This window comes from Tumidithrix helvetica PCC 7403 (assembly GCF_965232925.1).
Taxonomy (GTDB): domain Bacteria; phylum Cyanobacteriota; class Cyanobacteriia; order Pseudanabaenales; family Pseudanabaenaceae; genus Tumidithrix; species Tumidithrix helvetica.
In genome coordinates this window covers 1-42,301 of the sequence record NZ_CBDDRA010000040.1, presented here as the reverse complement: position 1 = coordinate 42,301, position 42,301 = coordinate 1, and the positions used below count along the sequence as shown (strand labels likewise).

At 45.2% G+C, this 42,301-nt stretch carries 45 protein-coding genes and 3 pseudogenes; 26 read left to right on the top strand and 22 right to left on the bottom strand.

The window, feature by feature from the left end; translation table 11 throughout:
• Positions 1-245 precede the first annotated feature (245 nt).
• The 4 genes from ACP2WE_RS24085 to ACP2WE_RS24070 all read left to right on the top strand — a co-directional run bounded on the left by ACP2WE_RS24085 (position 246) and on the right by ACP2WE_RS24070 (position 4,536).
• A complete protein-coding gene (locus tag ACP2WE_RS24085; RefSeq protein ID WP_425218061.1) occupies positions 246-524 on the top strand; it encodes a hypothetical protein in 279 nt (92 codons plus the stop codon).
• A 2-nt stretch (positions 525-526) separates the two neighbouring features.
• On the top strand, positions 527-1,684 hold the full coding sequence (locus ACP2WE_RS24080; RefSeq protein WP_425218060.1) for a catalase family protein: 1,158 nt from the start codon (positions 527-529) through the stop codon (positions 1,682-1,684).
• Between the two features lie 61 nt (positions 1,685-1,745).
• Complete coding sequence (locus tag ACP2WE_RS24075) at positions 1,746-3,455, top strand: lipoxygenase family protein (protein WP_425218059.1); 1,710 nt, start codon at positions 1,746-1,748, stop codon at positions 3,453-3,455.
• A gap of 106 nt (positions 3,456-3,561) precedes the next feature.
• Positions 3,562-4,536, top strand: a complete 975-nt coding sequence (locus ACP2WE_RS24070) for an alpha/beta fold hydrolase (protein WP_425218058.1) — start codon at positions 3,562-3,564, stop codon at positions 4,534-4,536.
• A gap of 6 nt (positions 4,537-4,542) precedes the next feature.
• Here ACP2WE_RS24070 and ACP2WE_RS24065 read toward each other — a convergent pair whose 3' ends face one another.
• Positions 4,543-6,153 (bottom strand): alpha/beta hydrolase, encoded by a 1,611-nt coding sequence (locus ACP2WE_RS24065; RefSeq protein ID WP_425218057.1) that lies wholly within the window; start codon positions 6,151-6,153, stop codon positions 4,543-4,545.
• Between the two features lie 371 nt (positions 6,154-6,524).
• On the opposite strand from ACP2WE_RS24065, the pseudogene ACP2WE_RS24060 reads away from it, so the two are divergent.
• The 6 genes and pseudogenes from ACP2WE_RS24060 to ACP2WE_RS24035 all read left to right on the top strand — a co-directional run.
• Positions 6,525-8,444, top strand: a pseudogene (locus tag ACP2WE_RS24060) (AAA-like domain-containing protein); the annotation flags it as partial.
• A 24-nt stretch (positions 8,445-8,468) separates the two neighbouring features.
• A pseudogene (locus ACP2WE_RS24055) lies at positions 8,469-8,618 on the top strand (WD40 repeat domain-containing protein); the annotation flags it as partial.
• Positions 8,619-8,654: 36 nt separating this feature from the next.
• A pseudogene (locus ACP2WE_RS24050) lies at positions 8,655-9,077 on the top strand (WD40 repeat domain-containing protein); the annotation flags it as partial.
• Between the two features lie 163 nt (positions 9,078-9,240).
• Positions 9,241-9,552, top strand: a complete 312-nt coding sequence (locus ACP2WE_RS24045) for a DUF433 domain-containing protein (protein WP_425218055.1) — start codon at positions 9,241-9,243, stop codon at positions 9,550-9,552.
• Between the two features lie 3 nt (positions 9,553-9,555).
• Positions 9,556-9,903 (top strand): DUF5615 family PIN-like protein, encoded by a 348-nt coding sequence (locus tag ACP2WE_RS24040; protein ID WP_330486240.1) that lies wholly within the window; start codon positions 9,556-9,558, stop codon positions 9,901-9,903.
• A gap of 56 nt (positions 9,904-9,959) precedes the next feature.
• Entirely contained in the window at positions 9,960-10,313 is a 354-nt protein-coding gene (locus ACP2WE_RS24035) for a hypothetical protein (RefSeq protein ID WP_425218054.1), read from the top strand.
• Between the two features lie 7 nt (positions 10,314-10,320).
• Here ACP2WE_RS24035 and ACP2WE_RS24030 read toward each other — a convergent pair whose 3' ends face one another.
• Complete coding sequence (locus tag ACP2WE_RS24030; RefSeq protein WP_425218053.1) at positions 10,321-10,728, bottom strand: hypothetical protein; 408 nt, start codon at positions 10,726-10,728, stop codon at positions 10,321-10,323.
• A 33-nt stretch (positions 10,729-10,761) separates the two neighbouring features.
• Here ACP2WE_RS24030 and ACP2WE_RS24025 point away from each other — a divergent pair, with 33 nt between their 5' ends.
• The 5 genes from ACP2WE_RS24025 (at position 10,762) to ACP2WE_RS24005 (ending at position 13,945) form a co-directional block, all read left to right on the top strand.
• Positions 10,762-11,199 carry a putative toxin-antitoxin system toxin component, PIN family gene (locus tag ACP2WE_RS24025; RefSeq protein WP_425218052.1) on the top strand — a complete coding sequence of 146 codons (438 nt, stop codon included), beginning with the start codon at positions 10,762-10,764 and terminating at the stop codon, positions 11,197-11,199.
• Positions 11,187-11,405 (top strand): toxin-antitoxin system HicB family antitoxin, encoded by a 219-nt coding sequence (locus tag ACP2WE_RS24020; RefSeq protein ID WP_425218051.1) that lies wholly within the window; start codon positions 11,187-11,189, stop codon positions 11,403-11,405. The genes ACP2WE_RS24025 and ACP2WE_RS24020 overlap by 13 nt, the downstream gene beginning before the upstream one ends.
• A gap of 136 nt (positions 11,406-11,541) precedes the next feature.
• Positions 11,542-11,901, top strand: a complete 360-nt coding sequence (locus ACP2WE_RS24015; protein WP_425218050.1) for a CU044_2847 family protein — start codon at positions 11,542-11,544, stop codon at positions 11,899-11,901.
• A gap of 19 nt (positions 11,902-11,920) precedes the next feature.
• Positions 11,921-13,540 carry an AAA-like domain-containing protein gene (locus tag ACP2WE_RS24010; RefSeq protein WP_425218049.1) on the top strand — a complete coding sequence of 540 codons (1,620 nt, stop codon included), beginning with the start codon at positions 11,921-11,923 and terminating at the stop codon, positions 13,538-13,540.
• A gap of 141 nt (positions 13,541-13,681) precedes the next feature.
• Complete coding sequence (locus ACP2WE_RS24005) at positions 13,682-13,945, top strand: type II toxin-antitoxin system ParD family antitoxin (RefSeq protein WP_425218048.1); 264 nt, start codon at positions 13,682-13,684, stop codon at positions 13,943-13,945.
• A 143-nt stretch (positions 13,946-14,088) separates the two neighbouring features.
• Here ACP2WE_RS24005 and ACP2WE_RS24000 read toward each other — a convergent pair whose 3' ends face one another.
• From ACP2WE_RS24000 to ACP2WE_RS23985, 4 genes are all read right to left on the bottom strand, one after another.
• A complete protein-coding gene (locus tag ACP2WE_RS24000; protein WP_425218063.1) occupies positions 14,089-14,781 on the bottom strand; it encodes a transposase family protein in 693 nt (230 codons plus the stop codon).
• On the bottom strand, positions 14,742-14,984 hold the full coding sequence (locus ACP2WE_RS23995; RefSeq protein WP_425218047.1) for a hypothetical protein: 243 nt from the start codon (positions 14,982-14,984) through the stop codon (positions 14,742-14,744). Before ACP2WE_RS23995 ends, ACP2WE_RS24000 begins: the two co-directional genes overlap by 40 nt.
• Positions 14,985-15,036: 52 nt before the next feature.
• Complete coding sequence (locus ACP2WE_RS23990; protein ID WP_425218046.1) at positions 15,037-16,098, bottom strand: hypothetical protein; 1,062 nt, start codon at positions 16,096-16,098, stop codon at positions 15,037-15,039.
• A 168-nt stretch (positions 16,099-16,266) separates the two neighbouring features.
• The gene (locus tag ACP2WE_RS23985; RefSeq protein ID WP_425218045.1) at positions 16,267-16,857 is read right to left on the bottom strand and encodes a Uma2 family endonuclease; all 591 of its coding nucleotides are present in this window, start codon (positions 16,855-16,857) and stop codon (positions 16,267-16,269) included.
• A gap of 58 nt (positions 16,858-16,915) precedes the next feature.
• On the opposite strand from ACP2WE_RS23985, the gene truB reads away from it, so the two are divergent.
• The 6 genes from truB to ACP2WE_RS23955 all read left to right on the top strand — a co-directional run bounded on the left by truB (position 16,916) and on the right by ACP2WE_RS23955 (position 21,996).
• Positions 16,916-17,902, top strand: coding sequence for a tRNA pseudouridine(55) synthase TruB (truB, locus tag ACP2WE_RS23980; protein WP_425218044.1), 987 nt, complete (start codon positions 16,916-16,918; stop codon positions 17,900-17,902).
• A 243-nt stretch (positions 17,903-18,145) separates the two neighbouring features.
• Entirely contained in the window at positions 18,146-18,463 is a 318-nt protein-coding gene (locus tag ACP2WE_RS23975; RefSeq protein ID WP_425218043.1) for a DUF2605 domain-containing protein, read from the top strand.
• Positions 18,464-18,602: 139 nt separating this feature from the next.
• Entirely contained in the window at positions 18,603-18,878 is a 276-nt protein-coding gene (locus tag ACP2WE_RS23970) for a DUF2973 domain-containing protein (RefSeq protein ID WP_425218042.1), read from the top strand.
• A gap of 207 nt (positions 18,879-19,085) precedes the next feature.
• The gene (gene menB, locus ACP2WE_RS23965) at positions 19,086-19,916 is read left to right on the top strand and encodes a 1,4-dihydroxy-2-naphthoyl-CoA synthase (RefSeq protein ID WP_425218041.1); all 831 of its coding nucleotides are present in this window, start codon (positions 19,086-19,088) and stop codon (positions 19,914-19,916) included.
• Positions 19,917-20,006: 90 nt separating this feature from the next.
• Entirely contained in the window at positions 20,007-21,380 is a 1,374-nt protein-coding gene (locus tag ACP2WE_RS23960) for an AAA family ATPase (protein ID WP_425218040.1), read from the top strand.
• The gene (locus ACP2WE_RS23955) at positions 21,367-21,996 is read left to right on the top strand and encodes an HNH endonuclease family protein (RefSeq protein WP_425218039.1); all 630 of its coding nucleotides are present in this window, start codon (positions 21,367-21,369) and stop codon (positions 21,994-21,996) included. Before ACP2WE_RS23960 ends, ACP2WE_RS23955 begins: the two co-directional genes overlap by 14 nt.
• A 10-nt stretch (positions 21,997-22,006) precedes the next feature.
• Here ACP2WE_RS23955 and uppS read toward each other — a convergent pair whose 3' ends face one another.
• The 4 genes from uppS to ACP2WE_RS23935 all read right to left on the bottom strand — a co-directional run bounded on the left by uppS (position 22,007) and on the right by ACP2WE_RS23935 (position 25,796).
• On the bottom strand, positions 22,007-22,750 hold the full coding sequence (gene uppS, locus ACP2WE_RS23950) for an undecaprenyl pyrophosphate synthase (protein ID WP_425218038.1): 744 nt from the start codon (positions 22,748-22,750) through the stop codon (positions 22,007-22,009).
• The gene (gene cdaA, locus ACP2WE_RS23945) at positions 22,747-23,601 is read right to left on the bottom strand and encodes a diadenylate cyclase CdaA (RefSeq protein WP_425218037.1); all 855 of its coding nucleotides are present in this window, start codon (positions 23,599-23,601) and stop codon (positions 22,747-22,749) included. The genes uppS and cdaA overlap by 4 nt, the downstream gene beginning before the upstream one ends.
• A gap of 97 nt (positions 23,602-23,698) precedes the next feature.
• A complete protein-coding gene (lysA, locus tag ACP2WE_RS23940; protein WP_425218036.1) occupies positions 23,699-25,105 on the bottom strand; it encodes a diaminopimelate decarboxylase in 1,407 nt (468 codons plus the stop codon).
• Positions 25,106-25,277: 172 nt separating this feature from the next.
• Entirely contained in the window at positions 25,278-25,796 is a 519-nt protein-coding gene (locus tag ACP2WE_RS23935) for a cofactor assembly of complex C subunit B (RefSeq protein ID WP_425218035.1), read from the bottom strand.
• 479 nt (positions 25,797-26,275) lie between these two features.
• Here ACP2WE_RS23935 and ACP2WE_RS23930 point away from each other — a divergent pair, with 479 nt between their 5' ends.
• Together ACP2WE_RS23930 and ACP2WE_RS23925 are read left to right on the top strand one after the other, a co-directional pair.
• On the top strand, positions 26,276-28,561 hold the full coding sequence (locus ACP2WE_RS23930) for a GumC family protein (RefSeq protein WP_425218034.1): 2,286 nt from the start codon (positions 26,276-26,278) through the stop codon (positions 28,559-28,561).
• Positions 28,562-28,644: 83 nt separating this feature from the next.
• Positions 28,645-29,457 carry a MerR family transcriptional regulator gene (locus ACP2WE_RS23925; protein WP_425218033.1) on the top strand — a complete coding sequence of 271 codons (813 nt, stop codon included), beginning with the start codon at positions 28,645-28,647 and terminating at the stop codon, positions 29,455-29,457.
• An 83-nt stretch (positions 29,458-29,540) separates the two neighbouring features.
• Here ACP2WE_RS23925 and ACP2WE_RS23920 read toward each other — a convergent pair whose 3' ends face one another.
• From ACP2WE_RS23920 to ACP2WE_RS23885, 8 genes are all read right to left on the bottom strand, one after another.
• Positions 29,541-30,023, bottom strand: a complete 483-nt coding sequence (locus ACP2WE_RS23920) for a CGLD27 family protein (protein WP_425218032.1) — start codon at positions 30,021-30,023, stop codon at positions 29,541-29,543.
• A 62-nt stretch (positions 30,024-30,085) separates the two neighbouring features.
• On the bottom strand, positions 30,086-31,024 hold the full coding sequence (locus ACP2WE_RS23915; RefSeq protein ID WP_425218031.1) for a class II fructose-bisphosphate aldolase: 939 nt from the start codon (positions 31,022-31,024) through the stop codon (positions 30,086-30,088).
• A 95-nt stretch (positions 31,025-31,119) separates the two neighbouring features.
• Positions 31,120-31,992, bottom strand: a complete 873-nt coding sequence (locus tag ACP2WE_RS23910; RefSeq protein ID WP_425218030.1) for an Rpn family recombination-promoting nuclease/putative transposase — start codon at positions 31,990-31,992, stop codon at positions 31,120-31,122.
• A 43-nt stretch (positions 31,993-32,035) separates the two neighbouring features.
• Positions 32,036-33,223, bottom strand: a complete 1,188-nt coding sequence (locus ACP2WE_RS23905; RefSeq protein WP_330482815.1) for a TRC40/GET3/ArsA family transport-energizing ATPase — start codon at positions 33,221-33,223, stop codon at positions 32,036-32,038.
• A 229-nt stretch (positions 33,224-33,452) separates the two neighbouring features.
• Positions 33,453-34,499, bottom strand: coding sequence for a magnesium chelatase ATPase subunit I (bchI, locus tag ACP2WE_RS23900; RefSeq protein WP_425218062.1), 1,047 nt, complete (start codon positions 34,497-34,499; stop codon positions 33,453-33,455).
• 116 nt (positions 34,500-34,615) lie between these two features.
• On the bottom strand, positions 34,616-35,572 hold the full coding sequence (locus ACP2WE_RS23895; RefSeq protein ID WP_425218029.1) for a glutaminase: 957 nt from the start codon (positions 35,570-35,572) through the stop codon (positions 34,616-34,618).
• A 76-nt stretch (positions 35,573-35,648) separates the two neighbouring features.
• Positions 35,649-35,825 (bottom strand): hypothetical protein, encoded by a 177-nt coding sequence (locus ACP2WE_RS23890; RefSeq protein ID WP_425218028.1) that lies wholly within the window; start codon positions 35,823-35,825, stop codon positions 35,649-35,651.
• Entirely contained in the window at positions 35,822-36,166 is a 345-nt protein-coding gene (locus ACP2WE_RS23885; protein WP_425218027.1) for a hypothetical protein, read from the bottom strand. The genes ACP2WE_RS23890 and ACP2WE_RS23885 overlap by 4 nt, the downstream gene beginning before the upstream one ends.
• 331 nt (positions 36,167-36,497) lie before the next feature.
• On the opposite strand from ACP2WE_RS23885, the gene ACP2WE_RS23880 reads away from it, so the two are divergent.
• A complete protein-coding gene (locus ACP2WE_RS23880) occupies positions 36,498-36,755 on the top strand; it encodes a hypothetical protein (RefSeq protein WP_425218026.1) in 258 nt (85 codons plus the stop codon).
• Between the two features lie 173 nt (positions 36,756-36,928).
• Here ACP2WE_RS23880 and ACP2WE_RS23875 read toward each other — a convergent pair whose 3' ends face one another.
• Both ACP2WE_RS23875 and ACP2WE_RS23870 read right to left on the bottom strand, forming a co-directional pair.
• Positions 36,929-37,381, bottom strand: coding sequence for a hypothetical protein (locus ACP2WE_RS23875; protein WP_425218025.1), 453 nt, complete (start codon positions 37,379-37,381; stop codon positions 36,929-36,931).
• Positions 37,382-37,460: 79 nt separating this feature from the next.
• A complete protein-coding gene (locus ACP2WE_RS23870) occupies positions 37,461-37,982 on the bottom strand; it encodes an Npun_F5560 family protein (RefSeq protein WP_425218024.1) in 522 nt (173 codons plus the stop codon).
• Positions 37,983-38,157: 175 nt separating this feature from the next.
• Here ACP2WE_RS23870 and ACP2WE_RS23865 point away from each other — a divergent pair, with 175 nt between their 5' ends.
• On the top strand, positions 38,158-38,496 hold the full coding sequence (locus ACP2WE_RS23865) for a ribbon-helix-helix domain-containing protein (RefSeq protein ID WP_425218023.1): 339 nt from the start codon (positions 38,158-38,160) through the stop codon (positions 38,494-38,496).
• 144 nt (positions 38,497-38,640) lie between these two features.
• Here the strand turns inward: ACP2WE_RS23865 and ACP2WE_RS23860 are convergent, their stop codons facing one another.
• Positions 38,641-39,027, bottom strand: coding sequence for a universal stress protein (locus ACP2WE_RS23860; RefSeq protein WP_425218022.1), 387 nt, complete (start codon positions 39,025-39,027; stop codon positions 38,641-38,643).
• Positions 39,028-39,708: 681 nt separating this feature from the next.
• Between ACP2WE_RS23860 and ACP2WE_RS23855 the strand changes: the two genes are divergently transcribed.
• Positions 39,709-40,461: an alpha/beta fold hydrolase gene (locus tag ACP2WE_RS23855; protein ID WP_425218021.1), complete on the top strand. Its 753-nt coding sequence runs from the start codon at positions 39,709-39,711 to the stop codon at positions 40,459-40,461.
• Positions 40,462-40,725: 264 nt separating this feature from the next.
• On the opposite strand, the gene ACP2WE_RS23850 is transcribed toward ACP2WE_RS23855, so the two are convergent.
• Positions 40,726-42,072 carry an Era-like GTP-binding protein gene (locus ACP2WE_RS23850; protein ID WP_425218020.1) on the bottom strand — a complete coding sequence of 449 codons (1,347 nt, stop codon included), beginning with the start codon at positions 42,070-42,072 and terminating at the stop codon, positions 40,726-40,728.
• Positions 42,073-42,301 lie beyond the last annotated feature (229 nt).

Sequence of the window (42,301 nt, the reverse complement as noted above, 5' to 3'; positions counted from 1 at the left end):
CCCTTTCTTAATCATTATTCATCAAATGTCTCCAGATTTGCTACTTTTTGCCACTATTTGATACTGCCAATGTCTAGTGTTTTTTATAGAGTAGTTGTTGTAAATCATAACCTAAAAGCTTAGAAGACTTCTTCTGTGTTTCAAATTGACAAAGATAGATTCTTCTGTATGATTTATTCTTCAAATTTTCAGAAGAAGTTAACAATAAAATGGCAAGAAAATTATCCATTGTTATTAGTGAGGCGATGTCACTGAGCGGTTACGAAGCTGGAGTCATGTATGACGTTCTTAAAGCAATTTCTACATACAACGCCCAAGTGACAAGTGACGAACAACGCATTGAAGTTGACGTTGCTACAGATACGATGTCAGGCTCCCTCCCAGTCAAAAATCATCTTTGTAGCATTAAATCACAAAACGATCCATACAATAACTCCCCCAATACTGCTAGGGGAAAAGAGGTAAGTATGTATCGACTACCTCACTTTAAGTTAAGTCTAAAAACGATAAATTCCCATTACTAGATATGGGAATTGTGCAGGGTAAGGGAGTGTATAGTCTATCGCTTAGTTTTCGCTTAGATGTGTTTGGTAATCCCAATTATTTCACCTTAATTATGAACCCTTTACAGTCGCTAATTGGAAATATGGTCGATCTTTTCAAAAAGAGTCCTCTAGAAGGTGCGAAGCAAATTGTCTTAACTGAGGCAATTTCACTCGCCATCCAAAAAGAGCAGCATGAAAAAGGTCCAGATCTGAGGCATCAGCACCCTAAAAGTCATGGGCTTCTCCACGGATCGTTTACAGTCTTGAACAATATCCCCGATCGCTGCAAATTTGGGGTGTTTGCCACACCTAAGACATACCCGATTTGGGTTCGCTATTCTAACGGTTCGACCGCAAAAGAGCGAGGCGTGTTTAAGCCCGATCCCGAAGGTGATGTTAGGGGCATGGCGGTTAAACTCATGGATGTTGGCGGTCGCAAACTTTCAGATGACGAGCAACATACACAAGATTTTATTCTTGCCAATTACCCTGTCTTTTTTCTCAAGGATGTTCAAGATTATGTGGACTTCGCTACATTTAACGCTAAGCCTACCCCAGAGCTACAAGCAAAGCTAAAGCCTGCTTTTGAGCTTCTCCAGGCGATCGATGCCCAAAAGGTGGGGAATCCCCTCCTCATTCGTTACTGGAGTACGACTCCTTATAAACTTGGGTCTACTCCGATTAAGTTTTTGGTAAAACCTCAAAAGTCAGAAGTTCCCCCTGATCCCCTTCCTGATTCCCCTAACTATCTGCGCGAAGCGATGGTTGAGTTTTTTGCCACTACAGAAGAATCCGTCAAATTTGACTTTCAAGTTCAATTTTATGTTGACGAAGACAAGACTCCTGTTGAAGATCCGACCAAAGAGTGGCACGAGGCTGATGCTCCGCCAATTACCGTTGCCACAATTGAAATTCCCAAGCAAGCCTTTGACTTTGCAGAGCGCAAGCGGTTAGACGAGGGTCTGTCATTTAATCCTTGGCATGCCCTGCCCGATCATGAGCCCCTAGGCAGCATCAATCAGTCGCGCAGGAAAATTTATAAAGACAGTGCAAAACATCGCCGCGAGTACATGCAAGGACGCTCTCAAGAACCTCAACCCTACTCTCTCATTCACGACGATCCTAAATCACTGAGTTGAGTGACTAGAGGCGATCGCTTTCCTCAATCTGAACGACCCTCATGGCAGAGCCAATAAAAATATGAAACCTTATCTTCCCCAAAACGATCCAGAGCCCCAACAGCGCCGCGATTACCTGAACCGCCAACAACAGGCCTATCGGTTTGACTATGATTTTCTGTCGCCATTGGTCTTTCTCCAAGAAGTCCCTGCTGTTGAGAATTTTTCGGCTAAATATATTGCGGAGCGGGTACTTGCCACCGCTGAGATCCTGCCAAATATGCTGGCAGCGAAAGCGAGGGATTTTCTAGATCCGTTTGACGAGCTACAGGATTATGAGGATTTATTTACGGTCTTACCTTTGCCCAAAGTCGCGAAAGTCTATCAAACCAATAGCTCCTTTGCCGAGCAACGACTTTCGGGGGCAAATCCCATGGTGATTCGTTTATTGCAAGCAAACGATCCTCGCGCCGAAGTTTTAAAGAAGATTCCTAGTTATAAAGAAGAATTTGAGCCATTGTTCAACGTTCCCAAAGAATTAGCAAATGGGAATATTTATATTGCCGATTACACGGGAACCGATGCAAACTATCGCGGACCTGCTTTGGTGCAGGGGGGAACCCATGAAAAGGGTAGAAAATATTTGCCTAAACCACGGGCGTTCTTTTGGTGGCGACAAACGGGCATCCGCGATCGCGGCAAGCTCGTCCCGATCGCTATTCAATTAGAGATCGCTCCTGACAGCCATGTTTATACGCCCTTCGATCGCCCCCTCGATTGGCTGTTTGCAAAATTTTGCGTTCAGATCGCCGATGGCAATCACCATGAGATGAATTCTCACTTAGGGCGAACGCATTTGGTGATGGAGCCGATCGCGATCGGTACTGCCCATCATCTGGCAGAAAATCACCCCCTTAGCTTGCTGCTCAGACCCCATTTTCGGTTTATGTTAACCAACAACCATCTTGCCCAAGAGCATCTAATCAATCCTGGGGGAGATGTCGATGAGCTGTTAGCAGGTACTTTGGCAGAGTCTCTGGAGTTAGCCAAAGATGCCTATGAAGGCTGGAATTTACGTGACTTTGCATTCTCCACAGAAATCAAAAACAGAGGATTAGACGATCCCGATCGCCTACCCCACTACCCCTATCGGGATGATGGCTTGCTGCTCTGGAATGCGATCTATACTTTTGTGTTTGGCTATCTCAACTATTTCTACCCAACTACAGAGGCGATCGCGGATGATTCCGAACTCCAATCTTGGGCAAGGGAATTGTCAAGCCCTAAAGAAGCCAATGGAGGGAAAGTCAAGGGTATGCCTGCTCGGATCGATACGGTGACCCAACTGGTTGAAATTGTGACTGCGATCGTTTTTACCTGTGGTCCCCAGCATTCAGCCGTGAACTTCCCTCAGTATGACTATATGGCTTTTGCCCCAAACATGCCTTTAGCCGCTTATAGAAATATGCCCGAGCCTCATGAACTAATTACGGAGAAGGAAATCCTACAATTGCTTCCCCCTTACAAACGAACTGCTGACCAGCTAAAAACGCTTTACAGTTTGGCAGCTTATCGGTATGACCGATTGGGCAACTACGATAAATCCTTTCAAGATCTTTACCATGAGGACTATAGAGGCATCTTCGCAGATACTCCCATTCTCGATTTGCTCCGACAATTTCAACAGGATCTGAATGCAGCGGAACAGGAGATCGATGCCGACAATCAAAAACGCATCGTGCCCTATCCCTTCCTTAAACCTTCGCTAGTACTCAATAGCATCAGTATTTAGATTTCATGGGGAATGGAAGCATGAGTACGCTTCCCAAATTGTCTAATCCTCTCTATGAAGATTAGAGCGCGAAAGCAAACAGATATTGAATATTTTTTAATCAATTATGACCACTACTCTTCTTAAAAATCAAGGTAAGATTCAACGCCAACGTAAGGCGCAAAATGAGGATTCGTTTCAGACTCAAAGTCAGGTTCAGACTGAAACGAAAGTTCGATACCAAAGTCAAGTTCAGACTGAAACGAAGCCTCAAAGCCAAAGTAAGGCTTGGATCAATGGGCGCAATCTACACTATGAAACCTTTGGCGATCCATCCAATCCAGCCGTTCTATTGATTTCCGATCTTGCTTCGCAATGCCTCAGTTGGTTCCCATATTTTTATGAACCCATCGTCGAACAGGGCTACTTTGTAATTCGCTTCGATCATCGAGATATTGGTTTGTCTGATTGGATAGCCTCAGAGGAGTGGAATTCAAGTGTTTACAGAATTGAAGATATGGCTCAAGATGCCATTGGTCTTCTCGATGCTTTAAATATAGAGAAAGCCCATATTATCGGTGCGTCGATGGGAGGCATGATTGCTCAGCGCATGGCGATTAGTCATCCTACCTACGTGCGTACGCTCACCTCTATGCTCTCTGCTGCTGAAGCTAGCAAGCTCAAGTTTAATCTCAGCCTTCTTTCGGCGTTTGATGCCTCTAAACCTCCTTTAGAGGTGCAACTTAGGTTCTGGTCTATGTTGGCTGGAACTCGCTATCCATTTGACACCCAACATTATCAAGATTTGTATCATGAAGGTTTTGTAGTACGTCAAGGCTACAATCCTCAGTGTTTTATGCACCATCTCACGGCAATTCAGCTTTCTGGTACGAGACTTCACGAACTGGGGCGGATTCAAGCTCCTACACTGGTAGTGCATGGAACCGAAGACCCCTTGATTTCTGAAGCCCATGCCTCAGTCTACGCACAGGAGATTCCTAAAGCCACCTATTTAGCCCTAGATGGCGTGGGGCATGAAATCCCACAACCAATTGCTCCCACCGTTCTATCTGCAATTTTCAATCTTTTCTCAAAGGTATAAAATCATCTAAATCTCAGCGCGTAGACACCATCGTTCTAATCGCTGAAACCATGGAGAACGAATCCCCAAAATAATCGCTGCTGCAGGAAGTAAGGCTAATTGTCCGACAACACCGAGGGAAGAGCCAAGGGTTGCCATGGATAAGATACCTGACTGCGCCCGTTCAAACAGGACGATCGCTAGCACAACCAGTAACCCAGCGATCGTTACAACCGTTCGCCTTGGAATATTGCCAATTCTAATTTGTAAGGGTTGTCTCAGCCAAGACATGACCCATCCTCCCGAACGACCCACAGTGGTCAGTAATAGGGAAGGTTTAATGAGTTCTGGCAAAAAAAGAAGTGCGAACCAAAAGCTCGGTTGTAGTCCTAAACTGTAGACGGGGAAAAGACTAGCGCGTAATTCCAGATAGCGGCTGTAGAGCATTGCCACTAACCATTGCAATAAAAACTGAGGGATGCTCAGTAGATATTGTGGGTTCCTTACCAGTTCATCCACACTCCCCAAAATATTGGTAAGTCCATAGGCAAGCAAAATTAAGGTGCTATACAAAAGCACTAGCCCCAATGCGGAAGTTAATTTCTTAGGAACGTTCAAGGCATAGTTCGCGATCGGTAGCAATGCCGCACAGAATAAGGCAAAATTGCTTGCCCAGATGCCTGCGATCGCACCCGTAATCCCCAAAATCAACCACAAGCCCGCGATCGCTGCGATCGACCAGCTAACCAGATATTTCCATTGAGACTGCGCCCCCATCGCTAAACCTCGAATAGTATAGGCACTGGTTGCTAAACCTCCCAGAAAGGTTGTCACCAAACCCAGTACGCAAACAGGAGCGATCGGAGGTAACGGCTGTTTGGGTAAGTTAAAAGCCTGAGTCGCCCAGTTCGCGACTTCCTCCATTAAGAGTGTATCGTAAGGTTCGATCAAATGATCTGCGGTTGGCGATACGGCAAAACGACGGGCTCTGCCCTTAGCAAAATCACCCACCGTCTGAAATTCTGCGATCGCGCTTCCTGTAGCATCGCGTAACATCTCGCGCATCAAACGGGGTGGATGGAACTGTTCGTACAAACCTCCTCCAATCAGTAAATTGGGTGGTGCGATCGGATTCGCATCGCCCCGCATTCCTAAGACAATAGTGGTCATCAAACGACTGTCAACTCCAGCCAAATTTAGGGCTGTCGCACCGCCCATGGAATGTCCGCCAATGCCAATCTGTTGCGGATCTAGATTTTTTTTGTAGGCTCTGACAAAAGCGACAACGGCTCTGGCATCATCCAAATTTTTATCCTCAGAATAGGGACGGGCATAGGATTCGCCAAAGCCCCCCGAATCGTAAGCAAGAGCCGCGACCCCATGCCGCGCCAATTCGATCGCGAGGGGAGCCATCATTTCTTTGGTAGAGCTAACCCCATGACAGAGCAAAACCACTGGATATTTTGATTTTTGGCGAGATATTGGGGTGTATAACTTACCCACGAGGCTGCGCTTGGCATCGATCGGAATTTTTAAAGTCTCTAATTGCACCATGCTGGAGGAGTTACCCATCCAGCAAAAAAATAGTCCGACACATAGAACCAGACAGCTAACAATAAATCCCTTGCGATCGCTCACGCTCACACCTCCTTCTAATTTCTTCTAGACAGCCAAACTCCAAAAACTTTAGAGGTAAAGTCCTAGTAGCAAAAATGTAACAAACACCTTTCTGCTGCGGTATTCTCGCAGTCCTGAACCGCTCTTCAACCGCTTTAACAACTATTTCTCATATAGCAGTCCTAAATGATTTGAGCGTAGGGGCAATTCATGAATTGCCCCTACGCTCAGTGCAGAGGAAAGAATCTCTCATGTATCCCATAGAATCGCTATAGTGAGAATTACTGCCTAGATATCAATTTATATTCCCACAGTGCCGATCGCAAATTGATGTTCGATCTGAGGCAAAAGTAGCTCTAGATGCTAGACTTGCGGGTACAGGAGGGCACAGGATGACTTTTGTATATCAAGTTGGCGGTAGTTTACCTGCGGATGCAGCCAGTTACATCGAGCGGCAGTGCGATCGCGACTATTACGAACTGCTCAAGGCTGCGAAATATTGCTATGTGTTTAACTGTCGGCAGATGGGCAAGTCGAGCTTGCGGGTGCGGGTGACGCATCGGTTACAAGCAGAGGGAGTGACCTGTGCCACGATCGATCCGCAAAAAATTGGCGTGGAAGTTACCTGCGATCAGTGGTATGCCAGTGCCATCCGTAGTTTGGTGGGGGACTTGAACCTCAAGGGGCGCTTTGACCTGCGGGCTTGGCTCAAGGAAAGGGAAATGCTATCGCCCGTGCAACGCTTTGCCGAATTTATCGAAACCGTAGTGCTACGGGAAATCGATACCCCGATCGCGATCTTTGTGGAAGAGATCGATCGCTTGCTCAGTCTCAAGTTTGGCATGGATGATTTTTTTGGCTTGGTGCGATCGTTTTTTGAAGATCGCACCACAAAACCCGACTACAATCGCCTCACCTTTTCGTTTTTGGGCGTGGCAACGCCGACAGATTTGATTAAGAGCGGCAATACCTCTGGGTTTAACATCGGGACTGCGGTAGAAATGACGGGGTTTACGCTGGCAGAGGCAATGCCTTTGGCGCAGGGTTTAGCCAGTAAGGTCGCCAACCCGCAAGCCTATCTAGAGGAAGCGGTAAAGTGGACGGGCGGACAACCTTTTCTGATCCAACGGGTGTTGTGGCTGATCGAGAAGGAATTGGCATCCATGGCACAACCACCTGAAAATATTGCCCCATGGATCGAAGATTTGATCCAGAGGCGAATTATCTACAATTGGGAATCGCAGGACGCTCCACCACATTTGACCACGATCAGAGATCGCGTCACGAGTGTGGAAGAGAAGTTGCGCGGGCGAATGCTGGGCTGCTATCAGCAGGTTTTGGATGATGGAGAATTGGAAGACGATCGCAGCGAGGAGCGATCGAAGTTAAGGCTGACGGGTTTGGTGGTGAGAAGGGAAGGAAAGTTGCGATCGTACAACCCGATCTATGGGTTGGTATTTAGCCATGCTTGGGTAGAGCGACAGTTGGCGGATCTGCGTCCAGAGTTTTATGGGTCGGCATTTCGGGCATGGCAGGAGGCTGAGGAGGGACAAGATCGAGGGTTCCTATTGCGGGGAGAGGCGTTAGAGCAGGCGGAGGTATGGGCGCGGGGGAAGCGGCTCAGCGATATGGATGAGGAGTTTTTGCGGGAATGTCGGGAAGTGGAGAATCGGGAAAAAGATCGCAAATTGGAATTTGAAAGCGAAGCAAGGAAGACAGCTGAAAAAGCGAATCAGATTCTTAAGAAGGCGGAGCAGATCGCAAGGCGGAGAGTGAGTATTAGTTCGATAATTTTAGTTGGAACTTTGGTGGCAGCAGGCTCAGCAGCTATATGGGCAGCAAAGTCTGTCAATCAAGCAGACATGAAGGTTGCTATAGCAGAGGTCAAGTTAGAGAGTGTTAGGGCAAAAGTTGCTTTTTTAGACAATTATGGGATCGAAGCTCTTTTACTGGCTTTGGATGCGAGTTACAAACTCAAGCGAATTGAAAAAGATTCAACTCATCTAGAAGGAATAGAGCGGTTAGATATTGTACCGATCTTACAGAAAGCAATCTATCGAGTGTTAGAGCAAAATCGGTTGCAAGGGCATACAGGTGTTGTCAGGAGTGCGAATTTCAGCCAAGACGGCAGCAAAATCGTCACCGCTTCCGATGACAACACGGCGCGGCTGTGGGATCTCAAAGGCAATCTAATCGCCGAACTCAAAGGGCATACACGTGTTGTCAGAAGTGCGATTTCCCCAGCCTATAGTGCGAATTTCAGTCGAGACGGCAGCAAAATTGTCACAACTGCTTCAGATGACACGGCGCGGNTGTGGGATCTCAAAGGCAANCNAATCGCCGAACTCAAAGGGCATACAGGTATTGTCTGGAGTGCGAATTTCAGCCAAGACGGCAGCAAAATTGTCACCGCTTCCAATGACAACACGGCGCGGATGTGGGATCTCAAAGGCAATCTAATCGCCGAACTCAAAGGGCATACAGGTNTTGTCNGNAGTGCGAATTTCAGCCNAGACGGCAGNAAAATCGTCACCGCTTCATGGGACAACACGGCGCGGCTGTGGGATCTCAAAGGCAATCTAATCGCCGAACTCAAAGGACATACAGGTGTTGTCAGAAGTGCGAATTTCAGCCCAGACGGCAGTAAAATCGTCACCGCTTCCAATGACAACACGGCGCGGATGTGGGATCTCAAAGGCAACCAAATCGCCGAACTCAAAGGGCATACAAGTGTTGTCAGAAGTGCGAATTTCAGCCCAGACGGCAGCAAAATTGTCACCGCTTCCAATGACAAAACGGCACGGGTATGGGATAACAAGTTTGAAACTGATTTTGATCGCTTATTAATCCTTGGTTGCGCGAAACTGCACGACTATCTCTCCACCAATCCCTATGCCACCGATGACGATCGCCAGATGTGCGGCATTCCTCCAAGGCAAAAGTAAAACCCACCAGATCCCCGACTTTTTTTGCGAGTTTTCAGATCCCTTACGATCCTATAAAAAAGTCGGGGATCTCAAACTCATGCAGCATCGCGCCAAGGCAAAAGTAAAAAGGTAGAATTAAGCTAGAAAGAGATGAAGCCTTTTCGTTATGGAGATCTGCGCGATGCTCGACACACCCACCCAATATAAGCATATTCAACTCCAAGGCGACGGAGTACCTATCATTGCGGGTACAACTATGAAAGTTGTCGAGTTAGTGACATCTCATATTACCTATGGTTGGAGTCCCGAAGAATTGCATTTTCAATATCCCCATATTGCTCTCAGCAAAATTTATTCAGCTCTCGCCTACTACTGGGATCACAAACAAGAAATTGATGACGATATGCAACGTCGTCTTGAATTTGCCGAACAAATGCGCAGAAATGCCCCTCCCTCACCGCTCCAATCTAAACTTCAAGCCCAAAATTCCTAAGCTATGGCGATCGCGCTCTATATGGACGAAAACGTTCCACGTCAAATTCTACTTGGATTGCGGCTGAGAGGAGTAGATGTTCTTTCCGTTCAAGAAGACGGGCGATCGGGAGATCCAGACCCTTCAGTTTTGGCAAGGGCTAATGAGTTGCAACGGGTCTTATTCACTAGAGATGATGATTTTTTAGCGATCGCCAGTCAGCTTTTGCAACAAGAGATAAGCTTTATTGGTCTTATTTACGCTGCCCAGCAACTAGTGAGCATTGGTGATTGTGTAAGGGATTTAGAATTAATTGCCAAAGTTAGCGATCTGACAGACTTCTCTAATCACGTTCAGTTCTTACCGCTATAGTGATTTTTGAATTTATCTGCCTACATGCAAAACACATTTAAATGGGAAGAAAACAGATGCGCGACTTACACGATCTCTTACATGCCATCAAAGAAAAACCAGCCATGTATCTTGGTTCGCCTTCAGTTAGCAACCTCTTTATATTTCTGATCGGCTACAATTTTGCGCGGCGCGAACAAGGCATTCCTATCACCACCCAAGAGCAAAAATTCCTTGAATTTCAACCTTGGTTGCAGCAACGATTCTCGCTTTCCACTTCTGCATCGTGGGCGCGGATAATTCTTCTTTATGCGGTTGATGAAGTGCAGGGCTTTTGGCTATTCTTTGACCTGCTGACCGAATTTTTGCAACAATCCATTTCACCAATAGAAAGCAAAGCGAATTCCATATCCAAGAGTGAAGCTGCATAATGCACGATTATCTCGGCAATAACCCCAACGCCACCAACAGCGATCGCCAGATGTGCGGCATTCCTCCAAGGCAAAAGTAAACCGCACCAGATCCCCGACTTTTTTTGCGAGTTTTCAGATCCTTTGCGATCCTATAAAAAAAGTCGGGGATCTCAAACTCATGCAGCATCGCGCCAAGGCAAAAGTAAAAAGGGAAAAGGGAAAAATTATGTAGGGGTTTTGCATTTGCGTCGCCATTCTCCAATACCCCACATAAACTACCATTCGCAAATGCAAAACCCTCTTCGCTTTCACCGATAAATTGTCCCTGCGTTGTCAGGCATTGGGCATAGCATTCCCAAATCGAGGGAACCAGAGAATTTAGAAATTGTCGCAGGAATGCTATGCCCCTACAAACGTTTTTTTTGACTGCCACCTAAAATGACTGCATATACGCTATCATTAAAGCATGGGAATTAAGATAGTTGTTGACACCAGCGTTTTTGTGAGTGCCCTTATTGGCTCAAAAGGAGCTAGTAGAGAACTCATAAGACGTTGCTTACAAGGCGACTATCAACCATTGATGGGCAACGCCTTATTTTCAGAATATGAATCCCTCATTCATCGCCAAGAAATTATCGCCAAATGCCCCTTATCCCCTGAAGAAATTCAAGCATTACTCGCCTCATTTATGAGCGTTAGCCAATGGATACATATCTACTACCTATGGCGACCAAACTTAAAAGATGAATCAGACAATCATTTAATCGAACTAGCTGTAGCTGGAAATGCTCAAATCATTGCCACAAAAAATATTAAAGATTTTCAGAACTCAGAACTACTATTTCCAAACCTATCGATTCTCAAACCAGAACAAATTATCAGGAGTGACTCATGGCAACCTTAACCATCCGCCTACCAGACGACAAACACCTCAGACTAAAAAAACTCGCTGAGAGCCAAGGCTTGAGCATCAATAAACTCATCGAGGAACTCTCCACGATCGCGCTTGTCGAATTTGACACCCATACAAGATTTAAACTACTAGCTGCCCAAGGCGATCGGGAATTAGGGCTAAAACTGCTTGATAAATTGGATTCCCTGACTGAGTAGAAATAAGAGCGATCGCCTATAACCCCCACTTCTGCATTCACAATAGGGCGCGATCGCAAAATTTTTATGTCAAACCTAGCGATCGCCCCAAATTTGCCTTAGCATGACAACATCCCTCTCTGCGTCATGCTAAACCATGCCCCAACTCATCCCCACCGAACTCGAAGACGGAACCATCATTTATATCCAAGTCGAAGAACCCATTGGAACGGGATACACCCCATCCCCCAGCCGCACCCTCGATCCTAATCTCAAAGATGCAGCTAAAGAAAAAGCCATTCAAAGCTTTCAGTCAATGCAAAACCTCGTACGGGGCTACACGGTCAATACCCTCAACGCCTTTCGGAATTTAGGCAGTGCTGAAGTGAGCGAAGTTATCTTGGAATTTGGTGTCAGCCTCGATGCCAAGGCAGGTGTACCCTTCATCGCCTCAGGGGGTGCTAGTTCCAACCTCAAAATTACGGTCAAGTGCGCCTTCCCCAAGAAACCTGCCTAATTTTTAAACATTCCCCGCTATGGCAACCAACAAAGTACTGCTGCTATCAGCCAATCCAACCAATACCGATCGCTTGCGGGTAGAGGCAGAATTTCGCGAAATCGAAGCCTGTTGTCAAAAATCGACATTACGCGATCGCTTTGCGATTGTGGCAAAAGGAGCCTTGCGAATTGAGGATCTGCAACCCGTTTTGATTCAAGAAGCGCCCAAAGTAGTGCATTTTTCAGGACATGGGGCAGCAGAGAATGGATTGGTTTTAGAAACGGATGCAGGTACATGGGAACTGGTTGCTACGGAACCCCTCGCGGAACTGTTTCGCATTCTCCAAAATGGCATTGATTGCGTCGTGTTAAATGCTTGTTTCTCGCAGGTGCAGGCAGAAGCGATCGCCCAGCATGTGCCCTACGTCTTGGGTATGAATCAGGCAATTGGCGATACAGCAGCGATCGAATTTGCCAAGGGATTTTATGGCGCACTGTTTGAAGGCAAATCGGTGAAGGATGCCTTTGAGTTGGGTAGAAATCGCATCGCCTTAAAAAATATTCCCGAAGTTCAAACACCTGTCCTGATAGAACGTCGAGATCGAATTCCCAGACCAGTTTTACCGCTCCAGATCGCACTAGAAGAACCCGAAGGAGCGGTACGAATTGGTTCGCAATTCTACATTTCCCGATCGCCTCAAGAAGAACGTGCCTACGAAGCGATCGCCCGCCCCCATGCCCTTCTTCGTTTCAAATCTCCCGATCGCATGGGCAAATCTTCGCTTTTAGTGCGAACCTTAGAAGAAGCCCGCCGATTGGGCAACCGCACGACATGGATCGACCTGCAAAAATGCGATCGCAAATTCCTAGAAAATATGGATCGGTTTTTGCAATGGTTCTGTGCCGTAATTGGTCGCAATTTGGGCGTGAAAGCCAAACCAAGTGATGATTGGGATGATGTTTTTGGTGCTAACGGTAGCTGTACGGAATTTTTTGAAGAACATCTGATCGGTGAGGATGTAAAGGACGATCGCCCCCTAGTCATCGCGATCGATAATTTGGAACGAATTTTTGCTCACGAAGCGATCGAGGTCGATTTCTGCGGTCTACTACGCGGCTGGCATGAGGATGGCAAGCACAACAAGACCTGGGCAAAGTTGCGCGTGATTCTTGCCTACTCGATGGAATCCTATACGCCCAAAGATATCAACCAATCCCCCTTTAATGTGGGCACCGCGATCGATTTGGATGAGTTTACGCCGCCTCAGGTCGCAGAACTCGCCACCAGACATGGGCTGAACCAAGCCCACCTAGAGCCGATCGCCGAATTATTAGGTGGGCATCCTTACCTCATCCGTGCCGCACTCTATCACCTAGCCAGTGGCACGCTCCCACTCGATCAACTGCTCCGAACTGCTGCCACAGAGGAAGGAATTTTTCGCCAACATCTCTCGCGGCGTCTAGTAAAACTGGAACAAACACCTCACCTCAAAGACATCCTGCGATCGCTGATTGCATCCAATCGCCCCCAACGTTTCGACCTGTCAACCAGCGCTCAGCTCGATGCCATGGGTCTAGTCATCCGCACGGGCAACGGTCTAGAAATTCGCAACAACCTCTACCGTCAATATTTTCGCGATCGGCTACTTGGCTCCTGAAAAAACTATCTTTTGTTATTTGGGGCACGAATATGCATCCTACATATCCCTTTTTGGCGAAATTTGACAATTTTTGTTAAAACTGTAAAGTGCGATCAATCCGATCTGCCTAACAGAGCACTTAATGGGAGGTTCGCAGTTATGACAACGGTTAATGTCTCTTTGCCTGATTCCATGCGCGAATTTATTCTGGAGCAAATCAAAGAGGGTAGCTACAGCACCGTAAGCGAGTACCTGCGGTACTTAATCCGCCAAGAGCAAAAACGGGTAGCTCAGGAGAAACTCGATGCCATGTTGTTGGAAGGGCTGAATCGTAGAGAGTCCGTTAAAATGACGGACGAGCTATGGGAACAGATGCGATCGCGTCTTGCAGACAGATCTCAACAACAGAACAAGAATGAGTAGAAAATTGTTGAAAGATTTAATTTTTTAGGGGGCACAGGATGTTCAAATTGAAGTCATTAGAGTAATTCATGCGGCTCAAGATATTAGAGTTGTTGGGAAATAAAAACAAGTTGTGGACAGGGTTTCCCCTCTTCCCTTCCGATTTAAGCAACATCCAGATAGAAGTTCCATAAGCCAGTTGCAATCAACATTAAGCGGTCATCGAAATCAGTCACACGATTCCTATAAACGCCTGTCACAGCATTGTATCGCTCGATCCCTGCGCGAGCATGTTCACATTTAACTCGTTGCTGACTAAACTCTCGGATTTCTTGTTTCTGTTGAGCCGTTAACTCTTTACCTCTCGGTTTTTTATGGGGTAGTTGAACATTGATAAACTCATTTTGCAATCCCTGAAACCCTAAATCTCCCTCCACTTCTACTTCATTGGGAATATTGCCCACGATGTCCTCTTCATCCAATTGCCGTTTGTCATGTACACTCCCTGGTCTTGCTTTTGTCAGGATGATTACACGTTTTTGTCGGGTGCTACCCGTGATGTGCTTGCGAGTATGCCGTTTCTTCTTGCCAGAATAATGTTCTGTCTGTTTCTTGGCGTCTTTGGGACGTTGTACTGGACGTTCTGTGCCATCAAAGATCGCCTCCTTGATGTCTGGAAACCCTTCGATAAATTCTTCCATGCTCCGCAATTTCCGTTCTGGTAAGGCTTGTTTATACCCCAAGGTTGTCTCTAGTATTGGCAGCAGTCGATGTACCCAGTAATGGGCACAGGATCGGTCAAAGTTGAATAACACGCTCAGCAGGTCGAAGGTCGGATAACATTTGCAGTAGACCAGTATGTAAAGCAGTTTGTTATTGTGCGTAAGGTGGCTTTACGTCCCCCTCCTAGTCCACGTTTGCGCTCGATTTCGGGTTTGACAAGGCTTTGACGATATGCTTCTGTAAAGCTCGGTAATAGAGACTCAAAGGCTTTAAGGTTAAGCCCCGTCATTGCTCGTATTAGTCGATCTTGTTTAAAAATGCGTTCTAGGTTTAGCATTTACATCTCGTCTTCTAACTGCTTTGTTATTATCTATTATTTCCAAACAAGTCTAATATAGTTCAGCCTCACAAGGTTTTTCTTGAGGCTTGCAGTCTTTAGCACTATGTTCATTCAGCCCCAGGTTATAGATTTTGCTGCCTTCTATCAGCAATTTACTTCCATCATTTAATATAATTGGGTTTGAGAAATACCCTTTATATAGGACAGAACTACTCATCGTGCCATGAAACTTTATTGTGGTGGCTCCATTGCTTGCGATCGTAATCGATTGACCTGTTCCATTTCCACCCAAAAAATTAAACCATCGAGTGCCAATGAAGGGCAAGGTTTCTCGTGTCATCCATCCATTTGCCGTACAAGTGGATATTCCATTTTGGGGCGTCAATGTAGACAGACACCAATGTCTTGCACCATAAAAGACAACGCCATCTTTGATGTATTTTAGTTCGGAAATTGGCTTCCAAGGTTTATCAATGCCAGACTCATCATAGTATCGAAAGCGTTCGGCTTGAACTTCTAAACCTTCGTCGGTGGGTCCTATCCAATAACGCCCCGATTGAATGGAGTTGGATGCGGAATTTTGTTGAGAAACATCCGACCTTTTCTCGATCCACCAATTTCTCACTAAACTGTCTCGTCCGGCAGTGACGACATATAGCAGTTCTCCATTTTGATTGACAAACTCATATCGGCAAGGTGCTTCTCCTGTACCAGAGCAATCATTGATTTCTATATATCCGCGATCGAATATGGCCTTAACCACAGGACTTCTCAAGTTGCTCTCAACATTTGGGTTGGGTTTCCAGCCTTGTTCGAGAATAATTTGACGCGCCTCCTCATAGGTCATTCCTTTTTGGAGTGGTAAATCTTGAGATTTGTTTGCCGAGTTTGCAAGCGTAACTTGAACTTTTTCTGTGGCTTTGCTATTGACTCTATCCTTGCCCGTATCGATGGTTGTGCTGATTTGGGCTGGGGTTGATTCCCGAATAGTTGAAGTCATTGGACTCGAACAGCCGATCGCTGTTAGTCCAACCAAACTGGCAAGAATGCCTACTGCGGCGGTACGCATCCTGCAAGGAATCGCTGAGGGATAAGATTTCCAATATTTCATACTGCTCAAAAACTGACTGAATTTGCGAATGATACATTGTCGAGAACTAGCGATCGCAAAGACTGAAAAGAGAAGAAACTGAGAATGAATCTAGTCATCAAGAATCAAATTTTCCCTAAATCCAATCAGATTTATCCTTAAACCAATGGCATTTAACGACGCAATCTCTTAGGGCTTTGTTTCAATTTCACCAAAATCTACGCGTTTGTATAAATCTTGAAAACTAATTTCAAAATTCACTGATTCCAACGTAAGAACTGCATCGGTTTCTAAATACTCTGTTAAGAGCCACTTACCATCTTTCTGTTTGGTATATTGCTCAATACCGTAGCTGTTTTGCTCGATTAGGATATATTCTCGAAAAGTTGGGATAGAGCGATAATATTTAAATTTACTCGAGCGATCGCGTTCCTCAGTGGAGTCAGATAAAATTTCCACAATTAAGCAAGGATTGGTTATGGCAGTTTGCTTTGCATCCGTAAAGATGGGCTTGCCATCAGTCACCATCACATCTGGATAAGTGTAACGACTATACTCAGGCATCCATAAACGCATGTCGCTCATAAAAATGTCATAATCTTTCCCATTGATTGATAAGGGAAACAGACGACATACGTTGAGCGTAATTTTATTATGATTCGCAGATGCGCCTGCCATAGATATAATCTCTCCATCGACAAATTCACTTTTAAATTCGGCTTTCTCTTCTAGTTCGAGATATTCTGCTACGGTGTAGCGTTTGGCTGTTGCGAGTACCATGGTTATTCATCTCCCAACTTGGCTTTTAATTTATATTTTAGTTAGTTTTTAGATCGTTATGCACAGTGGTTTTCTGAATCTGTATAAACCGATTGGAATCACTGCCCATGACTGCGTCAGTCGCGTGCGTAAGTTATTCAAACAAAAGCGTGTGGGACATAGTGGCACGCTTGACCCTGCGGCTACAGGTGTTTTGCCGATCGCTTTAGGACAGGCAACCCGACTATTACGATTTTTACCTGAAGGTAAAGCCTATCGAGCTACGGTCAGATTTGGGATTGTCACCACCACCGATGACATGGAAGGAGAGGCGATCGCTACCCAACCATTTCCGCAAATCAGCTTGGCTGAGATTGAGGCTTTATTACCTTTGTTTCAGGGCAAGATCCAGCAACGTCCACCCATGTTTAGTGCAATTCACGTGGAGGGCGAACGGCTTTACAATTTGGCGAGGGCGGGTAAAGTCGTTGATGTACCGATACGAACCGTTGAGGTCAAATCGATCGAAGTCTTGGCATGGCGCGAGGGCGAATATCCCGAACTGGAGTTAGCTATTCAATGTGGGACGGGAACCTATATTCGAGCGATCGCAAGGGATTTAGGAGAAAAGCTCGGCTGTGGCGGCACTCTGTCTGGTTTAGAGCGCACCTTTAGCAATGGTTTCGATCTAAGCAGTAGTCTGAGCTTTGACCAAATCTCTGAGGCATTAGCACAGGATCGGTTTACGGTTCTGGCTCCCGATATGGGACTACAACACCTCAAGGCTGTTTACTTAGAAACCGAGCAGGCTAAACGTTGGTGTCAAGGTCAGGCGATCGCTTTCGAACCAGCAGGTTCTGTAATTCCTGAGGATTTGGCGGAAGATAAAGAAAATTTAGATAAAAAAATAGATGGAAATTTATTGGTTAGCCCCGATCGGGAAACTACGACTTATATGCGGGTTTATAACCAAGAACATCAATTTTTAGGCATGACAGAATTGAGGCAGGATGCATCCCGCAAGGAATCACAAACACTACACCCTTGTGTTGTTTTTGGGGATTGAGATTGCAGATTTAATCCTAGACAGACCCTTCTCGAAATCCTACAAAATAAGCCTTTAGAGCGATCCCCAAGGGTTGTTAAGAAAAGTAACAAAGTGCTATGGTATACATAATTAAAAAATTAAATTTCAAGGTTCAATTTCTTATTTAAGTCAACCATTCATCAAGCAATAACGGTGAGGTGAAAGCCAATTGCCAGATTGCTAAAACTGTATAAAAATTTTTTTTCACTCTGATTTACTGCCATGAATTCCTCTTCTCTTCCTGAATCCGATCTGCTAAAGCAACTTCTAGAGCCTCTGCTTGAAGACTTTCGCTACTGGTTTGAGCGATCGCAAGAGTTATTGGAGCGCGAGAAACTTGAGTTTATGTCTGAAGTCGAACAATCGACGCTCTTACAAAAAGTCAGAACTGCTCAGCAAGAGGTGGGTACGGCTACGTCGTTATTTAATCTCACGGGACATCAAGTAGGCATAGATGTAGAAACCATGATGCCTTGGCATAGCCTTTTGATGGAATGTCAAGCAGTTGGTATACGTTATCGCCAAACTAAAGCAAGCTAGGGGTTATGATCGGTAAATAAGTTTTTTAATGAATTGCTACTTTTTACGCTGAGAGTCATTTGATCTCTCATCCTTTTTTAACCTCCGTTTATTTATCGTTTAAAGCTTTTAGAGCAAAACTATTTAGGATCAAAAAGTTATGGTACAGGTTTTATACATCGTTGCCTTTACAGCACTTTCTCTCTTAGCGATTAGTAACCTAATTCGCAGCATGATTTCATTAGCTCAAACTGACTCTGGAAGCCGCAACAATGTTGTCAAGCGCAAACCCACTCGATTTACCCATCCAGAGTTATTGGATCGAGATGGTAATTTGACTGATGAGCCCCTCCTCGTAATTCGCTCTATGAGTATGGATGATGCACGCATGCATCTTGACGCGTTATACGAAGCATCTCCTAGCACTGATGCTTAACCCCGATCTCATGTCGGCGATCTAGCAAACCCTGCAATTTTCTGAAGATAGAGGATAAACGATTTAATAAATTTCTATTTTGGCGATAGTTTCGTCTTTTGGTAAATCATTCAGTCATCGTTCTTCGCTATTCTATCTAAAGGCGAATATTTCCCATCCTAAGCCTAGACAGTAAAAGCGAATTACTATACCAAGAGATAAATCCCCATGACTGATTGGCAAATCGCTGCCGAATTTGAAGATATTCTGTATCACAAAGCCGATGGCATGGCAAAGGTGACGATCAATCGTCCTCAAGTGCGCAATGCTTTCCGCCCTAAAACCATCACAGAAATGCTCCAAGCCTTTACGGATGCCCGTGAGGATACTGAAATTGGGGTGGTTTTACTGACGGGTGCGGGGCCAGCGGCGGATGGCAAATATGCTTTTTGTGCGGGTGGCGATCAAAAGATCAGAGGCGAAGCGGGCTATATCTCAGACACAGGTGTACCAAGACTGAATGTGCTGGATTTACAGCGGTTAATTCGCACCATGCCTCAACCTGTGATTGCACTTGTGGCGGGGTATGCGATCGGGGGAGGTCATGTTTTGCATGTGGTCTGTGACTTAACGATCGCAGCAGACAATGCCATCTTTGGTCAGACGGGCCCAATGGTCGGGAGTTTTGATGGCGGTTTTGGCGCATCTTACCTTGCGAGGCTGGTCGGACAAAAGAAAGCCCGCGAGATCTGGTATCTCTGCCGTCAGTACAATGCCCAAGAAGCCCTAGACATGGGCTTAGTTAACAAGGTCGTACCCGTTGAAAATCTAGAAGCAGAAGGAATTGCTTGGGCGCAGGAAATTTTAGATAAGAGTCCCCTAGCCATTCGTTGCCTCAAAGCTGCTTTTAATGCAGACTGCGATGGTCAAGCCGGCATTCAAGAATTGGCAGGCAATGCGACATTGCTTTTCTACATGACCCAAGAAGCCCAAGAGGGCAAACAGGCCTTCCTCGAAAAGCGCAAACCCAACTTCCGCCAATATCCCAATCTTCCTTAGCGAAGAGGTTGAAGTGATCGTTAAGATATTAATGGGGCAGTACTCAGCAATGGTGGAGTTACTGCCGCAGATCGTAGAGGCTTTATCAACATGAAAGTTAAACGGGTTATTTTAAATAATATTGGCCCATTTGAAAATCTCAAAATCCCTGTAGCACCCACTGAGCAAAATCCTACGAACATCACAATCTTTGTTGGTAACAATGGAACTGGCAAAACCTCTATACTGAGAGCCTTAGCTACATCCCTCAGTTGGTTTTTGGCTCGGTTACGTGCAGAGAAAGGCAGTGGCAATCCCATTCCCGAAGATGCCATTTTCAATGCAGCCAACGCCTGCGCTATTCAAATAGATGTCTATGATGCTCATCAGCCATCAACCTATCTCCAACTTAATGGGATTGGTGATTCTTTTGAGTGGATCTTAGCCAAAGCCAGACAAGGTCGTACATCTGAATACACAAGTCATCTTAATGACTGTACGAGATTAGCTAATTACTACCGTAATGCTATCACCCACGACGACCAAACCAGCCTCCCCCTGATCGCGTTTTACCCTGTCGAGCGCAGCGTGCTGGATATTCCACTCAAAATTAAGACGAAACATACGTTCTTGCAACTAGATGGTTACGACAATTCCCTTGTGCAGGGCATTGACTTTCGACGCTTTTTTGAGTGGTTTCGGGAAAGGGAAGATACCGAAAATGAATCGGGAATTTCTGAAGATGTGCTGAACCAACTGAAATCATTGGCTAGGATAAATCATGAGGTATGGCATCTGTTAAACGACCTCAACGCCTCAGCTAAAGATCGCCAATTAACCGCAGTTCGCACCGCTATTAGCCGCTTCATGCCCCAAATGGACAACCTCAGAGTCCGCCGTAAACCTCGACTCCACATGGCGATCGATAAAAACGGTGAGACGCTAAACGTAGCCCAACTCTCCCAAGGTGAAAAATCTTTAATGGCTCTTGTTGGTGATATTGCCCGTCGTCTTGCCATGCTAAACCCCTCCCTAGATAATCCTCTAACCGGACATGGCATTGTTTTGATTGATGAAGTAGATTTACATCTGCATCCCTCTTGGCAACGCAACCTATGTGATCGCTTAACCGAAACTTTCCCCAATTGCCAATTTGTGCTTACTACTCATTCGCCTCTGGTAATCAGCGACTGTAAAGATGTTTTGGTTTACACATTAACCAACGGTGAATTGCAAGAACTGCCTTCCCAATATGGGCAAGATGCTAATACTGTCTTATTAGATGTCATGGATATCAGCATTCGTAAGGAAAAAATTAATGACAAGCTTAACGATCTACTGGATGCCGTACAAGATTCAAACCTAGCCCAAGCTCAACAACTGCTTGCAGAATTAACAGACGAATTACGCAACACAAACAATCTCGAACTGGTCAAGGCTAAACTACTACTCCGTAAACAAGAATTGCGTCATGCGAACCATTAGTAAAGGGCTGGAACCATCAAGTTTGACTGTTTGGAAACGAGCAAATCCCCACAAACACTACACCGATTTAGATACAGATATTCGTCGAGATATTCGAGACTATTCCCTCAAAGAACAATTTTACCTTTGCGCCTATTGCTGTCAGAAAATCCAAGACATTAACACTTGCCATAATGAGCATGTAGAAGCTCAAAACCTGAATCCTAGTCGTACCCTGGACTTTTCAAATATTGTTGCTAGTTGTAACACATTTAATCAATGCGGTGATGCTCATGAATCACAACACTTACCCCTAACTCCTCTAATGACGGAATGTGAAACAGAACTTCGATTCAAAATTAGCGGTCGGGTAGAAGGGCTGAGCGATCGGGCAACAACCACAATTCAAGTCTTAAATTTAGGAGACCACGAAAAAAATAACCGCGCCCTAATCGAAAAACGTAAGCAATTGTCTAACGCATTGTTATGGAAAAACGGCATCAATCCCAACGAAGGGTTAGAGGATGAAGAACTGCTAGAGTTGCTAGTCGATGATCTGGCACAAACCCAACAGGGGCAACTAGAACCCTTTGCTCCAGTAGTAATAAACATTCTGAGAAGTTGGCTTCAAATCTAGATTCTGACTTTTACACCTTGCCAAAGCGCCGATCGCGTTCTTGATAATCCAGTAAAGCCCGATGAAATTCTGAGCGATTAAAATCGGGCCAAAGCGTATTGGTAAAGTAGATTTCGGTGTAAGCCATCTGCCAGAGTAAAAAATTACTCAAACGCATTTCGCCACTGGTGCGGATCAAAAGATCGGGATCGTAATTGCCAGCGGTATAAAGATGCTGTTCAAATAGACTCTCGTCGATTTCTTCCGATTTGAGTTCGCCTGTTTCCACCATCTCACTCAATTGTCGGCATACCCTGACAATTTCACGCCGACTGCCGTAGTTGATCGCTACGGTGAAATGAACAGCTTGATTATTTTTTGTATCTTCCATCGATCGCTGGATCTCGGCTTGCAGAGATTTTGGCAAGGGATCTAGATCGCCCACAAAGGTAATGCGGACACCATCACGTCCCATTTGCTCTAGTTCTTGGCGCAACATGCGCTCAAATAAGACCATTAAAAAGTCAACTTCTTCACTAGGTCGTCCCCAGTTTTCTGTAGAAAAGGCATAGACGGTGAGGGAATGAATTCCCCAATCGATACAACAGAGCAACAAATCTTTGATGACATCTACCCCCTGTCGATGTCCCACAATTCGGGGCATTCCTCGTCTTTTTGCCCATCTGCCATTGCCATCCATGATCACGGCAACATGTTTGGGCAAGCGTTGACGATCTAAATCAGGCGGCAGGGTTTGCAGCAATTTGGCAGTCATTTTCGTGGAGTTGATTTGCGTGTAACTAATGTTTTGAAGCTGATTTTTTCCCAAAGCCAGCCAAATCTCGATACGGTTCTGCCTAGGTTTACTGGACGGTAGGCAGCAAGTTTTGTTTCTAAGACTTCGCGCAATCGGGAACTGGTCACAGGGCGATCGAGTCCACCATTTTCGGCGATCGCGATCGAGCCCGTTTCTTCGGAAACGACAATGCAAAAGCAAGAACTGACTCTTTCCGTGATCCCCATCGCTGCACGGTGTCTAGTCCCAATTTCACGGGAGGCAGCCCGATCGGAGATCGGTAAAATTACACCCGCCGCGATCACGCGATCTTCTCTCATGAGGACAGCCCCGTCATGGAGCAAGGTAGTTGTTTGAAAAATGGTTTGTAAGAGTTCTTTAGACAAAACCGCATTGAGCCGCACTCCTAACACAGAAAAGTTATGCTCGTCGATCGGCTCGCCCGTCTCTACGATCATTAATGCACCCGTGCGATTTTGAGACAGTTCTTTGACGGCATCCACAATTTCATCGATCGCTGAATCAGATTCTACTTCGGTGGGGCGGCTTTGCATAGGATGGAGTAAAGAGAGCAGATCGCCTCGCCCCAACCTTTCCAAAAAACGACGTAACTCTGGCTGCAAAATCACAGCCATTGCCACAGATGCCCCTACCAATAACTTGTCTAAAACAAAGTTAAGTAAGCTCAGACGAGTATGATTGCTGATGATGCTTGCTAACAACAGGAAAATGATGCCGCGAATCATCAAGAGCGTACGGCGATCGCTGCTGAGCGCTAGCATCAAATAAACCAGCAACAGCACCAACGATACGTCGATTACCCTCAGCATGAATGCAATCGAGTCGATCCTGGTTAACCACTCTAACCACTGCATTCATAGTCCTCTAACTTAATCCACATTTAGCCATCACATTTAGCTTAACTACCTAAAGCCTCAATCTGTCAGGCAAACAGTCTTGACGAATTAGATCTTCACAAGTTTCTCTCTGGACGATCAAATTTGCGACCCCATCAGCCACCAAGAGCGCCGCAGGCTTAGGCAGTCGATTGTAATTTGAAGCCATACTGTAATTGTACGCGCCAGTTCCCAACACCACCAAAACATCACCTGCCTCGGTTTTAGGTAATCGGATGTCTTTAATTAAGATATCGCCAGACTCGCAATGCTTGCCAGCCACTGTAACGGTTTGCTCCAGCGCAGCGCTCATTTTGTTGGCAACTACAGCACGATATTTGGACTGATACGTAATCGGGCGCGGATTGTCAGACATGCCACCATCAACGGTAATGTAGGTGCGAATATCAGGTACGGTTTTGCTACTACCAACAGTATAAGCAGTGATACAGGCTGATCCTACGAGCGATCGCCCAGGTTCGCTGAGCAGTTTTGGTAAGGGGATACCTGCTTTTTGACAAGCAGACGTTACGCCTGCGCTCACTACTTTTACCCATTCGGCAATACTGGGTGGATCGTCAGACTCGATATAGCGAATCCCTAAACCACCACCAATATTGAGTTCAGCTAGCTCAATCCCGTACTTTTCGGAAGCAATTTTGAACCACTCGATCATCACCGCTCCAATATCTTGGTGGGGTTGCAGTTCAAAGATTTGAGAGCCGATATGCGCGTGAATGCCAATACAGTTCAGGCTGGACTTTGCTACAAATGCCAAAACTGCTTCAACGTCATTAGGATCGAAGCCAAACTTGCTATCTAGATGTCCCGTCTGAATGTATTCGTGGGTGTGGCATTCGATGCCGGGGGTAATACGTAACATCACACGCGGTTGTAACTGCTGCTCATTGGCAAGGCGATCGAGCGTTTGTAGTTCTAGCCAGTTATCGACGACTACAGTACAGCCTGAAACGAGGGCATAGCTAAGTTCTTCGACGGATTTATTATTGCCATGGAGGTATAGCAGTTGAGGATTGACACCAGCCTTCAACGCTGTGTACAGTTCCCCAGCCGAGACAACATCAATGCCTAAGCCTTCAGAAGCAGCGATCGCGCAAATAGCTAGACAGTTCCAAGCTTTAGACGCATAGAGTACCTGCGAACTACCTTGATAATATTCACGAAAAGCATCTCGATATTGCTGGCAAGCTGTGCGCAGACTGACCTCATCTAGGATATAAAGTGGCGAACCATACCGCTTTACCAGTTCGACCACATCACAACCACCCATTTCAAGATGATCTTGGGCATCGATCTTGGCAGTTAGAGGCATGAGTTGCTGATTGGGCGAAAGTGCAGACAAAATACTTTCCGTCGCTTGCTCAGATCTAGTTTGCTCAGACAGCTGTGTAGAAAAATTCGGTAGAACCGTAGTCATCGCGTATCAATCTTTATGAAGAAGTTAACTCTAAACCATTATAGAAGTGCATGAGAGTCTAGAGCGAACTGCTTTTATTTTTATCTCGGTTTTTTGGGTACTCGCTATCATTGAAAGAGCCACAGCCATAATGCTTGGGACTAACCAGACAGTTTGGGTTAAATCGGCTTTATTATTCACATTGCTCCAGATTGAGCGATCTCTCTAAAGCCGTTAGCTCGTCTTTATGTCCGCGTATCCAAAGACGAGATTCAGAACGTAGTTGTAAGCTGATTTCCTCTTGGCGCTCTGCCCCACGCCAGTAAAATATCCCCGCGATCGGCGAGGCAAGTACCAAAAACATCCAGATATTCTCTAAATCGGGGATCAAAATGCCTAGCACCAAGCCCAAACTGCCGAATCCGATCGCAGCCAGAAAGACCAACAATAGGGCAAGAGCCATACTGGGTTTCACTAGCCCTGTCATTACGACCAGTTCTTGGGCTGGATCTAGCTTGACCACTTGATACGATCGCGCTCTTAAATGATCTCTCACCTGTTGCAGTAAGCGATCGTCGTTTAAATCTTGAGATTTTAAAATTCGCTCTGTGGTGCGCTCTTTGACAGAACTTTTCAGAAAAGATAGCAACCCCACAAACAATAAAGCCGTTAAAAACAAGGTGGAATATAAAGCAGGAGCCGTTGAAGTCATTTAAAAAATAGGCTTTACGTTACAATATATGATTATAGTCGGCTGTTATAGATGTTGCTGTGTCGATACCGCAAGCCATCTACTCAAAGTAAAAGTTAATGTTGACAGGATAGCGGCAACTTTGTAACTTAATTTCAGAAATCGCTTAGGCGTTTAGTTTGCGTGTTTAGTTTGTGTGTTGAGTGTTTCGAGCATCGTTGGACGCTTTTGGTTAGATCTCTTAAAGGCAAATTAAAAACTTAGAGTAAACAATTATCGTAAAAGTCAGTTTTTACTAACCGAATTTTTGCGAGTGTAGTATCCTAACCATGTATTTATGGGTACTGAGCTTTTTAATAAGTCCTTGAGGCAAGTTAATTCATCCTTGAATGAATGGCTGAATCATCGTTTTTTAGTAGCGCTTTGTATTCGTGGAGCTAAGCTATTCCATAAGCATAGCAATCAAGCAGATCTAGCAATTTTTAAGGTGAAGTTTGGAGATGGCGGAATATCCCCTTAACTCTGGTTATCTAGATGACTCTTTGAAGCTAAAGCGCTTGATACGCACCTTGCGTAAACGTTGGTTGGTGGTATTAGCCACTTCTGTGACAGTTTTTGCGGGAACTGCCTACTATACATTTACGCGCACGCCCCTCTATCAGTCTTCAGCATCCCTGCTTATTGACAACACCACAATTCCTGTCGCTGCCGATCTGCCAAGTGTAAATCCGACATCTAGTGGAATTATGGTGCGAGATGCTAACCTCTCCACTGAGATTGCGATTCTCAAAAGTCGTCCCTTGATCGAATCAGCGATCGCTAAACTCAAAACCAAAACTGGCAAGCCCATAGACAATTTATTTGTGCAGACAGTGGTGGATAATCTCACCATTCGTCCTGAAAAAGACGCGATGGTATTGCGCTTAACCTACCGCGATTCCAATCCCCAAAGAGCGAGAGATATTCTAGAGTCGCTTTCAGATACCTACGCAGAGTACAGCCTCAAAGATCGCCGCACCAAGTCGAGCAATGCGATCAAGTTTATCGAAGCGAAACTACCCGAGGTCAGGAAGCAACTGGAGAAATCGGCTCTGGCAATGACTCAGTTTCGTAAAACCTATAACATTGTTGACCCAGAGTCTTATGCTGCCTCGGTTTACAAGATGCGAGAGAACCTAGAGCAACAAGCGCAAGATCTACAGATTAAAATTGCGCAAACCCAACGCCAATATGAGGAAATTCAGCGACAGGTGGGCAAACCTACGGATGTGGCGCTCAGTTCGGCAATGTTGGCACAGGATTCTACCTATCAAAGTTTGGTCAAACAATATCAAGAAGCCGTCACTAACTATTCATTAGAACGCACTCGGTTTAGTGAAAATACACCCAGCGTCCAAGGGCTCAAAGATCGGCGCGATCAACTGTATCGATTGATGCAAGCTCAAGCTCAGACATTATTGGGGAATAAAGCCCCCGTTACTGGACTCTCCACCGAAATTCCTGCGCAGGCTGGTGGCAGTTCAATCCAGCAAAATTTGGCAACTCAGCTATTTGATGCTCAAACTGCGATCGCGGTGCAACAGGCCCAGGTCAATAGTATTCGTAGTGCCCAATCTCAAATTTCTACAGTTTTTGCCCAAATTCCCCAACTCCAGCAAAAATATACAGAGCTACAGCGCCAGTTGGCACTGGATACTTCTATCTTTACAAAGCTGTCTGAGAAACTAGAAGAATTACGTATTGCCGAGGCGCAAGAGATCTCGTCATGGCGGGAATTAGAGCCTCCGTTTTTGCCCACGAGCCCAATTTCGCCAGATATTAATCGGAATTTGCTGCTTGGTGGCTTAGCGGGGATTGTGTTTGGTATTGCACTTGCTTACCTTCTTGAGCGCTCCGATCAACGCATTAGAGAAGTTGATGAAGTTAAAGAACTTATTGACATCCCCTTACTCGGAGCCATCCCTCGTACTGATATTACTTCCCTCAACGCAGCACCAGGGAAAGCGAGAGTGCTTCCCAGCTATAGCCATTCCGCTTTTAGGGAAGCCTTGAGTTCTTTTGCCCTCAACCTCCGCTATTTGGGTTCCGATCAAAGTATCAAAACGATCGCGTTTACCTCCGCAGTTCCCTCTGAAGGTAAGAGCACTTTGATATTTAATCTGTCCACAATTTTGGCAGAATTTGGCAATAGCGTGCTGCTCATTGACGCTGACATGCGAAAGCCGATGATACATCGGTTAGCTAACACCCATAACCGATATGGTTTATCCACTGCGATCGCCACCAACCGTCCTTGGCGGCAGCTCGTACAGGCAGGCGATACCAAGGGATTATTACATATTCTCACGTCAGGGCCGATTCCACCGAATCCCATTGTTTTGCTAGAGTCCAACAAAATGAGTGCGCTCTTGGAGGTCTGGCGAGAATCCTACGATTATGTTTTGATCGATACGCCACCTGTGGTGGGTGTTTCTGATGCTCAGAGTTTGGCTTCGAGAGTGGATACTGTAGTTTTGGTGGCTGCGATCGAACGTTCCACGCGTCCAGCGATTGCCAGAGCTTTAGAAATCTTGGCTAGCTCCCGTGGCAATGTCGCAGGTATTCTGATTAACCTGATCAACAAAACGGATAGTAGCTATCACTACGGCTACTATTCTTCATACTACTATCAATATCCTTCTCAGTTACCCGAAGGAGAAAGTGTCATCGCAGAAGAAGATGATGATGAAGACCTTGAACTTATTGAAGATGAAGATGATTTGGCACGAGTAAAAACGGAAGCATAAAGAAAAAAGCTTTACAGAATCTTCTTGACTCTACCCTAAGGGGATAGTGTGTACTAAAACCAAGAGGCAAGGAGGTTTGCAAAATGCTCAAAATCGGAGAATTTTCTAAACTCAGCCAAGTGTCTATCAAGGCACTGCGCCTCTACGACCAGATGGGATTACTCAAACCCATCTCCGTCGATCGCTTCACAGGATACCGCTTTTACTCGGCAACTCAATTGCCTCGGCTTAATCGCATTTTGGCATTGAAAGATTTGGGTTTCTCTTTGGAGCAAATCGATCTACTGCTAAATGAGCAAATTTCACCCGAACAGATGCGTGGAATGTTGCGGCTTAAGCATGCCGAAATGCAACAGCACATTGAGGAAGAACAATCGCGATTGCTCAGAGTAGAAGCCAGACTCAAACAAATAGAACAGGAGGATGTGATGTCAGACTACGAAGTTGTAATTAAAAAGATCGAACCGATGACCGTTGCCTCCATTCGTGAGGTCTTGCCCAACTATTTCGCTATTGGTAAACTTTTCCAAGAACTCAACGTGTATTTGGCCCAACAGGGAATCACAAAATTTGAGTATGATGCGGGAATCTGGCACGACCCAGGCTATAAAGAGAGCGATGTTGATAGCGAAGCCGTTTTAGCGATCGATCGCCCCGTACCAGAAACCGATCGCATCAAGGTCTACGAACTCCAAGGCTACGATGCGATCGCCAGCATCATCCATCAAGGAAGCTACAGTACGCTTAACCAGTCTTACCAGCATCTGCTGACTTGGATGGAAAATAACGGCTACCGCTGTATCGCGCCGAACCGTGAGTTCTATATTCAAGGAGGCTTCGAGCTTGATAACGAATCCTATATCACCGAGATTCAGTTCCCAGTAGAGAAAATTTAGGCAATATCCCAATTCCAAATTCCACAGGATAACGCCCTTCTGCTTGTCCTGTGGAATCTAGGGGAAACAAGGAAAGATTTCCCTTAAAGAATTTGTAAGATGCCCAGATTCACTGCGAAAAACCCTATGAGAATCAAAATTGTTTTCTGAATCTTATTTAAAACGGGTTGAACTTCGTAGGTAACCAACAGACGATCCTTCAACAACTCAGGTTCGGGCTTTTCCCACTGTTGGCCGTCATACCAACCCGTTTCCTCGTAGAAAATTTTCTGGCTCTGAAGGCGATTTTTTACATGCACCCATCCCGAGAACAATAGTAGTAAGGGCAAACAAAGCCCCACCGTCGAACCCGCACTACCCAAACAGAGAAATTGCCAGAGATGCCGAGCAGGTGGAAAGCTTACAGCCGCAACAGGGGCAGTCACCAGCCAAAAGCTAAGCCAGATCAGCACAATGATACGGAGATATGCCCAAAGATCTAGAGTTGCCCATCGATAGAAAAAAGATTCTTTGAGCGCAACGTATTCATTCAATGGTTGTTGTTCTTCAGGGATGGGGCAAGCCATGGGTAGCTAAATAGGTCTCCAGCAAATTTGACGACTATTTACAGGATAGCTGACAATCTAGCTTAAGGTAGTGAAGTCCGATCAAACCCAACCGTGACATCATGGTTCTCAACTGTCAAAGCTGCCAACATCTCGGCATAGGGAGACAGGTGCAGATGTGCCTTGCGCACTGATCCAAATAGCTCTAGCTTCTCAGTGATGACTGCTTGCATTGCCGCGATCGCGGCACCCATCGAGTCAACCAAATCTTTTAGCGATCGCGAACAAATCCCCTGTTGCAGGCTATACATATAGGCTTGCCGCACCTCTGTATTGACATTAAACTTGCAGACCCCAAGCTGAATGGAACGATCGATCGCTTCGGCGGGTAGTCCAGATGCACCATGCAGCACCAGCGGCACATGCACGAGTTTGCGGATTTTGGCAAGGCGATCGAAATCTAGTCTTGGTTCGCTCTTATATTCACCATGAACGTTACCAATGGTCACGGCTAGGGCATCCACTTTTGTAGCTCTCACAAATTCCACCGCTTGATCGGGGTCGGTCATTTTCGCTTCCTTCTCCGCTACGGTGAGACCATCCTCCGTACCACTGATGCGACCAATTTCAGCTTCCACGATCGCACCTTTACTATGGGCTAGCTCTGTCATTGCTTTGGTAAATGCCATATTTTGCTCGTAGGGTAAATGGGAACCATCTGCCATTACCGAAGTCATGCCTGCCTCCAAAGCAACTCGAATATCTTCAGCCTTGGTACTATGGTCGAGATGCACTGCGATCGGAACCTTGGCTGCACGAGCCGCTTCTAAACATAGGGCGATTAGTCCCACCCCACCAAACTCTAGAGCGCTGGGGTGAATTTGCAGCATGGCAGGACTTTGATTGACTTCTGCTGCTCCCACGACGGCTTTCACCCCTTCAAGGTTGTAAACATTAAATGCTCCGATCGCGTAGGAATTGCGGCTGGCTGTTTCTAAAAGTTCTCTGGTCGAGCTAAGCATAGTAGATTCTCAAGGGCTGATGTTTTCAATCCTATCGTTGAAGCGATCGTAGTCATGAATAGCTCATATGATTCTTATAGAACTCGTGAAACTACTTATGAATGATTCTTTAGCCAAGCCTCCAAATCTTTTATATGATTAAAATCTAAAATCGCCTCTGCTAGATTCTCAAGCTGCATTATAGATAGCTTAGAGATTTGAGCTTTTATTTTAAGATTTACCTTGCCAAACTTGCGAGTTAGTAGTCGCAGCAACATGGCAATTTGTCCTTTTTGTAATCCTCTTTGCTCAAATTCAGCAAGAGCCTCAGCAAGTACCTCAGCACGCGCTTCAGCAAGAGCCTCAGCACGCATTTCTTGATAAATGACAGATTCTTTCATAATGTCACTCCGCAATAAGCGCTGAATTAGTCCTTTCTCTAATAATAGTCCAGCGAGCATTGCCGTTGATGCCGCTACATTACTTTGTACTCTTGGATCGCCGATTGCCTCAATCTGTTTCGCAACCTGTCGTAATATTTCTTCACGATTGTCAGTCTGACTCAACACCGCAAAAGGTAGTAAACCAATCGAATGCTGAAACACCTCTGGTGGATGTTCCCATAAACGAACGACTTCAAATTCATGGTGTGTTTTAGGTACAGAAAAAGCCGTTTGATAGACAATCTCTGAAGTTGAAGGAACAAGATAGATAACTACTTGGCGCATTTGCTTTTCAGGGAAACGGCGATAGACTCGAATCCTATAGTCCATCATCCGAAAAGGCATCGTAGCATCAGGCTGAGTTTGGAATTCTAAATGTAGGACTAAGTTCTGAGATTGCAACAAGACCAGAGAGTCAGCCCGGATTGGTTCTAAGGAGAGTTCAGTAGGACTCAATTCAGTCAGGATAATCGGTTCCCCGATCAGCCAAATGGCAAAATCTTGAGAGAAAGTCTCTGCTAAAAAACGACATACACTATCAAACATGATAGCGATTTTAGCAGAAATCTTTTCCCTTTAACTTCTTGAGTTAAACCTTAGCTGGTTCGGCAAAGCGAATCTTGAGATAGTCATCTTCCATTTTGGCTCCGCAGGGTTGCAACATAGATAGAGCCTGAGGTAAAACCAGATTGCGACGGTGATTACCAATTCGGATATTTAGCTCATCGCCTGTCTTGGTGAGTTCAACCTTTTCCTTGGGAACTCCAGGTAAATAGAGATCTAAACGGAACTGATTGTTTTCGGTCACAACTCTGATCGTTTGTTCCTTATAGTAAACCTGCGTGGGGTCTTCATTACCATAGAGGGTTTCTTTGAGCCGTTCCAGTGCCTGTAAACCACACATCTCTTCGGAATACAAGGGGATCTCTTTCACAGGCAAGGGATGGAAATCTCTATGGATCTGTTCGCAATACTGTTTTTGTGAATCTTTCCAAGCTTTAAAGAAGGGATCTGTAACCGAATCTGGAATGATCCGATTGGCGATTACCATATCCGTAGCGACATTATAGAGACTGAGATAAGAGTGCGCCCGTAGAGATTCATTAATCACCATTTTCTCGGGATTGGTCACCAGTCGCACCGTCGTTGTGGTGTTATCGGTGAGAACTTTCTCTAACGCTTCTAGCTCTTCATAAAATTCATAGGGGGCATCCATCACATCTTTATTGGGTAAAGAGAAACCTGTCACCCGCTTAAAAATTGGATCGAACACAGGGCTGAGAATCTGTGCCATACCTTGAAGGGGTTTGTAAAATTTCCGCATGTACCAACCCGCTACTTCTGGCAAGGACAGGAGCCTCAAAGCTGTGCCTGTGGGGGCAGAGTCAATAATCAGAACTTCATAGTCTTTTTCGTCGTAATGCCGTTTCACCCGCACCAGTCCAAAAATTTCATCCATCCCTGGGAGGATTGCCAGTTCTTCGGCTTGGACACCTTCTAACCCTCTTGCCTGTAAGACTTCACTGATATATCGCTTCACGGCTCCCCAGTTGCCCTCTAGTTCTCTGAGCGCATCTAGCTCGGCTCCCCATAGATTGGGTCGAACTTCTCTGGGGTCATGTCCTAGCTCGATGTCAAAGCTATCCGCAAGCGAGTGGGCAGGATCGGTACTCAGTACTAAGGTTTTGTAGCCTAACTCAGCACAACGCAACCCAGTGGCAGCAGCAACAGAAGTCTTACCAACTCCCCCCTTACCCGTCATTAAAATAATTCGCATAGCTTTGTATTCAGACCGTCAGTCTGGAACTTTAAAAATCTTTACATTTTATTGAATTAATTCTAACACTGAGTTAGGGCGGACTTGCAGGGTAATCAAGAAAATCCACAACTACTCACTGTATGAGTAATTTCTCTGTGATTTCTCTAGGTTGATTGGGCAGGCACACACCATTCACTGCCCATACATTAGGTGTTTTGCCAAATGTTCTGTCAGGTGTTTTGTCAGACTACTCTTCCACAATTCCAAAGACCTGATTGAAGGTTTTTCGTACCTTGTAGCCCGAATCGATTGATTCTAGGGGGTCTTTACGCAGGCGGTGGCGCAAACAAAGCGGAATCACCCGTCTAATATCATCTACCGTGACTTCTTGATGACCTTCGAGGGCAGCGATCGCTTTGGCAGCACGATTGGTGACAATATCGCCTCGCAGCCCATCGACATCGAGATCGGCACAAATTTGTGAAATATTTAACCGATATTCAGGCGAAATGGACACAGAACTAAGTAGGGTTTGCGCTCTGACGATTTGGGCTTGTAGTTCAACCTGACTGTCAAGACAGGTACTCAAAAATTCTTGAGGATTTTGATCGAAATCTGTACGTTGCTCCACAATTTGCACGCGCAGTTCGGGTTTCTTTACCGTGCGAATTTCGGCGTACATGCCAAAACGATCTAACAACTGCGGACGTAGTTCGCCTTCTTCGGGGTTACCAGAGCCAACCAACACAAATCGAGCAGGGTGGCGAATCGAAATCCCTTCGCGTTCTACGGTATTCCAACCCGATGCCGCAGAGTCTAGCAGTACATCGACCAGGTGATCGTCCAGCAGATTCACTTCATCAATATAGAGAATGCCTCGATTTGCCTTTGCCAAAAGACCTGGTTCAAAAGCTTTGACACCTTCTGAGAGGGCTTTTTCGATATCGATCGTGCCGCAAACTCTGTCTTCAGTCGCACCGAGCGGCAGATCTACCATCGTCACCTGACGATTGGTAATGGCAACATGTTCGCCTCGCATTAAGCGTTGTCGTACTTCTTCACTTTGCAGGTCAGCATCGGTGGGGTGGCTACCAAAGGGATCGCCTGCCACAACTTCAATCTCAGGCAAGAGGTCGGTAAGGGCACGCACGGTGGTTGATTTACCTGTACCGCGATCGCCCATGATAATTACCCCACCAATTTTGGGGTCGATCACATTGAGTAGCAATGCCAGCTTCATTTCCTCTTGCCCGATGATGGCAGTAAACGGAAATACGGCACGTTTTTTGATCATTGGCTGGTTAGGCGATAGGGTTTGTGCTTGAAATTGAGTTGCAGTCAAGGTTCTAAACTTTAATAACGGTAAATATTATCCTAGCAATATAACTTAAAACGGGTAGCAATGAGCATTTAGGGTTCGGGGTGTGAGGTTTCAGTCCCAAGCGATCGCGAGTTCATTGCCGCTCTAAATGCTGCATCAATCTGCTTCACCAGAAATAAGCCTGCTACTGAGTTACCGATCTCATCTAGGGTGGGGCTATACACTGCGATCGCGCCCCGTTCTGGGATGAGGGATAAAATAATGCCACTTACGGCTGATTTAGAAGGCAATCCGACTTCTTGCATAAACTGTGCCGAGGCAGCATACATGCCGCAGGTTGTCACGATTTCAGTAACAATTTGACGATTTTTCTGAGAAATTCTAGAAAGTTGTCTAGATGAATTTTGCCCAGATAAATTTTGCTCGGATGGGATGCGATCGCAGGCTAACAGCAAACCTAAACGGGCACAGTCCTCAACGGTTGCCGATAGGCAACAAACCTGTTCGTAAATCGCTAACGCAGCATCGGCATTTTCGATATGGCCAGAATCTTCTAAAACTTGGGCAATTTCTTGATTGCGCCGATGGGAGAGCGATCGCACGGATGCCAACATCCTTTCGTCCAAATATAACTGCGTGCCTGCCTGTTGATTTAACCATTCACAAAAGCGATCGCAGGAGGGTAACAGAGAGGCGATCGCGATCGCGCCAGCATTGAGCATCGGATTTTGCGGCTTACCTTGGGGGATGACATTAAATGGCTCCGTAGAAGCAACGCGATCGACGCGATCGAATACCCGTTCTGCACCCACAGTTTCCAACACATACAGCAAGCTAAAAGGCTTCACCACGCTCATCAGTGGAAATGTGCGATCGATATTCCCTGCTTGCAAAATTTCCCCATGAGAATCAGCGATCGCCACCGCCACCCAATTGGAATCTACTTGTGCCAATAGGGGAATATAGGTGGGAAGCTTGCCTTGAGAAGCGATCGATCTAGCTTGCTCGACCCATGCCGCTAGCTGTGAGGTTGTAAATAAATTCAAGAAACTCTACAACAACAATAACGAAAATTTAATAGCTTTAAGGCGGGTTAGCAACGCAGGATTGCGTAATTTTTACCTAACGACTTTTCTTTAAATGATAGATTGTCAAAGGACTTTTTCGGATTTCTGCATCAACCTGTGCAATCAATTCATCAAGTTTAAAGTTCAGTAGATCGAACTGATTGCAGACTTCCTGCAACTTAACAACTGTTTTCTGGACTTTTTGCGGATCGGGCAGAACAGGGCTAGTCATAAGATTCTCCAATCATTTCTTGCTTCATTGACAGTGGCTTCTCCAGCATCAACAGTGGCTTCAGCTTGTTCTATGGCTTGGATTAACATCTCCACCATTAAAACAGGTGCAGATGGTTGAACTTCGGATACCTTTAACAGAAGAGTAGAAAGCCTTGAGTAAGAGGAAATTCCTCTCTCTTTCGTATTCTGTAGCTGCTCTAACACATAGAACATCTCTTGGGTCTCACCATAGGTATTGAATATAAGTAATTCCGTGGATGAGGCTGCATCAATTAAGATTGACAGCCTTCCAATCAATTTCAAGATTTTTTCAATGGTCTCCTTAGAGATTTCAGCCACTGGATTTTGAATGTGTTGTCAGCTTACAGTTTAGCATTTTGACGGTGCATAACGTTCATTGGTGAACAAGCTGCGATCGCATCTAGTACAAGATTATACAGACTTCCCAGCATATGTTTAGTAAGTTATAATAACTTTAACTGGCTACATAGCTTTTATACGGGAAGCTCAGAAAATGACTATTCAATAAATTGAGTCAGCTATATTACAGATCCCATCTTATGAGCAAGTGGAAAGCGATATTGCTACTGGAAAGCTAAACTGTTTGGCATATGAAGCAATGGATGACTTTAAGAGTGGATATTAGCAAATCTAAATAAGGATGAGAATTATGTCGATCGCTCCAATAGATAATCGTATTCGCTACGTCACTAACGCCGAAGGTGAGACCACCGATGTACTTGTGCCCGTTGAACTTTGGCAACAAATCCTTAACTCCATCAATTTCGATAGTGTCAGTGGTTTAGCCTTGATTGACGAACAGGAACCCAAGGAGAAAATACTATCTGACTTGCAAGAATCTGTGAGACTTGCCACCGCAGGGCAGACTTTTCCAGTCACTCAGCTTTGGGAAGAGGCTTTCAGCTAATTATGACCGAGGTTCGTTTTACCCTGCCCTTCATTCGTCGTTCTTCTACTCATCTATGCAAAATCAGATCGATCAGATGTGAGCCTAGAGGAGATTCAAGATGCTATTGATAAAACGTAGAGTAGAAAGATTCGCAAAAAATTGTGGCAATCTGGGTTTGAAGCGTCAGTAAACTAAAAACCTTGGCGAATCATTAGATCGTAGATGGGACGATTGGTGAGGCAGAGCCAGTGGCAGGTAAATAGATTGGGCTCTTGGACACCTACAGAAGCGATCGCGGGTTCAGCAGGAAACGGAATTAGGCGATCGAAGAGAACTTCAGCATCTTCTAAAGAATTTGGAGAAGACAAAGAAAACTGCATCAAATAGACCGAGGGTGTCACTTTTAAATGACTCAGTAGTTTGTAACCAAGATCGTATAATGGCTGTCTGAGTTTGTCTGGTAGGTGGAATGGTTGCTGATATTTGCCATCAGGTTGCTGTGAAATTACTTCAGCATAGAGAGGTCCTCTGCCTGTCCACACGATCGGAAGCCAAAAGTTACCATCAGCCGCATCCACAGCTAAATGTTCGCGTACCCAATCACGCAAACCTTCGATATCGTCACAGACCCTAATTAAATCCATCACACCCAAAAAATGATTTCAAAAGAAAAGGGTGAAGGAGTTACCCACACCCAAAAGACTAATTTTTTGACCGAGCCACTTAAACAAAGACAGGTAGGGCAGGAGAACCGAGCTGAACTCTGGGAAGTTCCAAACGTTGAGGACGAACGCGATTCGCCAAACGGAAACTCAGGCTTTGTAGCTCAATATGCAACTGGCGATTTTCTTTTTGGAGTGCTTCGACCTTTTGCTTAATCGGAACCATGCGCTCTGCAAACTTATTGCGATAGACATTAGGTAACTCTTGTACCACCTGTTCTAGCATCTTGGTGCGATCGCTAAGTTCTTGGACTGACTGACGTAGCTCAATGATTTCGCGATCGCGCTCCATGAGTTGGCTATGGGCGACGAATAATTGATCTTCGACACTCGCTAGCTTATTTGTGAGAATTTTTACATTCTCAGCATGTTGCTCAGACATTTCCTGACTAGGAATAAAAGCCGAATTACCCTTCACTAGCCTAAATAGTTCTTCGGACAATTGCTGAACTAACAAGTCTCGTTGCTCTAACTCTTTCTTGAGTTGACCGATTTCTTCCCGTGATTCTTCAATCGTCTTCATACATGTCCCTGATAGTCTGATTTAGGTTAAGGTTTATACCATAAAACTGCCAAACTGGCAATTTTTTAGAACTAGGCTTTTATTTCAGGAAAAAAATCGTACAATCTCAGCTTGATATACTACACTTGTAGTATATGTTGTCTAGTAAATTTTGTACTGTATTAGGAAATCGTTTATGCAAACACTTCATCACACCTCAACCACTGAAATGGAAGTTACTAGCATTCGTCTAGAACGCGAGTTGAAGGAAAAGCTGAAGGAGTTGGCAGGGAATCAGGGCTATCAAGCACTCATCCGCGACGTTCTTTGGCACTATATCGGCACACAGGAAACTGCAACGCCCAAGACAAAAATTTCTCGACATGAGATTCGGGCTAGTGTCTCTGCCACAGCTCAAAAAGAAGAAGCTTGTGCGCTTACAGGTAAAACAATCCGTCCATCTGAGTCAATGTTACTGGGGCTAACCAGTAAAGGCAGTTGGGTGCCATTAAGTGTAGATAGCTTAGCTGCTTAGTCGTCTGTCAAGAATTTTTTGTGGGTTAAGCCCCAAAAAAGTAGCGTTTCACTTATTCAAAACTCACAAATTCTGGCCCGTCAAACCACTGGCAGTTATTTTATTTATCTGGGGCAGTTTTACCCCAGAAAGAATCTTTGGGTTTTAGGGAACAACCAAGACAGGACAAGGAGATAGATTGATCACCTTTTGGCTAACGCTGCCATCGGGATGCTCTTCGGCTAAACTCATGCCCCTCGATCCCATCACAATCAAATCTGCCGCAACTTCATCAGCAATATCACAGATCACAAAAGCGGGCTTGCCTTCCCCAAGCTTTGTTTCGACTGGAATACCCATCTTGCTCAAGGCATCGGTGATTTCTGTAAGTAGGTCGGCAGTTGCTGCGCGATCGATTTCAGAGGTCTCTGCTTCTACCACCGACATCACAAATAGCTTCGCCTGATATTTATTTACCATTTCAACCACCACATCAAAGGCTTGACGGGCTTCTTGGCTCTGATTTACAGGAAACAAAATAGTCTTAAACATCTTTGCCTCAACCTAAATGATGCAATTAATCAGGAGTTCAAACGTAAGGGTTATTTAGATCTAACATATCACTCTGCGACTACCCTCAACACCGATCGCGCCGAACAAACTCTGGAATTACGTTTTTACATTGCAACCGCCCCACTACTTTACTTCATTGCTTCCATTACTCCTATTTTATCTTGGATAGGATGTGTATAGATATAACGAAATCTATCTAAAATTAAGATGATGTGTTTCATGCCAATGCATCCAACAACGCTAGTCTTGTTTATCTTGAATTTGGGATCTTCATTGTTAGGTGGACCAAGATTCAATCGAACTCAAAAAATTAATGATAATATTTTTCAATAAGCTGTTTTTGTTGTAAGCTATTACAAGTAGTTGTCAATTATGACACCGAATCTTAGAGATCGATTTTTAGATGTTGATACGCCTTTCAAAGACCTCGTTGTTGCTCATAATAGAAAGCCTTCAACCGCAGCAGCGATCGCTATAGGAATCGTAAATAAGTTGTAATTAATCTGTAGCGCAGGCATCTTACCTGCAAGGACTAGAAGCCTGCACTGCGCGCTCAAACAACGAAGGATAGTTACAATACCTCATAATTGCTATTAATTCTTATTAGGGTTAATGCTATCGAGTATTCACTATTTATTGTTCATTAACAATGGAGATTAAATGTCTAGATTGCCAGAAGTAGTCCACCTCAGTACTAGTCAGAGTTTAAGACGACTGGATTTGCCATTACTTAAGCAATTATCCCGTTATGTCAAAACGAGCCAGTGGGAATATTGCCAAGAACAAGATGAACCAAGCTCAATGGAGACCGCGCTAGCTCTACTCCACGATTATTTAAAACGCGAAGATCGCCCCGTACATTTGATCGGTCATAGCACGGGAGGCTTACTGGGAATCATGTACGCACAGAAATATCCCGATCTCGTTCAGTCTTTGACCATCTTGGCAGTTGGCGTACATCCTGCGATCGATTGGAAGGTACATTACTATAAGCAAAGAAACCTAATTCCCTACAGTCGAGAAATTGCATTAACCCAAATGGCAATGAGTCTTTTTAACTGCCAAGATCGTTATACGCTCAAGCGGTTTGTCGAAGCTTTAGAAAAGGATTTAGATAACTCGCTTTCACCTCATTCGCTATTTCAGCAAGCAAAAATTTGTCCTAGTGAAGTGCCCGTTCCTTTATTAGTTTGTGGCAGCCTCGATGATTACGTAATAGATGCGAAAGCCCTTCAAACATGGTTGCTATGGTTCAAGCAAGGCGATCGCCTATGGGAATGCCCTCAAGGAAATCATTTCTTTCATTACTTCTATCCACAAGATGTCTGCGAGCAAATCATTCAGTTTTGGAATACACTCAGCTATCCTTTAGAGACCTTGGCTCCTATGGAATTTTTGAATATGCGCTCTTAACAGGTGAGAGCTAGACTCTATTTATACCAATTTTATTTAGATTTGCAACAGATCGAGATTTGAGTTCCGCGCGGAGCGCGGTCTTTCAAAAGATAATGCGTCGCATTATCTTTTGAAAATGGTATTAAATTCCGCAGAAAAAATGGCAGAAATCATTTCCTGTGGCATAGCACTTATCTCAACTCGAAGCCTCTGGCTCATAGATGGAGAGTCTTTAAGGATTTGGTTGGAGTGATTTGTGAGGATATTCTAAACATGCCCGATCTAGTTGGATTTAAGACGGCTGAGAATCGTATTGGTTGGGGCAGTTTGTAAAATCTTTTGAATTAAGGCTTTTGCGCCCGATCGCCCCCAGCCGCTACTTTGTTCTAGATCCCGATGCAGCGATCGCAACATCCAAGGTAGGGTGATTCCAGTCCAGCCAATCTGGGCAAATTGTGGAATATCACTCAATCCAAAGTTCGCGCCAGAAAAAGATCCAAAATTAGAGCTAAAGGAAAAATTCCAACCGAGATCGCTTCCGATCGCAATGCCCAGCCCTCCGAGTATGAGAGAATTCAGCGCGATCGCTCCCAGCCAATTCAAGGATTGCTGAAGTGGAAAGCCCCAGATCCACACTGCCAAGAGCAAACTGTCGATCGCCCCACTAATGAGTCCATCTAGCCAGAACCAAGGGGAGATGAATAAAGCGATCGCCTTACCAATAAACACCGCAGTTACAGTTGGGCGCAGGGAAGGCAAGCGTTGCAGATGTCTCTGAGTGACAGAGGTTTGAATATCTGCCAAAGCTCGCATGGCATTGAGTGCCAAAAGTGCTTTCCCTTCTTGATTGAGTAGGGAAAGAATCCTAAGTTTAAGGGATTCCACATCGGGTGGTGATTGTTCCCAAACATCTTGACTGGGGCGATCGGCATATTGCAGGCGCACCTTGGTAGGCATGGGTTCAGCAGAACTCAACACGATCTCATCGGGTGAAATAAGTTGGCGCACGGCTTCACTTTGCAGGGCCGCATGAATTGCAAGGCGATCGCTTTCAGGATACAAATCGATCTTGTTGAAAACCAGCAGAATGGGCTTATAGCATTCTCGTAACTTCGCGATCGCGTCTTGCTCGATACGGGTCATGTCTCCAGCAATCACAAACAAAATCAGATCGGCTTTCTGTGCCGCTTCCATTGCTAAAACCGTGCGTTCCTCCCCTGCAATCTCATCAATACCAGGGGTATCGATCAGCTCGATCTGAACCTTTGTGTTAGGAGATGAGATAGAGCTTGAACCATTCCCCTCTTCATTTTCCGCTCCGAAGGAAACCGAATCCTGCGAACTTGTGTCTTCTATTTCCTTCTCTAGTTTGGGATTCCATCCCTTTGTCTCTACAGTTTGGGTAACACCGTGAATTGCCCCCGTAGCCCAGAGTTTTTTTCCTAGCAGTGCATTTAAGACCGATGTTTTGCCGCACGAAACCATGCCAAAGGCAGCAATTTGGATTGCACAGCGATCGAGCTTAAGCAATAATGCCGCGATCGCAGTAATTTCTTGTTGGTTGAGCTTTTTTGAACTGAGGGAATTGACGAGGCGATCGCGGGCTAGTTGTAGATAGTCAGAATTCATGTCAAGTTTTTATATGGAGTATCTCGATAATTTTGGCGATCGCTTCACTGGTTTTCGGCTGTTACGAATCATGCAATTGAAAAAGCTGAGGTAATCATCGATATAGCTTATCGCGGTTTTCATGTTAACGAGGACGGGATTATAGGAGAACCGTCTTGGCATCACAATCTGAATACCATCCTACAATATCCTTCTTCGTCACAGTGTTAAGTGCATCTGCGATCGCGTT

Coding starts and splice junctions, on each gene's coding strand:
- ACP2WE_RS24085 (WP_425218061.1), top strand. CDS start 246: ATGTCACTGAGCGGTTACGAAGCTGGAGTCATGTATGACGTTCTTAAA.
- cdaA (WP_425218037.1), bottom strand. CDS start 23,601: ATGCTGAGGGTAATCGACGTATCGTTGGTGCTGTTGCTGGTTTATTTG.
- ACP2WE_RS23915 (WP_425218031.1), bottom strand. CDS start 31,024: ATGCTTAGCTCGACCAGAGAACTTTTAGAAACAGCCAGCCGCAATTCC.
- ACP2WE_RS23865 (WP_425218023.1), top strand. CDS start 38,158: ATGCAAACACTTCATCACACCTCAACCACTGAAATGGAAGTTACTAGC.
- ACP2WE_RS23990 (WP_425218046.1), bottom strand. CDS start 16,098: ATGAAATATTGGAAATCTTATCCCTCAGCGATTCCTTGCAGGATGCGT.
- uppS (WP_425218038.1), bottom strand. CDS start 22,750: ATGACTGCCAAATTGCTGCAAACCCTGCCGCCTGATTTAGATCGTCAA.
- ACP2WE_RS23930 (WP_425218034.1), top strand. CDS start 26,276: ATGGCGGAATATCCCCTTAACTCTGGTTATCTAGATGACTCTTTGAAG.
- ACP2WE_RS24045 (WP_425218055.1), top strand. CDS start 9,241: ATGCTCGACACACCCACCCAATATAAGCATATTCAACTCCAAGGCGAC.
- ACP2WE_RS23955 (WP_425218039.1), top strand. CDS start 21,367: ATGCGAACCATTAGTAAAGGGCTGGAACCATCAAGTTTGACTGTTTGG.
- ACP2WE_RS24080 (WP_425218060.1), top strand. CDS start 527: ATGGGAATTGTGCAGGGTAAGGGAGTGTATAGTCTATCGCTTAGTTTT.
- ACP2WE_RS23855 (WP_425218021.1), top strand. CDS start 39,709: ATGTCTAGATTGCCAGAAGTAGTCCACCTCAGTACTAGTCAGAGTTTA.
- ACP2WE_RS23920 (WP_425218032.1), bottom strand. CDS start 30,023: ATGGCTTGCCCCATCCCTGAAGAACAACAACCATTGAATGAATACGTT.
- ACP2WE_RS23870 (WP_425218024.1), bottom strand. CDS start 37,982: ATGAAGACGATTGAAGAATCACGGGAAGAAATCGGTCAACTCAAGAAA.
- menB (WP_425218041.1), top strand. CDS start 19,086: ATGACTGATTGGCAAATCGCTGCCGAATTTGAAGATATTCTGTATCAC.
- ACP2WE_RS23875 (WP_425218025.1), bottom strand. CDS start 37,381: ATGGATTTAATTAGGGTCTGTGACGATATCGAAGGTTTGCGTGATTGG.
- lysA (WP_425218036.1), bottom strand. CDS start 25,105: ATGACTACGGTTCTACCGAATTTTTCTACACAGCTGTCTGAGCAAACT.
- ACP2WE_RS24040 (WP_330486240.1), top strand. CDS start 9,556: ATGGCGATCGCGCTCTATATGGACGAAAACGTTCCACGTCAAATTCTA.
- ACP2WE_RS23975 (WP_425218043.1), top strand. CDS start 18,146: ATGAATTCCTCTTCTCTTCCTGAATCCGATCTGCTAAAGCAACTTCTA.
- ACP2WE_RS23890 (WP_425218028.1), bottom strand. CDS start 35,825: ATGACTAGCCCTGTTCTGCCCGATCCGCAAAAAGTCCAGAAAACAGTT.
- ACP2WE_RS24035 (WP_425218054.1), top strand. CDS start 9,960: ATGCGCGACTTACACGATCTCTTACATGCCATCAAAGAAAAACCAGCC.
- ACP2WE_RS24020 (WP_425218051.1), top strand. CDS start 11,187: ATGGCAACCTTAACCATCCGCCTACCAGACGACAAACACCTCAGACTA.
- ACP2WE_RS24075 (WP_425218059.1), top strand. CDS start 1,746: ATGAAACCTTATCTTCCCCAAAACGATCCAGAGCCCCAACAGCGCCGC.
- ACP2WE_RS23860 (WP_425218022.1), bottom strand. CDS start 39,027: ATGTTTAAGACTATTTTGTTTCCTGTAAATCAGAGCCAAGAAGCCCGT.
- ACP2WE_RS23970 (WP_425218042.1), top strand. CDS start 18,603: ATGGTACAGGTTTTATACATCGTTGCCTTTACAGCACTTTCTCTCTTA.
- bchI (WP_425218062.1), bottom strand. CDS start 34,499: ATGATCAAAAAACGTGCCGTATTTCCGTTTACTGCCATCATCGGGCAA.
- ACP2WE_RS23925 (WP_425218033.1), top strand. CDS start 28,645: ATGCTCAAAATCGGAGAATTTTCTAAACTCAGCCAAGTGTCTATCAAG.
- ACP2WE_RS23935 (WP_425218035.1), bottom strand. CDS start 25,796: ATGACTTCAACGGCTCCTGCTTTATATTCCACCTTGTTTTTAACGGCT.
- ACP2WE_RS23985 (WP_425218045.1), bottom strand. CDS start 16,857: ATGGTACTCGCAACAGCCAAACGCTACACCGTAGCAGAATATCTCGAA.
- truB (WP_425218044.1), top strand. CDS start 16,916: ATGCACAGTGGTTTTCTGAATCTGTATAAACCGATTGGAATCACTGCC.
- ACP2WE_RS23910 (WP_425218030.1), bottom strand. CDS start 31,992: ATGTTTGATAGTGTATGTCGTTTTTTAGCAGAGACTTTCTCTCAAGAT.
- ACP2WE_RS24025 (WP_425218052.1), top strand. CDS start 10,762: ATGGGAATTAAGATAGTTGTTGACACCAGCGTTTTTGTGAGTGCCCTT.
- ACP2WE_RS23880 (WP_425218026.1), top strand. CDS start 36,498: ATGTCGATCGCTCCAATAGATAATCGTATTCGCTACGTCACTAACGCC.
- ACP2WE_RS23995 (WP_425218047.1), bottom strand. CDS start 14,984: ATGCTAAACCTAGAACGCATTTTTAAACAAGATCGACTAATACGAGCA.
- ACP2WE_RS24070 (WP_425218058.1), top strand. CDS start 3,562: ATGACCACTACTCTTCTTAAAAATCAAGGTAAGATTCAACGCCAACGT.
- ACP2WE_RS24015 (WP_425218050.1), top strand. CDS start 11,542: ATGCCCCAACTCATCCCCACCGAACTCGAAGACGGAACCATCATTTAT.
- ACP2WE_RS23960 (WP_425218040.1), top strand. CDS start 20,007: ATGAAAGTTAAACGGGTTATTTTAAATAATATTGGCCCATTTGAAAAT.
- ACP2WE_RS23850 (WP_425218020.1), bottom strand. CDS start 42,072: ATGAATTCTGACTATCTACAACTAGCCCGCGATCGCCTCGTCAATTCC.
- ACP2WE_RS24005 (WP_425218048.1), top strand. CDS start 13,682: ATGACAACGGTTAATGTCTCTTTGCCTGATTCCATGCGCGAATTTATT.
- ACP2WE_RS24010 (WP_425218049.1), top strand. CDS start 11,921: ATGGCAACCAACAAAGTACTGCTGCTATCAGCCAATCCAACCAATACC.
- ACP2WE_RS23905 (WP_330482815.1), bottom strand. CDS start 33,223: ATGCGAATTATTTTAATGACGGGTAAGGGGGGAGTTGGTAAGACTTCT.